This window comes from Comamonas sp. NyZ500, assembly GCF_016772095.1.
Lineage (GTDB): Bacteria > Pseudomonadota > Gammaproteobacteria > Burkholderiales > Burkholderiaceae_C > Comamonas > Comamonas thiooxydans.
Genome location: NZ_JAEIJE010000001.1, coordinates 343807 through 399825, shown reverse-complemented (window position 1 = coordinate 399825; position 56019 = coordinate 343807). Strand labels below are relative to the sequence as shown.

Sequence of the window (56019 nt, the reverse complement as noted above, 5' to 3'; positions counted from 1 at the left end):
CCTCGAGACCTTTGGCCTGAGCGAGCAGCAGATGCAACGCGACTATGCGCTGTACCGATCCCGGCATCTGCCAACCCAAAGCTGAGAGGTGCTTTCATGGAAAAAATCATGTTCAGCCTGTGGCGCCCCGCACAGCATTCGGCAGAAAGTTGGCGCCTGTCGCTGATGGATTTGCAAAGATCCCTGCAAGCCTGTGGCGCCTCGCGGATTCGTGTGATGGTTGTCGATGACGCCATGGACAAGGCCGCAAGCCAGCGCATCACTTTCAGCCAACATCCTCTCGATGGAATGATCAGTCTGTGGCTGGACAGCGCATCCATGCTGGGCCCGGTGCAAGCACTGATCGCGCAGCAGGTGGCAAGCCTGCATGCCTATCTGGTCTGCGAGTCCGAGCCCTACCCCGAAGAACGCAAGGCGCGCATTGCGCGTTTTGATGCCGAAGTGGCTTTAGGCAAGCGCACACCGGGCATGTGCCAGGTGGCGCTGTTCAGAAAGCCGGTCGGCATGAACTTTGAAGAATGGATGGTTCACTGGCGTGAAGGCCATGGCAGCAATGCCTACCCGCTGCAGTCCATCTTCGGATACCGGCAAAACCTGGTCGTGCGACGCTTGACCGAAGACGCACCGGAAGTCCACGCCATCGTCGAGGAGCAGTTTCCCGATATCGCGATCGGCAGTGCTCACGGCTTCTATGACACGCAAGGAGATGAAGACCTGCTGCGTCAGCGGCAGAAATACATGTCCGAATCTGTGACTCCCATCATGGATTTCAGCAGCCTCGATTGCATTCTCACCAGTTTCTATCAAGTCAGCGCTTGAGACTGACCCACAACCACCGGAGACAAAACACATGTTGGACCTGGAAGCCATTGAGTTGATCAAGCAGCTCAAGGCGCGCTACTTTCGCGCCATCGACACCTGCAATCTGGAATTGCTGCAGGGCATGCTGACGCCAGACATCAAGCTGGCCTTCAAAAGCCCGGCTTACGAATTCCATCTGGAAGGCATAGACAAGGCGCTGGACTTCTACAAAACCTCCTTTACCAAGACCCGTCTGGCCATGCACAACGGCCACACGCCGGAGATCGAGGTCAAGGGAGACGAAGCTACCGCGCTCTGGTATCTGAACTACGTCTTCATCAACCTCGAAGAGAAAACGCATATGCATGGCGGTGCGATCTATGAAGACCGCTATGTCAAGCGCGATGGCCGCTGGTGGATTGCAGAGACAGGCTACAAGACCTTGCTTGAAACCGTGGAGCCGCTGAGCGAGCAGTTGCAGATCACCTCCAAGCCCATCAACTGAAGCGAGCACTCCAATGACCAAAGCAGCCAACCTCGTCACCTCCATCAAGGTGGAAATCAATGCCCCCGCCAGCGTGGTCTGGGAAGTGCTGGCCGATCTGGAGAACTACCGCCTCTGGAATCGCTTCTGCCCCGACATCCGCTGTGGGCTCAAGCTCAATGACTTGGTCGAGATGAAAACACGCCATCCGCTGACGGGTGAAGTCTGGCCTGTCAATGAATACCTGGTTGCGTTTGAGCCCGAGCAACTGCTGTCCTGGGAACAGCGCCCCGTGCCCGAGAACAAGGACGCTGCGCGCCGGGATCAATACATAGAGGCGATTGACGCCAACCGCTGCACCTACTTCACCACCGATCAGTTCCTGGGACTGAACGCCGACACCATCATGCGCGAGCATGGCGCCTGGGTAAAGATCGCCTTTGACCAGGTCGCCGAGGATGTCAAGCACCGCGCAGAAGAGCTGCACTTTGCCCGCACCCGGGCTGCATTCTGAGAAACCCCCAGGCTATATATCCAAGGAGACCCATATGCTTCTGAAAGACAAAGTCATCATCATCTCTGGCATCGGCCCCGGCATGGGCATCAAGCTCGCCCTGCGCGCGGCGGAATATCAGGCCAAGGCCGTGGTGCTGGCAGCCCGCACACAGTCCATGCTCGATGAGGCAGAGCAAACGATTCGCGATGCCGGCCACTCCTGCGAGACGCTCAAAGTGTCCACCGATATCTCGCAGCCCGAGCAGTGCCAGCGGCTTGCAGAGCTGACCGTTGCCAGGTTCGGCCGCATCGATGCGCTGATCAACTCGGCCTATGCCCACGGGACCTGGGGCTCTTCGAGCAACTCCTCCATGGATGACTGGCGCAAGGTCATGGAAGTCAATCTCTACGGCTCCATGAACATGACCCAGGCCGTGGTGCCGCAGATGAAAAAGCAAAAAGACGGCAGCATTGTGATGATCAACACCATGGCAACGCGCCGCCCCAATCAGCTCGAAGCCGGTTACGCAGTATCCAAAGGCGCGCTCAAGACCGCTGTGCAATATCTGGCGGAAGACCTGGGGCCCTTCGGCATTCGCGTCAACAGCACCTACAACGGCTGGATGTGGGGCGCACCGGTCAAAGGCTATTTCCAGGCGGAAGCCAAGCGCCAGGGCGTGTCCATGGAATCTCTGGTCGATGTGATTGCCCAGCAGATTCCCTTGCGCAACGAGATTCCCGACGATGCCGATTGCGCCTCTGCCGCGCTGTATCTGGCCAGCGACTATGCGCGCGTGGTGACCGGCGCCCAACTGGACGTCAGTGGCGGCCATTACCTGCCTCACTAAATTCCAGCGGGGAACAGCATGCAAACTCTTCTGGATATTGAAGAAATCAAACAGCTCAAGGCGCGCTACTTTCGCGGCATCGACACCTGCAATCTGGAGCTTCTGAAAACCGTTCTGGCCGATGCTGTCCATATTCGCTTCGACAGCCCGACTTACCAGTATGAGATCAATGGCATTGATGAAGCCATGAACTTCTACCGCAATGCCTTCACCCATCGGCGCTTTGGCATGCACCACGGGCATACACCGGAAATCAGGGTCGACGGTGACACGGCCACCGGCATCTGGTACCTCAATGATCTGTTCATCAATCTGGATGAGCAGACCATACTCACCGGCAGTGCGCTATATGAGGACTGCTATACCAGGGTCGCCGGTCAGTGGCGGGTGCAGCGCACGGGCTACAAGCGGCTGCTGGAGATGATTGAACCTCTGAGCAGTGGTTGTCGCATCACATCGCGACCTATTACGAGCAGCTTATAAGCGACATTAAGACCGCTATTGGACTTTCCCTTAGCAGGTAGACATGTCTAGGGGCAGTCCAATGCAGGCTGATGGACGAGCAGGAGCGGAGCTCTGCCCCTAGATTCTTTTACTCCTATAAAGCGCTTTTGTGGAGCGCTTTTTGGTTCGATGCGCATCGTGCTCGTCAAGGTGATGCTTTGAGCTTGCACAAATCCAGGTTGAGCTCACATGAGACTCGTTACCGCTTCCCGTCTGGCCGAGAGGAGCGCGTCTTGAATACCGCGAGGTCCTGCGCTGTATTGAGCCACCAAATCCACAATCTGCAGCAATCTCTTGTGCAAGACTGGCTTTCTCCCGCTGATTGCCATCATTGATTACGGCCGCACGATACCCCGATTCCCTCTCTGTGTCAGTCAGGCGATCCAGTGACGGCTTTCAAGCAAGCAACAGGCGGCGGCTATCGGTTTCAGGCCAGATTTCACGCCTCAACTTCAACAGGTCAGTGCGAGATTGAGGCGCGAATTCAGTTTGCAGAGGGCTGATCCAAGCCGCGCTTGATTCCGCCGGCTATTTAGTCAACGCCCGAGGCATTTACTTGAATGTCAATTCACTCGATGAAATCTTGATGAAGGAATTGATGCAAAGCAACGAATCAAGAAGAACCTTGTTGCAAGTCAATTTTGTAGGTAATCTCGTGGCAAAGTTCGTTATCGGATCTCTATCGCCAAATCATGGATGCTCAGGCATCCAAGCCAAGGGGGATTGCTAATGACAGAACCTCAGCCTGAATCGACTCGTACCGAGGAGTTGCGCAGCTTCGCATTTCTCGCAGTTGTTATGGCACCTATATTGGCCGTTGTACTGATTGCGTCTTACGGCTTTGCGATCTGGTTTTATCAGATGATCATCGGTGGCCCTCCACATGCATGAAGAATCTGAGCCCATTGAAACTCATACCGACTTGCATATCACCAGTCTGGTTGTGCATGTGCTTCCCCATGCACTGGCACAAGTAGCTGCTGGCATCGTCACGATCAAAGGCGCCCAAATACATGGAAGTCATCCGGCCGGCAAGTTGGTCGTGACCTTGGAAGCGCCCCATGCAAGAGAAATACTTGATTGCGTGTCTCAGATTGAGCTGCTTGATGGCGTAATCAACGCATCCCTGGTTTATCAGCATGTTGAGAACTGGCAGTCGCTAAACCAAGAGGTAACACATGACTAGCACTAGGCGTGATTTTGTCCGTCAATCTGCGGCCGCAGCCGCAGGGGCCGTTGCAGGCATCCCCATAGAAGTTCTGTCCCAGGATGCAGGAGCAATGGCTGCCGACCTGAAGTGGTCCAAGGCGCCATGCCGCTTTTGCGGTACAGGTTGCGGCGTCATGGTGGCCGTCAAGGACAACCGCGTAGTGGCCACTCAGGGTGACCCTGAGGCCGAGGTCAACCGGGGGCTGAACTGCGTCAAGGGTTACTTCCTGTCCAAGATCATGTATGGCGGTGATCGTCTGACAAAGCCGTTGCTGCGCATGAAGAATGGTCGCTATGCCAAGGACGGCGAGTTCCAGCAGGTTTCCTGGGATACGGCCTTCGACGTCATGGCAGAGCAGTTCAAAAAGACGCTCAAGGCCAAGGGGGCCGACGCGGTGGGCATGTTCGGCTCCGGCCAGTGGACGGTATGGGAGGGCTATGCCGCCTCCAAGCTGTTCAAGGCGGGCTTTCGCACCAACAACATTGATCCCAATGCAAGGCACTGCATGGCCTCGGCAGTTGCCGGCTTCATGCGCACCTTTGGCATGGACGAGCCCATGGGTTGCTATGACGACATCGAGGCCGCGACTGCCTTTGTGCTATGGGGCTCGAACATGGCTGAAATGCATCCGGTGCTGTGGACGCGCGTGACCGACAGGCGCCTGTCCACACCAGGCGTGAAGGTGGCCGTGCTGTCCACCTTCGAGCACCGCTCGTATGAGTTGGCGGACATGTCTCTGACCTTCAAGCCTCAGACCGACCTGGCCATACTCAACTACATCGCCAACCACATCATCACCACAGGCAGGGTCAACAAGGACTTTGTCTCCAAGCACTGCAATTTCAAGCTCGGCAACACCGATATCGGCTACGGGCTGCGTCCTGAGCATCCGCTGCAGAAGGCTGCCAAGAACGCCAAGGACCCCAACGGTGCCAAGTCCATAAACTACGAGGAATACGCCAAGTTCGTATCCACCTATACGCTCGAGTACACAACCAAGCTCACGGGTGTACCGGCCAACCGTCTCAAGGCTCTTGCCGAGCTCTATGCAGACCCCAATAGCAAGGTGGTGTCGTTCTGGACCATGGGTTTCAACCAGCACACACGCGGTGTCTGGGCCAACAACATGGTCTACAACATCCACTTGCTGCTGGGCAAGATCGCCACACCCGGCAACAGCCCGTTCTCACTGACGGGTCAGCCTTCTGCCTGCGGAACGGCGCGTGAGGTGGGCACTTTCTCGCACCGCCTGCCAGCGGACATGGTGGTGACGAACCCTGAGCATCGCAAGACTGCTGAAACCATCTGGAAGCTGCCCGAAGGCACGATTCCACCCAAGCCCGGCTACCATGCCGTGGAACAAAACCGTGCACTCAAGGACGGCAGGCTCAATGCCTACTGGGTGATGGTCAACAACAACATACAGGCCGGCGCCAACCTGGCGCAGGAAGGCTACCCGGGCTACCGAAACCCTGACAATTTCGTGGTGGTCTCCGATGTCTATCCCACAGTCACAGCCGTAGCCGCCGATCTGATCTTGCCGTCGGCCATGTGGGTCGAAAAGGAAGGCGCCTACGGCAATGCAGAGCGCCGCACCCACTTTTGGCACCAGCTGGTCAAGGCTCCTGGTGAGGCGCGCTCCGACCTGTGGCAATTGATGGAGTTTTCCAAGCGTTTCAAGGTCGAGGAAGTCTGGCCCGAGGAACTGCTGGCCAAGAAGCCCCAGTTGCGCGGCAAGACCCTGTTCGAGGTGCTGTACCGCAACGGCAACGTGGACAAGTTCCCCTTGGCCGACATGGACCCAGCCTATGAAAACGAGGAAGCCAAGGCCTTTGGCTTCTATCCGCAAAAAGGTCTGTTCGAGGAGTACGCCTCGTTCGGCCGTGGCCATGGCCACGATCTGGCACCGTTCGACCAGTACCACAAGGTGCGCGGCATGCGCTGGCCCGTGGTCAACGGCAAGGAAACGCTCTGGCGTTACCGCGAAGGCTCGGACCCTTATGTGAAAGCCGGTACGGGCTACCAGTTCTACGGCAATATCGACGGCAAGGCCAACATCTTTGCCTTGCCGTACGAACCACCGGCGGAGGCTCCGGACAAGGATTACCCGTTCTGGCTTTCCACGGGCCGAGTGCTTGAGCACTGGCACTCGGGATCCATGACCCGGCGCGTACCCGAGCTGCATCGTGCCGTGCCTAACGCACTGTGCTACATGCATCCTGACGATGCCAAGGCACTGGGCGTGCGCCGCGGCAGCGAAGTTGAGCTGTCCTCGCGGCGCGGCTCCATGCGCACGCGCGTCGAGACGCGCGGCCGCAACAAGCCCCCGCGCGGATTGGTCTATGTCCCCTGGTTCGACGCCAGCCAGCTGATCAACAAGGTGACGCTGGATGCTACCGACCCGATTTCGTTGCAGACGGACTTCAAGAAGTGCGCTGTGAAGATCACCAAGGTTTGACGAAAGAGAGGTTGACCATGAACTTCTTCCGCAAACTCGTCCGTCTTGTGAGCATGCTGCTCATGCTCAATATAGGTATGGCCTGGACGCCAGCCGCCATCGGGGAGACCTTCTATGACTCGGCGCGTGGCCCCACGCCCATCATGCAGGCAACCAAGCCGCCAGTGCTTGGCAATGCCGTCAATGATGACGTGCGCCGCACGCGCAACTACACCTGGCAACCGCCCACGATCCCTCATCGCGTTGACGGCTACCAGGTGGACAAGAACTTCAACAAATGCATGGACTGCCATTCGCGAACCAAGGCCGAGATCTCGCAGGCAGTGCCGGTATCGGTCACGCACTATATGGATCGCGACGGGCGCATGTTGGGGCAGGTGTCCACGCGACGCTACTTCTGCCAGCAATGCCATGTGGCTCAGGATGCCGTCCGCCCTCTGGTCAGCAACACCTTCGAAGATGTGGATACCGTGATCCTGAAGGCCCTGCAGTCCCAGTCGGGCAAGACATCCAAGAAAAACTGACGCTGCGGCGCACGAGGCTCATCTATGTTGACACTTCTCAAGCGCTACTGGGCGGTGATCCGCCGCCCCAGCGTACATTTCAGCCTGGGCTTTCTGACCATCGGCGGCTTCATCGGCGGCATCCTCTTCTGGGGCGCGTTCAATACCGCCATGGAGCTGACCAATACGGAGAAATTCTGCACGGGTTGTCACGAGATGCGGGACAACGTGTTTGCAGAGCTCAAGAGCACGATCCACTACACCAACCGCTCGGGCGTACGTGCCGTGTGCTCCAACTGTCATGTGCCGCACGACTGGACCGACAAGATCGCTCGCAAGATGCAGGCCTCCAAGGAAGTGTGGGGCAAGATCTTCGGAACGATCGACACGCCAGAAAAATTCGAAGCCAAGCGGCTGGAGTTGGCGCAGCACGAGTGGGCTCGCTTCAAGGCCAATGATTCTCTGGAGTGCCGCAACTGCCATAACTACGACTCCATGGATATGACGCGGCAGAGTTTGCGTGCGCAGAACATGCACAGCACCTATTTGGCCAGCAAGGAAAAAACCTGTATCGACTGCCACAAGGGCATTGCCCACAAGCTGCCTCATATTCCTCCCGGACAGGGCCCCAGTGACACGCCAGGTCAGAAAGTGCCAGGGCCAGCTGAGGCTTCGGTTGCGTCGGTGCAGTAGCGGGATGAATGGCTTGGGCACGGCTGCTTCCAGATTTCTTTGCATATCCGGCCTGGGTTGTGTACGCGGCGGCCGGGTGGTGCTGCGCGATCTGGGCTTGGAACTCGGTGACGGTCAACTCCTGATGCTCAGAGGTCATAACGGCGCGGGCAAGAGCAGCCTGCTGCGTTGTCTGGCCGGCCTTCTGCCATGGCGTACCGGAAGCCTCCAGTGGTGCGGCGGTACGCTGTCCCCTCAGGATCCAGCCTACCAGCGGCAACTGGCCTATATGGGACATCAGGCAGGAATGAGCGACACCTTGACAGGGATGGAGAATCTGCGCTTTGCGCTGGATCTGATGGCTGTGAGCTGGAATGAAGCACGCGTGCAAGCCGTTTTGCAGGCCTTGTCGTTGACGGGAGTCGTCGCACGGCCTTTTGGCCGACTGTCCCAGGGTCAGCGTCGGCGACTGGGGCTGGCCCGTGTTTTGCTGGGCGAGCGTCCGTTTTGGTTGCTGGACGAACCCGACAACTGTCTGGATGTCCAGGGCGAACAATATCTGGTCGAGGCACTGGAGCAGCATCTGGCCTCAGGAGGAATGGCCGTGGTGGCTTCGCACCGTAACCTGATGCTGCCGACGCCCCGGGTGTTGGTGCTGGACTTATCCCGCTCCGTGGTCACGACGGCAATGAATGAGCAGGTGGCTGTTTGCTGAGAGCTGTGTGCGCAAGAGAGTTGAAATTGGCCGCTCGAAGGCCTTCCGATGCCTTGGGCGGGCTGTTCTTTTTCGTGCTGGTGGGCAGTCTTTTCCCCTTGGCTTTGGGGCCGGACGCGCCCCTGCTGAGGCAGATTGCGCCGGGCATTGTGTGGGTCGCGGCCTTGCTGGCCGTGCTGCTGGGGCAGCACCGGCTGTTCGAGAGCGACATGGCGGACGGGTCGCTGGAGCAATGGTTGCTGGCGCCTGCGCCCCTTTCGCTGCTGGTGGGCCTCAAGGTGGCCACGCACTGGTTGCTAGGCGTGTCGCCATTGTTGCTGGTGGCTCCCTTGCTGGGCTGGCAGTACGGCCTGGATGGGACGGTGGTCGGCATTCTGCTGGCATCGCTGGCCTTGGGAACGCCCAGCCTGTGCCTGCTGGCAGCTCTGGGTGCAGCACTGACACTGGGTGTGCGGGGGCAGTTGCTGCTGGCTCTGGTGGTGCTGCCGCTGAGCGTGCCCATCCTGATCTTTGGCAGCCATGCCGTGGCCCAGGCGCAGCAAGGGCTGAGTGCAGCGCCTGCTCTCAATCTGCTGGGGGCCTGCCTGTGTCTGGCGTTACTGGCCGGCCCCTGGGCTATAGCTGCGGCCTTGCGCCTCGCGCTGGAGTGATATGAATTCCCTTACTTCCAATGCATCACCGACGCCTGCAGCAGGATCCAGCGGCCGCAAATGGCGCCAACTGACCTCGCCCCCGATTTTTTACCACTGGGCGGGTCGAGTCTGGCCCTGGATGGCCGTGCTGGCTGCCGTGCTGGCTGCTGCGGGTCTATGGGTCGGATTTGGACTGGCACCTACGGATCACCAACAGGGCGAGGTCTACCGCATCATCTTTTTGCATGTACCGGCTGCCTGGATGTCCATGTTCATCTATCTGGTAGCAGCGCTCCATGCTGCCCTGGGCTTGATTTACGGCACCCGTCTCTCCCCCCTGCTGGCAAGGGCCCTGGCTCCCACGGGAGCCTTGTTCACAGCCATCGCCTTATGGACCGGGGCTGCCTGGGGCAAGCCGACCTGGGGAGCCTGGTGGGTATGGGATGCCCGCCTGACGTCGGAGCTGATCCTGCTGTTCCTGTATCTGGGCTATATGGCCATGGTCTCGGCCATAGAGGATTCGCGTCGGGCCGATGGCGCTGGCGCCATCGTGCTGCTTGCTGGCGTGGTCAATGTTCCCATCATCTATTTCTCGGTTCAGTGGTGGAGCACCCTGCATCAGGGTGCGAGCATCCGCATGGATACAGCTCCCAGCATGACGCACACCATGCTGGCCGGCATGTTGCTGATGGCGCTGGCCTGCTGGGCCTATACGCTGTCCGTCGCCCTGGTACGGGCACGCTGCCTGATTCTGGAGCGAGCCCGCGAGGAGAGTCTGTAATGCAGGATCATGCTTTTTTCATTGCTCTGGCCTACGGTGTGAGCGCGATGGCGCTGGGTATCGAGCTGGTCAGCATCTTTGTGCGCAGCCGTCGCCTGAAGGCTGAAACCGCGTCCGGACTCGAAGCCAGGGAGACCCCATGAAGCCGCGCCAGCGTCGCCTGCTGTGGGTGTTGGCAGGACTTGTGCTGGTGGCCGCAGCCGTCACGCTGGTGCTGCGAGCGCTCAACTCCAATGTGATGTTCTTCTACAGCCCCAGCCAGGTTCATGCGGGTGAGGTTCCGCATGGTGCGGCCTTTCGCCTGGGAGGCCTGGTGGAGCCTGGCTCACTGCAGCGCAGCGGCGACGGAATGCTGCTGCGCTTTGCCGTGACCGATGAAGTGCGCAGTGTGCCTGTGCAGTATCGAGGATTGCTGCCCGACCTGTTCCGCGAGGGCAAAGGTGTGGTGGTATCGGGCCGTATGCAGGCGGACGGAGCCTTCCAGGCCTCCGAGGTGCTGGCCAAGCACGACGAGAACTATATGCCGCCCGAAGCGGCCCATGCATTGAAAAACGCCGCCGGCAAGCCGCCAGAGAAGTCTGCCGACGACGCCACCGTCAGGGAAGCCGGCCAGGACAGCGCCGGTGCCGTCTCCAGCGGAGGCCGCACATGATCGCTGAACTTGGCGTGTTCGCCCTGGTACTGGCCCTGGTTACGGCAGTGCTGCTGGCGGTGCTGCCGCTGGCCGGTGCCCACTGGGGACTGACGGGCTGGGTAAGGCTGGCCCGGCCCGCAGCCTTTTTGCTATGCGCCTTGTGCGTGCTGTCTTCGGCCAGCCTGTTCTGGTGCTTCTGGCGCGGAGACTTCTCGGTGCTGTATGTGGCGGCCAATTCGCATAGCGACCTGCCCATGGCCTACAAGCTGGCAGCGTTCTGGGGCGGTCATGAAGGCTCCATGCTGCTGTGGCAGCTCATGCTCTCGGGCTGGACCCTGGCGGTGGCCTGGCGCAGCCGGGACCTGCCGCCGGCCTTCGTGGCGCGCGTGCTCGCGGTGCTGGGCTGGATCAGTGTGGGTCTGCTGCTGTTCCTTCTGTTTCTCTCCAACCCGTTTGCGCGCCTGATCCCGGCGGCTGCGCAAGGCAAGGACCTCAACCCCTTGCTGCAGGATCCCGGCATGGTGCTGCATCCGCCGCTGCTGTACATGGGCTATGTGGGCTTTGCCGTGCCTTTTGCATTCGCGCTTGCGGCATTGATCTCGGGCGAGCTGGGTGCGGCCTGGGCGCGCTGGTCGCGCTCCTGGACACTGGCAGCCTGGGGCTTTCTCACGCTGGGCATTCTGCTGGGCAGTGCCTGGGCCTATTACGTACTGGGCTGGGGCGGCTGGTGGTTCTGGGACCCGGTGGAAAACGCCTCTTTCATGCCCTGGCTGGTGGGTACGGCCCTGCTGCATTCGCTGATCGTGACCGACCAGCGCGGTGCCTTCCGCAGCTGGTCGGCCCTACTCGCCATCTGCGCATTTTCACTGAGCCTGCTGGGTACCTTTCTCGTGCGCTCAGGCGTGCTTACCTCGGTTCATGCGTTTGCCGTGGACCCAGGGCGGGGGCTCTTCATCCTGTGCTTCATCGTGGCTGTGGTGGGAGCATCGCTGTGGCTGTTCGCCTGGCGCGCACCGGAGCTGGGCCGCGGCTCCGGGGAATTTGCCATGCTCTCGCGCGAAACCTTTTTGCTGATCAACAACGTGCTCTTCACCGCTGCAGCGCTGGCGGTGCTCATAGGCACGCTGTACCCGCTGGCGCTCGATGTGCTGAGCGGCGAGAAGATCTCCGTGGGGCCGCCGTACTTCCAGGCCGTCTTTTTGCCTTTGGTGCTGCCGGCCCTGGCTCTGATGGGCGTGGGCACGGTGGCGCGCTGGAAGAGCAGCCTGGTTGGCGAGCTGTGGCGGCGACTTCGCGTGGCCCTCGTGCTGAGCCTTGCCTGCTCGGCAGTGCTGGCACTGGCAGGCGGCTGGATGGGTGTGCGCCTGTCCCCGGCCACCTTGCTGGGCCTGGCCCTGGGCCTGTGGTGCCTGCTCAGCACACTGGCCCATATCTGGCAGCGCCTGGGGCAAGGCCTGGAAATCGGCCATCTGGGTCAGCGCCTGTCGCGCCAGCCCTGGGGCTGGTGGGGCATGCTGATGGCCCATGCCGGTGCGGGCGTGTTCGTGCTGGCGGTAAGCCTGGCCGACGGGCTGGAGAGCCGGCACGAAACCACGCTGGCGCAGGGTGAGACTGCCGAGGCGGGTGGCTACCGCTTCCGCTTCGACAGCCTTGGTCCGGCCGTCGGCCCCAACTATGACGCGCAACGTGCCCAATTCACCGTCAGTCGAGCGGGGCTGGACAGCTGGAGCATGTTTCCCGAGAAGCGGGTTTACCGCGCCCAGGGCATGGCTTTGAGCCAGGCCGCCATTGACAGCGGCTGGACACGCGACGTTTTCGTGGCCCTGGGCGATCCACTGGACGATCAAGGCCTGCGCTGGACCGTGCGCCTACAGGTCAAGCCTTTCATGGACTGGGTCTGGATAGGCACACTGATGATGGCGCTGGGCGCGGGCCTGAGCCTTATGGACCGGCGCTTTCGTACAGCCAAGCAGCGAGCGCATCGCCAGTCCGGCGCTCCGGCCCTGCAAGGAGCTGTCTGATGCGCTTTGTCCTGCCCCTGGCAATATTTTTAGGCTTGGCCATCATGCTCGGGCTTGGCCTGCAGCGTGACCCACGGGCCCTGCCTTCGGCGCTGCTGGAACAGCCCGCACCGGCCATAGACCGCCCTCTGCTCGAAGACCAGCAGCAAGTCCTGCATCTGCAGGACCTGCGAGGCCGGGCCTGGTTGCTCAATGTCTGGGCCTCATGGTGCGCCCCCTGCCGGCAGGAGCTGCCCGTATTGGCCGAACTCTCGAAGCGCGACGCGGTCGCCGTCTACGGCCTGAACTACAAGGATCAGCCGGACAAGGCTCGTGCGCTGCTGCGGGTGGCGGGCAACCCCTACCGAGCTTCAGCCATCGACGGCGATGGCCGCGTGGGCATGGACTTCGGCATCCAGGGAGTGCCGGAAACCTTTGTCATTGACGGCCAGGGCCGCGTGCGCTATCGCCATGTGGGCCCGGTAACCGCAGAGATATGGCGCGACCGGCTGCTGCCGGTCATCAGGAGTCTGCAATGAAACCGCGAAGTATCGGCGCGGCCTGCACAGCGGCCTTGCTGGCCTGCATGGCAATGCTGGCCCAGGCCGGGCAGACCGCTCGGGACCAGGAACTGCTGGATCGTGAAATGGCGCTGGCTGCTCAGCTTCGCTGTGTCGTCTGCCAGAACCAGACTGTGGCCGAGTCGCGTGCCCCCATGGCCGAGGACATGCGCCGCGAGATCCGCAACCAACTCGAGCAGGGCCATAGCAATGAGCAGGTGATCAACTTCTTCGAACAGCGCTATGGCTCCTTTGTGCGCTACAACCCGCCCTGGAAGCCATCGACCTGGCTGCTGTGGAGCAGCCCGTTCCTTGCCGCGCTGGGCGGCTTTGTCCTGCTGCGGCGCACACTGCGCCAAAGGAGCATGCCGGACGAGCCACTCACTCAGCAGCAACGGGAGCGTGCACGTCAATGGCTGGACACGACCTCGAAGGAGGAACGCCAATGAGCGCCATGCACTGGTTATGGCTGGGTGCCATCGCCCTGATGCTTCTGAGCCTGGCGGTACTGCTGCCGCCTCTGCTGGCCGAGGCCCCATCGCCCGCCAGCGATCCTGATGAAGCGCTGCGCCGCCTCTACCAGGCCCAGTTGGCCGAGCTGAAGCTGGAGCGCTCAGGGGGGCGCCTGAGCGAGACCGACCATGCTCAAGCGGTCGAGGAGCTGCAGCGGCGTCTGCTCAGAGAGCTGGACAGACCTCGAGCATCAGTCGCCTGGCGCCAAAGTCCATGGCTGCGCCGTGGCAGCGCGCTGCTGTTGGCGGTGCTGCTCCCTGTCGCCGCGTTCGCTTTGTACCTGCAGGTGGGTGACCCAAAGGCTGCGGCGCAGCTGGCACAGGAACAGCCCGACGCGCACGGGGACGGCGCTGGCGATACACAGGTGCAGGCCATGGTGGATGGGCTGGCCCGGCGTCTTGAGGAACAACCGCAGAACCTGCCCGGCTGGGTGATGCTGGCCCGCTCCTATGAAACTCTGGAGCGATTTGACGCTGCGGCCCAGGCATACCGCCGGGCTTTGCAGGAGGCGCGGCGTAGCGCGATGGATGAGGAAGTCCAGGCGAGGTTATGGGCCGATCTGGCCGACGCGCTGGCATCGGACCAGGGCGGTGGCCTGGATGGCGAGGCCGGCAAGGCCATCGCCCAGGCACTGCAGTTGCAGCCGAGCCAGCCCAAGGCGCTGGCCCTTGCCGGCAGTGCCGCCGTGCGCCATGGCAAGCTGGATGAGGCGGGCAAGCATTGGCGGGCCCTGCTGGCGCAGCTGGAGCCCGGATCGGACATGGCGCTGCGCGTGCAGGACGACCTGCTCAAGCTGGAGGCTTTGGCGTCTGAAGACAGCTCGAGCATCACTGCCAAGACTGCGGCTGCCTCCAAGAGCCGCCTGAGCGGAGAATTGCGATGGGCAGCCTCCAAGGCCAATCCATCTGAACCAGCCCGGTTGGCCAAGGCTCAGGTCTTTGTCGTGGCTCGCGCCGACGGTCACCCCCGGCCTGTGGCAGTGCTGCGCCTGCCTGCGACCTCCCTGCCGGCACATTTCACGCTGGGGCCGGAGAACCTGCTCGATTCTGCAGTTTCGCTGTCGTCATTCTCGGAGCTACGTTTGCAGGCGCGGCTGTCGCTGGACGGCCAAGCCATGCCACAAGCTGGAGATATCTACAGCCAGTCGTTCTCGGTGACTCCCGGCTCCTCGAACCTGCTGCTGGAATTGAATCCGGCTTTCTAGCCAGGCAGACAACGTGCGTTATTGGCACCTCCGGGAAGGCATTGCGCCGTCATGTGCGATGACAACGAATCGGAAGACAGAGTCAAGAGCAGCCATGTTGCGAGGGGCTGCTCAATCCTGAACCACTACTCCGCTCTGGACGGTGATCGGGATGCGCGATCTGGACACAGGCAGAAATCAACCGACAGTTGAGACAAAACGTCTGTTTGAATGCCGTTCTCCACTAACGGCTTCGTACCGACAAAACAAAAATGCCCGCTTTTCAGCGGGAATTTTCTGTTGCAGACTCTGGTTTCGTCTGCACGTTTGGTAGGCGCGATTGGACTCGAACCAACGACCCCCACCATGTCAAGGTGGTGCTCTAACCAGCTGAGCTACGCGCCTGTTGTTCTGTTCGATGAAGCAATTGTAGCACGGGTTTTTCACTCATTTTTTGAGAGCTAACATTTTCTTGTCATCGAGCACTGTCAGGCGCAATCGGGACTTACATCAGCGCCTTCTGGCCGAGCGAACGCCGGACACACTGGCGACGATGCCAAGTACCTTGTTGAGGCGACCCGAATCCGCCACTTCCACCGTGAACGTCATCCACGCCGTCCCCTTGACGGACTGTGTCTGCACCCCGATGACATTGGTCTTCTCGCGTGCAAACACATCCGAGATATCGCGCAGCAAGCCTTGACGGTCGGCCGCCTCCACCGCAACGTCCACAGGGTAAACCGGTCCACCCTTGTCCACATGCTTGGGAGTGCCCCAGTCGACCTCGATGACACGTTCGGGGCTCTTGGCCATCATCTCGCGGAAATTGGAGCAATCGCAGCGGTGCACGCTCACGCCCTTGCCACGAGTCACAAAGCCGCCGATCTCGTCCGGAGGAGCCGGCTTGCAGCATTTGGCGAGCTGGGTCATGAGCGAGTCGACGCCCACCACCAGCACCCCGCCGCGCGAAGAGTCATGGCCGCGCGCCTTGCGCACCGGCGTGAATGCATCTTCCTCTGGCGTTTCTTCACTGGGACGCAGCACAACCTCGATATTGCGCAGTGAATACTCGTCCTTGCCCACGACTTCAAACAGTGCATCGGCAGACTTGAAGCCCAGCTGTGCAGCCAGCTCTTCAAGCTTGATCGCCGTCTTGCCCTCGCGCTGCAGCAGCTTTTCAACGGCCTCGCGCCCGCGCGAGACAGTTTCGTGCGTGGCCTGGGCATTGAACCAGGCGCGCACCTTGGCCTTGGCACGGTTGCTGACCAGATAACCCAGCTCGGCATTGAGCCAGTCGCGGGAGGGGCGGTCTTCCTTGGCCGTGTTGATCTCCACGGTCTGACCGCTTTCCAGAGCGGTGTTCAGCGGCACCATGGCTCCGTCCACACGCGCGCCGCGGCAACGATGGCCCAGGCTGGTGTGCACCGAGTAGGCAAAGTCCACCGGCGTAGCCCCTTGCGGCAGCTCGATCACGGCCGCATCGGGAGTCAGCACATAGATGCGGTCTTCAAACAGACCACGCTGGGCCGAGCCCGTCAGGTCGCTGCCCCAGGCCAGCAACTGGCGCAGCACGGCGATCTTGGCGTCATATTCGCTGGACGCAGACACGCCCGCATAGCCCTTGGTACCAGCTTCCTTGTAAGCCCAGTGCGCGGCCACGCCATGCTCGGCATGGTCGTGCATGGCCTGGGTGCGGATCTGGATCTCTATGGTGCGGCCGGTTTCATCGCGCACCACCGTGTGCAGCGACTGATAACCGTTGGGCTTGGGTTTGGCGATGTAGTCGTCGAACTCCTTTTCCAGCGGCGTGAACTGCTCATGCACCCAGGACAGGGCCGCATAGCAGTCCTTGACCGTAGGCACGATGACGCGCATGGCACGGATATCGAACAACTGGTCAAAGCTCAGCGACTTGCCGCGCATCTTCTTGACGATGCTGTAGATATGCTTGGGACGCCCCTGAACCGAGGCGCTGATGCTGTGGGCGCGCAAATCGGCCTCGAGCCGCGCACGCATCTGCTCCATATAGGCTTCGCGCTCGACCCGCTTTTCGTCGAGCAGACGCGCAATCTGGCGGTAGGTATCGGGCTCCAGAAAACGGAAAGCCAGATCTTCGAGCTCCCATTTGATCTGCCAGATTCCCAGACGGTTGGCCAGTGGCGCAAAGACATAGAGCGCTTCGCGCGCGATGCTGGGTGAAACCGGGCTCTTCTCGGCCGCGTAGTAGCGCAGCGTCTGCAGGCGCGACGCCAAGCGCAGCAGCACCACGCGCAGATCGCGCGAAAAGCCCAGCAGCATCTTGCGCACGTTCTCGGTCTGGGTGGCCACGCCATCGACATGCTGGCTGCTCAGCTCGGCGTCTCGCGCCTGCTGCTGCACCCGGATGAGTTTGATGGTTTCGACCGCCAGGGTCGCAAAATTATCGCCAAACGCCTTGGCAATCACTTCCTGCGGCTTGTTCAGGTGCACGCTGGCGTGCACCAGATAAATGGCCGCCTGCATGGTTTCCGAGCCACCGATTTTCTTGAGGATGGCGGCAACGGCGTCGGCGTGGGTCAGGGTGTTTTCACCGGTCTCCATGACTTCGCCGGCAATCAGAGGTTCTGCAAAGGCACGGGCGCGCGCCAGCGCATTGACTTGATCGGGCAAAACCTCGGATGTGGCGGTAATCAGATGCGGCGTAGGCTCCGTGAGCTTGGGTGCGGCGTCAGAGACTGTGGTTACGGTATCGCTGGTCTTCATGCAGCTTCCTCTTGGGCCTGCTGCGCAAGACTGATGTTCGCAGGCAAACCCTTATCCCCTTGTAAAAACTTTTGTATCAACGCCACTTGCCCCGGCACTACCAACGTCGGGGCATGTCCCACGCCCTGCAGTTCCGTGCAATGCGCCCTGGGGCCACGTTCGGTCATGGCCTTGGCGGTACGGCTGGAAAGCAGATCGGACTCGGCCCCTCGGATAAGCAATACCTGTGCCTTGATCTGGTCGTAAAGCTGCCAGAGCAAGGCCTCACCGGCCTGAGCAGTCTCGCGCGTCATCTGGGCCATGGGCACTGCAATACGGGGGTCGTAATGCAGCACCACACCCCCTTGGGCATCTGGCTTGATCATGGCTTGCGAGAGCCGGCTCCATTGCTCATCGCTATGTGGGCCGAATCCCTCGGAAATCAAGCGCATGGCAGCAGCAGCGCTCTCAAAGTTGGGAAACTGCAAGCCTTTTCCGACATAGGAGCCGATTCGTTCCAGCGACTCCCATTCAATCGCCGGCCCTACGTCGTTGAGCACCAGCCGCCGCACAGGCACCGGCAGCGGCAGACCGGGCTGCCCCACGACCCCCATCCCGATCAGGCCCCCCATGCTGGTACCGACCCAGTCCAGGGTTTCAATCGGCGCCTGAGCATGCAACTGGGCCAGCAGCGCCAACATATCGGCCGCATACAGCGGCAGCTGATAACCCATGGGGTCGGCCAGCCAGTCGCTTTCGCCGCGCCCCACCACATCGGGGCAGATCACGCGGGCAAAGCGGCTGAGCTCGGTTGCCAGCACATCAAAGTCTCGCCCCTGGCGCGAGAGGCCGTGCACGCAGACTATGACATGAGGATGCCTTGGATTGCCGGTATGGTTCCATTCCCAGTACGCCATGCGGTGCGTTCCCTCGGGCTGCGCCTCGACCTGTTGGCGGCGCTGAGCACTGGCCCAGGTGGGAGCCGTTGCAGAGGCTCCGGGACACGATACGTAATTCAGCGTAGGTTGATTCATGGAGAACGCGTTTTCAAGACCGGGGCCGATAATGGCTGTCGTCGCATCGTAATTCATTCGGAGACCTTGTATGTCCATGTTGAAAGGCAAAACCGCTCTCGTGACGGGATCGACCAGCGGAATCGGCCTAGGTATCGCAATCGCTCTGGCGCGCCAGGGTGCCAATATCGTGCTCAACGGCTTTGGCGATGTCGAAGCACCACGCGCCCAGGTGCTTGATGCCGGCAAAGCAGCCGGTATCGAAGTCGGCTACCACGGAGCGGACATGAGCAAGGCCGCCGACATTGAAGCCATGATGAAATACGCCGCCGCCGAATTCGGCCGCGTCGACATCCTGGTCAACAACGCCGGCATTCAGCATGTGGCCAAGGTGCAGGACTTCCCCGTGGAGAAGTGGGATGCCATCCTCGCCATCAACCTGAGCAGCGCCTTCCACACCACGCGCCTGGCCCTGCCCGCCATGCAGCAGGCCAACTGGGGCCGCATCATCAATGTGGCCTCGGTACACGGCCTGGTCGGCTCGGCCGAAAAATCGGCTTATGTCGCCGCCAAGCACGGCATCGTCGGCCTGACCAAGGTGACGGCGCTGGAAAACGCCACCACCGGCGTGACCTGCAACGCCATCTGCCCCGGCTGGGTGCTGACGCCGCTGGTACAAAAGCAGGTGGATGCCAAGGCTGCCGCCCAAGGCATCAGCAATGAAGACGCCACCAGGCAGTTGCTGGGAGAAAAAGAGCCTTCGATGCAGTTCACCACGCCCGAAGAGCTGGGCGAGCTGGCTGTCTTCTTCTGCTCGGCCGCGGCCAACAATGTGCGCGGCGTGGCATGGAATATGGACGGCGGCTGGGCCGCACAATAAAAGCCGCTCGACTCCGGCGAACACGTCTATCAATTAGATAGCATCTAGCGCTTGCCAGAAAACATATGTAGCATCAAATCATGATGAAAATCAAAAAGGAGCAGCGCAAGCTGCTCCTTTTTTATACACGCGACGCGGATCCTATCACTGCATCTGAATCGAGCCACCGACGCTGACCGTCACCTCGGTACGATCCGCCTCCACCGGCACGGGCGCGGCATCCGCATAGCTGGCCTTGGCCATGCTCATCATGCGCGGGCGAGGCATGGGATGCCCGCCGCCGCCGCTGCTGCTCACATTGACCTCGCGCAGGCTGTAACCCGCAAAACCAAAGCTCTTGGAGATGGCCGCAGCACGCTGGCGGAAACTCTCGATCGCCTTGGCCTGGGCTTCGCCCTCCACCTTTTCCCGTGCTTCGCGCGAGAGGCCGAAGCTCATGCTGGCCAGCGCCATGTCCTGCACCTTGGCCGCTGCCTGAGTGATGCGCACGAAGTCGCGCCCCTGCAGCACGATCTCTGCCTGGCCCTGCCAGCCTTCGATCTTGCCGTTGTTGCCATAACGCGGCGAGATGGAGAAATTACCGGTGCTCAACTCCATCTGCCGACCTTGCGCATCGTTACGCAGCGTGGTCATGGCGGACTCCACGATCTTTTGCAGCTGGGACTGAACGGACGCGGCATCGCGGCCATCCTTGCTGGCCGACAGGGTTGCCGTCATCCAGTCCTGCTTGACCTCCACGGTTCCCTGAGCCGACAGCTGCACCACATTGGCAGGTCTATGCATATCACGCGCGGCGCCCTGGGCCCATACATTGCCGCCAGCGCAGGCCGCAGCCAGCGCAAGTGCGGCAGCCGCGGCGCGAGAGGAAGAGGAAGACTTGGAAAATTGATTCATGCGGTTCACCCTTGTAAGTAAATCAGGCCATGCAGATACACATGCATTTCACCATTGCGCAAAGTCGCTGCAGCGCAGCATGTCAGCCCAGAGTGTGACTTTATGTACGAATACTCCACATTCGACACACCAACAGAACAAACACTGAAACAATAGTGCAGAATACTCTTGAAAAGTTCCTCATGAAACATTTATTGTTCCATTAATAAACGCAACAATCGTAACAAGTAGCAAGACTTGAGCTTGTTTTGCTGGATTTTTTTGATCTAGCGATAACAATGGGCCAGTTACAAATAAATCGACAAGGACGATCATGGCAACGACGAACAACCGTACTGACAAGATCCTCGTGGTGGATGACGATGCACGCATCCGCGACCTGCTGCGCCGCTATCTGACGCAGGAAGGCTTCGAGATCATGATTGCCGAGGACGGCAAGGCGCTCAACCGCATCCTGCTGCGCGAGACTGTCGACCTGATCGTGCTGGATCTGATGATGCCCGGCGAGGATGGCCTGTCCATCTGCCGCCGCCTGCGCTCCGCCAATGACCGCACTCCCATCATCATGCTGACCGCCAAGGGCGAGGATGTGGACCGCATCGTGGGCCTGGAAGTGGGCGCCGACGACTATCTGGGCAAGCCTTTCAACCCCCGCGAACTGCTGGCCCGCATTCATGCCGTGCTGCGCCGCCGCCCGCCTCAGGAAGCACCGGGCGCGCCTTCGGGCGACAACGAGGTGGTGACCTTTGGCCCCTTCACCTTCGACCTGGGCACTCGCGTGCTGCAAAAGAATGGCGAGGAGTTGCCACTCACCACCGGCGAATTCGCCATGCTCAAGGCCCTGGTGCGCCACCCGCGCCAGCCTCTGTCTCGCGAAAAGCTGGCCCTGCTGGCCCGTGGCCGCGAATTCGAGCCGTTCGACCGCAGCCTGGACGTGCAGGTTTCCCGCCTGCGCAAGCTGATCGAGGAAGACGCTGCCGCACCACGCTATATCCAGACCGTCTGGGGCGTGGGCTATGTGTTCGTACCCGATGGCATGAACTGATTCTGCCCGCCTCCATCGCAACAAGCCGCCCGCTGCGCGGCTTGTTGCGCTTGGGTACCGGCCCATAGGGCCCATAAGTCAAGCTCTTTCAACAACCACCAGTAGATAGACACTTTTTGGACAAACCGTAACCCGCGTCGCCCATATTGGGCGTACCCTCGGGCCCAGTTATTTCCGCATTGCTGTTCATGAGCGCTTTTCACCATCCGCCGCCCGACGCCACCAGCCCCGTTCCTCTGGAGTACGAGCGGCGCAGCACAGCTCGCTCCCCTGTGGGGCTGAACCTGTTCTGGCGTACTTTCTGCCTGCTGGCCCTGCTGCTGGTGGGCAGCATTCTGGCCTGGCTGCAGACATTGCGGGCACTGGATTTCGAGCCACGCACGCTGCAGACGGCCAAGCAAGTGGCCTCTTTGGTCAATCTGAGCCGCGCTGCCCTCGAGCATTCGGATGCGATCAACCGCGTCTCCCTGATCAAGACCATGGCCGACCAGGAAGGCGTGCGCATTCTGCCCCGCGAGCCCGGCGACTCCTTCGAGCTGCTGGAGCAAAACGCCCTTGGCCAGAAGCTGACCGAGGAGCTGACCACCCGCCTGGGCTACGGCACCGTGGTGGCGCGCAGCGTCAACGGAGAGCCCGGCCTGTGGGTTGGCTTCACCATCAACGGCGACCGCAACTGGATGCTGATGGACCAGTCGCGCTTCACTCCCGCCAGCGGCCAGACCTGGCTGATCTGGCTGATCACGGCCGCCCTGCTCTCGCTCATCGGCGCGGCCGCCATCGCCCGCCTGATCAACCGGCCACTCAAACAACTGTCCTATGCAGCCAACCGCGTGCGGGAGGGCGACTTCGACGCCAGCCAGCTCGACGAGGAAGCCGTGACCAGCGAAATCCGCGAAGTCAATATAGGCTTCAACCGCATGGCGCAGAAGCTGGCCAAGCTGGAGCAGGACCGCGCCGTGATGCTGGCCGGCATCTCCCACGACCTGCGCACGCCGCTGGCGCGGCTGCGTCTGGAAACCGAGATGAGCGTCTATGACGATGTGGCGCGCGAGCATATGGTGGCCGACATCGTTCAACTGGACGCCACCATCGACAAATTCCTGGATTACGCCCGCCCCGATCATCGCGTCATGCTCAGCCCCGTGGATCTGCACGCCGTGGTTGCCTCCTGCGTCTATGCCGTGCAGGACCACCGTGAGCTGCAGATCACCATGAACGTGCCCGAAGACCTCTACGTCATGGCCGATGAGGTGGAGCTGGCGCGTGTCATCTCCAACCTCTTCGAGAATGCACGCCGCTATGGCAAGACCCCGTCCACCGACACCACCGAGGTGGACGTGGTTGCCAAGGAAAGCGAGAAATGGGTGGTTATCCGCATCCGCGACCATGGCAAGGGCGTGCCGGCCGAGCAACTGGCCAATCTGACCCAGCCCTTCTTCCGCGGCGACACGGCGCGCACGGCGGCCGCAGGTGCAGGCCTGGGTCTGTCCATCGTGGACAAGACGGTGCAGCGCATGGGCGGCATGTTTGCCCTGTCCAATTCATCGACAGGCGGCCTGGTCGCCCATCTGCAGTTGCAGCGCGCCATGGGCGTGACGGCCGGTGCGGCGCCCGAACAGCGCCTGCAGCGCCCCCAGGTCAAGCGCAATCTGCCGCGCGACAAGAAAGACGATGAGACCATGGAAGACTGAATCTGCCCGCCTCATTGCACAATCGGCATCGCCTTTCAACCATCTGCCGGAGAGCTCACCATGCAAGCCCGATGCCTGTGCAAAGCCGTTCTCGTCACCGCGCCCGACACCCAAGAAGTTCATGTCTGCCACTGCAGCATGTGTCGGCGCTGGGGAGAAGGCCCAGCCTTCACCCTGCATGGCGGCACGGCGGTGCAGACCAGCGGCCCCGTCACGCGCTATGCCTCCTCGCCCTGGGCGGAGCGCGCCTTCTGCAGCAGCTGCGGCACCCACCTCTTCTACCGCCTGCTGGCAAGCAACGAGCATTTTCTGTCTGCCGGGCTGTTTCAGGATGCCCAGGGACTGACACTGGCACAGCAGATCTATATCGACGAAAAGCCCGACTATTACGCGCTAGCCAACGACACCCCGACCCTGACCGGGGCCGAGGTCCAAGCCCTCTACGGCGATTCATGACCGGCTTTCGCAGCGGCCATTGCGCCGAACGTGGCTAGGCAGTCCGTACCAGCAAGGCCACGGCACGAGCCTCCATGGCCTGCTGCTGACCCACAGGCCCCAGCTTCTCGGCCGTCTTGGCCTTGACGTTGACCTGTTCCACATCCAGCGCCAGCACCTGGGCAATGCGTTCGCGCATCTTCTCGATATGGGGTGCCAGCTTGGGCGCCTGAGCCACGATGGTGCTGTCGATATTGCCGATCTCGAAGCCCTTGGCACGCACGCGCCTGGCAGCCTCGGCCAGCAGCACGGCCGAGTCGGCCCCCTTGAACTGCGCGTCGGTGTCCGAGAAATGGCGGCCGATATCGCCCAGAGCCGCAGCGCCGAACAGCGCATCGGTGATCGCGTGCAGCAGCACGTCGGCATCCGAATGACCGAGCAAGCCCAGGCTATGAGGCACTTCGACTCCGCCGAGAATCAGCTTGCGTCCAGGAACCAGGGCATGCACATCCCAGCCCTCACCAATACGAAAATTCATAAAAATCCTTGTCAAACCCTTGCTCAGAAAGCGCAAGCAGCTATCAAATTAAATACTATCTGTGCCAATCCGACCCGGACATAGCCTTGCCCGTCGCCAAGCCCTGTCGATGGCGAATCCGTCTAGCCACGCGCCTTGCGCTGCAGCAGCACGGCCTCGGCCAGCGCGAAGTCGTCGGGGTAGGTCACCTTGAAGTTCTGCGCACCGCCCGGCACCAATCTCGGTGAGTGACCGGCCAGTTCCATGGCGCTGGCTTCATCGGTCACGGCAGCGCCCGCCGCCTGCAGCGCAGCCAGCAAGGCTGCGATACGGAACATCTGCGGCGTCTGAGCCAGCCATTTGTCACTGCGCTCCACCGTCTGCGCCACACGCGCCGGGCCTGCAGCAGCGGCCTGCTGCTTGAGGGTGTCGGGCAGTTTCAGCGCCAGCAGTCCACCCACCGCATCCGGCAGGCAGGCATCTATCAAGGCATTGACCTGCGCCGATGCGACCAGACAGCGCGCCGCGTCATGCACCAGCACCCAGTCCTCGGCGCTGGCTCCCATGCGCAGCAACTCCTGCAGGCCGTTGCTCACAGTCTCGGCACGGGTGGCTCCGCCACAGGCAGCAATGCTGAGCCGGGCCTCCGTGGCGCGCTCGTGCCAGAAGCCATCGGAAGCAGAGACCACCAGCAGCACACGGTGCATGCGCTGCACCGCCAACATGGCGGCCAGCGTGTGCATGACCATGGGCTGGCCCGCAACACTCTGGTATTGCTTGGGCAGCTCTGGGGCCGGGGAGTCTGCGGCAATGGCGCGCAGACCGACGCCCGCGCAGGGAATCAGCCCCCAGCAGCGGGGCGCAGATGCTGGCGATGAAGCCGCCGCAGCGTTTGCCTTGTCATCCGTCATGGACTCAGGCGAGAAAAACCGATCTGTCATGCACAGTATTTTAAAATCACCATTTCATCCGAAAGCTCCTGAGATCCATCGACGAGTTGCTTTCGGCTTGCATCGCCTTGAGGTGTCCCCATTTTGAGTGAATGCGCCGCCAACCATCAGCTCCGCGCTGATTGGGCTGTGAGCCCTGCCTTTGATGGCCGGACTCGCCCGCGTTCAATCTGTCCCCGTTTTTTCGCATCCAGCCCGCTCCTGTGCGTCGCTGCCTGCGTTCGTCTGTGAAAAACCATGCAACTGCCCAAGCTCACCCCCGGTAAACGCTTTCACCTGCCCCGTCCAGTTGGCAGCGCCGACGCGCTGCTGCTGGCCAGGCTGGGCGAGCGCGAAAAGCAGGACGGCCGGGTCACTGCCATCGTCACGGCCGATGCCGCCGACGCCCACCGTCTCATGGAAGAGATGGCCTTCTTCGCCCCCGAGCTGCGCTGCGCATTGTTCCCCGACTGGGAAACCCTGCCCTACGACAGCTTCTCGCCGCACCAGGATCTGATCAGCGAGCGCCTGGCCACGCTGTGGCGCATCAACCAGCGCGACAAGCAGCATGGCGCCGATGTGGTCATCGTGCCCGCCACCACGGCCCTTTATCGTCTGGCTCCACCCTCGTTTCTGGCCGGCTATACCTTTGAATTCAAGCAGGGCCAGAAGCTGGACGAAGCCAAGCTCAAGGCCCAGCTCACGCTGGCGGGCTACCAGCATGTGTCCCAGGTGGTCAGCCATGGCGAATACGCGGTGCGCGGCGGCCTGATCGATCTGTTCCCCATGGGCTCGCTCCAGCCCTACCGCGTGGATCTGTTCGACGACGAGATCGACTCCATCCGCACCTTCGACCCCGACACGCAACGCAGCCTCTACCCCGTACCCGAAGTGCGCCTGCTGCCGGGCCGCGAATTCCCTATGGACGAGGAGGCGCGCGCCAAGTTCCGCAGCCGCTGGCGCGAGCTGCTAGAAGGCGACCCCACGCGCAGCCGCATCTACAAGGACATGGGTGCCGGCATTGCCACGGCCGGCATCGAGTACTACCTGCCCTTGTTCTTTGACGAGACGGCCACGGTCTTTGACTACCTGGGCGATGAGGCCACCGTGGTGCTGCATGGCGATCTGGAGCCGGCCTTCCAGCGCTTCTGGCAGGATACCAAGGACCGCTACCGCCTGGTACAAGGCGACCCCGACCACCCGGCGCTGCCGCCCGAGACGCTGTTTCTCAGCGCCGACCAGTTCTATACCCGCAGCAAGGAACATGCCCAGCTGGCCTTGCGCCCGGGCACCGAAGATGTGGCCGACAGCGCCATCTTCCAGAAGCTAGAAGACCTTTCCGTGCTGCGCGGAGCCGATGACCCGCTGGCCAAGCTGCAAAAACATATAGCATCCAGTGCAAGCCGGGTCTTGCTTCTGGCCGAATCCGATGGCAGGCGCGAGAGCCTGCTCGACTTTTTCCGTGCCTCGGGTGTCAACCCGCCCGTGTTCGATTCGCTGGCCGAGTTCCAGGCCGATGCCACGGAAAAGGTCGGCATCGCCACCTCCAGCCTGATGACGGGCTTTGCCTGGGTCGAGGAAGGCCTGGACTTCGTCACCGAAACCGAGCTGTTCGCCAGCAGCCCCACAGGCCGCCGTCGCCGCCGCCAGGAGCAGGTCAGCGATGTGGAGGCCCTGATCAAGGACCTGTCCGAGCTCAAGGTGGGAGACCCCATCGTTCATGCCGACCACGGCATAGGCCGCTATCGCGGGCTGATCAATATGGACATGGGCCAGAAGAACACTGACGGCACGCCCGCACTGCAGGAGTTTCTGCATCTGGAATATGCGGCCGATGCCGTGCTCTATGTGCCCGTCAGCCAGTTGCACCTGATCAGCCGCTACACCGGCGTCTCGCCCGACGATGCGCCGCTGCACAAGCTGGGCGGCACGCAATGGGAAAAAGCCAAGCGCAAGGCCGCCGAACAGGTGCGCGACTCGGCCGCCGAGCTGCTCAATATCTACGCCCGCCGCGCCGCGCGCCAGGGCCATGCCTTCCGCTTCCCCACGGCCGACTACGAGCAGTTTGTGGCCGACTTCGGCTTCGAGGAAACGGCCGACCAGCGCGCCGCCATCCACGCCGTGGTGCAGGACATGATCAGCCCCCAGCCCATGGACCGCCTGGTCTGTGGCGATGTGGGCTTCGGCAAGACCGAGGTCGCGCTGCGTGCAGCCTTTGTGGCAGCCATGGGCGGCAAGCAAGTCGCCTTCCTCGCCCCCACCACGCTGCTGGCCGAGCAGCATTACCAGACCCTGGTGGACCGCTTCTCCAAATGGCCGATCAAGGTGGCCGAGGTGTCGCGCTTCCGCTCGGGCAAGGAGATCACGGCAGCCATCAAGGGCATCTCGGACGGTACGGTGGATATCGTGGTCGGCACGCACAAGCTGCTGTCCGAATCCACGCAGTTCAAGAACCTGGGCCTGCTCATCATCGACGAGGAACACCGCTTTGGCGTGCGCCACAAGGAGGCCATGAAGGCCATGCGTGCCGAGGTCGATGTGCTGACACTGACGGCCACCCCGATTCCGCGCACCATGGGCATGGCGCTGGAGGGGCTGCGCGATCTGTCGGTGATCGCCACGGCGCCGCAGCGGCGTCTGGCCATCAAGACCTTTGTGCGCAACGAGGGCACGGGCGTGATTCGCGAAGCCGTGCTGCGCGAGCTCAAGCGCGGCGGACAGATCTACTTCCTGCACAACGAGGTCGAGACCATAGAGAACCGCAAGCAAAAGCTGGAGGAAATCCTGCCCGAGGCCCGCATCGCCGTGGCCCACGGCCAGATGCCCGAGCGCGAGCTGGAACGTGTGATGCGTGATTTCGTGGCCCAGCGCTACAACATATTGCTGTGCTCGACCATCATCGAGACCGGCATCGACGTGCCATCGGCCAACACCATTCTCATCAGCCGCGCCGACAAGTTCGGCCTGGCGCAGCTGCACCAGCTGCGTGGCCGCGTGGGACGCAGCCACCATCAGGCCTATGCCTATCTGATGGTGCCGGACCTGGACGGCCTGACCAAGCAGGCCCAGCAGCGGCTGGAGGCCATCCAGCAGATGGAGGAGCTGGGCTCGGGCTTCTATCTGGCCATGCATGACCTGGAAATCCGTGGCGCCGGCGAGGTGCTGGGCGAAAACCAGAGCGGCAATATGATGGAAGTGGGCTTTCAGCTCTATAACGAGATGCTGTCCGAGGCCGTACGCAGCCTCAAGGCCGGAAAGGAGCCCGATCTGCTCTCACCGCTATCGGCCTCCACCGACATCAATCTGCATGCCCCGGCCCTGCTGCCCAACGACTATTGCGGCGACGTGCATCTGCGCCTGTCGTTCTACAAGAAGCTGGCCACGGCCAAGACGGCCGATCAGATCGATACCCTGCTCGAGGAGATCGTGGATCGTTTCGGCAAGCTGCCGCCCCAGGCCCAGACCCTGATCGACGTGCACCGCCTGCGCGTGCTGAGCCAGCCCTATGGTGTTGTGAAGGTCGATGCCGCTCCTGGCGTGATCAACATCAGCTTCAAGCCCCAGCCGCCGATCGATCCCATGAACATCATTCACCTGATCCAGAAGAACAAGCATATCAAGCTGGCAGGCAACGAGAAGCTGCGCATCGAAAAAGAACTGGAGAACCCCAAGGACCGTGCCCAGATGGTGCGCGATGTGCTGCGCAGCCTGGGCCAGCCGCTCAAGAACGAAACTGCCGCTCATGCCTGACAGGGCTGCTGACAAAGCCAGCAGGGCTATTGAGGCCCTACCGATGCAGACGATGCAAGATGGCGGCAGAACCTGATCTTCCTAGCCCCCATGTTTCTTGAAGCCGCCATTGCCCTGCTGGCCCTGTTGCTAGCCCTGCTCTGCCGCCCCTGGCGCATGCTGGGCAGCCGGGCCGGCCCCGGCGGCATGCATGACCCGATACTGTCGCCTCTGATCACGCCGCTGCTGGCCATTCTGGTGCTGCTGCCCTGGGTCTGGGCACTGCCTGCGCTGCACCAGATGCCGCTGCAGCTGCGCTGGTCTGGTGCACCGCTGGTCGTACTTTTGATAGGCTGGCCGCTTGCAGTACCCGTGCTGCTCTCGGTGGGCGCCATAGCTTTTGCACTGGCTCCTGGCTTGGGACTGGAGGAAGCCCTTGGCATGGTGGTCTGGCAAGGTCTGGTGCCGGCCACGCTGGCCATGCTCTGGGGTGTGGCAGTGCGCCGCTGGTGCTGGCACAACATTTTTGTATTCATTCTTTTGCGCGGCTTTTTGGGCACAGTTCTGTGTCTGTTTGTCGCATCTCTGGTCGGCCAATGGGCAGGCCATGTGCTGCCCAATGTCAACGAAGACCTCTCGCGCATGGCCCGCTGGCTCATGGCCTGGGCCGATGGCGTGACCACCGGCATGCTGACGGCGGTGTTCGTAGTCTTTCGCCCGCACTGGGTGGCCACCTGGTCGGATGCCATATATCTGCAGCCGCCTGGCAATCCTGAAAGCTGAGGCCGTCGAGGCGCATCAGCTCTGCCACTTTCCCGGCAACTGCGCAAACCGCATCTTTCCCATCCGGCAAAACGCCAAGGCAACTGGCACAGGGCTTGCTCATCATCGGGCTATCGCACTGCAGCCATCACCAAGCTGGTGCATATCTTGAGAAAGAGAGGGATCGCATGCTGCTCCAACCCGTCCGCAATATCGCTAACCGCAAAATTCGCCATGCCGCTCATGCCATGGCCCGCTCCGCACTGGCCTGCACACTGGCGGCAGGCTTTGCCGCCACGGCGCAGGCACAGGACGCCTATCCCGAGCGCGCGGTCAAGGTCATAGTCGCGCTGCCCGCAGGAGGCAGCGCCGACATGATTGCCCGAGTCGTGAGTCAAAAGCTGGCCAGCGAACTCAAGCAGCCTTTTGTGGTGGACAACCGCGCCGGTGCCTCGGGCCAGATCGGCACACCGGCCGTGGCACGTTCCGCCCCGGACGGCTATACGCTGATGGTCTCGCCGGCCTCATTCCTGACCACCAACAAGAGCATCTTCAAATCCCTGCCCTATGACCCCGAGGCCGACTTCGCGCCCATCAGCAAGCTGGTGAATCAGCCCATGGTGCTGGTGGTCAAGGACAGGCAGAAATTCCCCAGCGTGGCTGCCGTGGTGGCGGCCGCCAAGGCCGCTCCAGGCAAGCTGACCTTTGCCTCATCCGGCGACGGCAGCCCACAGCATCTGGCCGCGCTGATGTTCGAGACGCGCACCCAGGCCAAGATGCTCCACGTTCCCTACAAAGGCGGTGCGCCGGCCGTCAACGACACACTGGCCGGCAATGTGGACATGCTATTTGCCGTGCTGCCCGAAGCCCTGCCCCATATCCAGGCCGGCAAGCTGCATGCCCTGGCGCTGATGGCACCCAGGCGCGCGGCCATGCTGCCCAACACCCCGACCATGGCCGAAGGCGGTTTTGCCGATCTCAACCTCTCGGCCTGGGTCGGCCTGTTCGCACCGGCCAAGACGCCGCAGCCCGTGATCGACAAGCTCAACCGCGCCGTGCGCGTTGCACTGGACAGCGAGATCAAGACCAAGCTGGGTGAAAACGGCATGGAAGTCGCGCCATCGACGCCCGAGCAGCTCAGGCAGACCGTGGCCCAGGACATCAGACTGCATGCAGAACTGGTCAAGGCCGCCGGCATTCAGCCGCAGTAGGCGCCGCCCAAAGCTGCACCAGGGGGCAGACTCCTGGGTGAATGGCCAGCCGAAGCCCGCCACAACAGCGGATAATGGCGGCCATCTTGAGGAATGGCGCAGACCCGATCTCCGCCATTCCCCTTTCTGCTACCCCCTCATTCGCACGACTCGCAATGACCGACGCCACCGAATTCGCTCCCGGCCTGATGATCCGCGGCTTTACCGCCCCCCAGAAGCTGGCGGACTACAAGCTCATCGCCTTTGATATGGACTCGACGCTGATCACCATCGAGTGCATCGACGAGATCGCCGACGCCACGGGCAAGAAGGCCGAAGTGGCAGCCATCACAGAAGCCACCATGCGCGGCGAAATCACCGACTTCAAGGACAGCCTGCGCCAGCGCGTGGGCAAGCTGGTCGGAGTGACCGAGGCCGACATGGCCCGCGTTCTGGCCGAACGCCTGAAACTCTCGCCGGGTGCCGAGACGCTGGTCAGGGCCGCCAAGGCCGCCGGCCTGAAGGTGCTGCTGGTCTCCGGCGGCTTTACCTACTTTGCCGAGCATGTGCGCGGCCTGCTGGATATCGACTTTGTGCGCGCCAATGTGCTGGAGCTCAAGGACGGTGCACTGACCGGTGGTCTGGTCGAGCAGGCCTGGGGCGATATCTGCGACGGTGCGGAAAAGCGCCGCACCTTGCTGGAAGTGGCCTCGCTGATCGGCATCGATGCCAGCCAGTGCATTGCCGTGGGCGATGGCAGCAACGACATTCCCATGATGCAGGCGGCCGGCCTGTCCGTGGCCTTCCACGCCAAGCCACGCGTGCGCAACGAGGCCAAGGTCGCCATCAACGAGGGCGGTCTGGATCGCCTGCTGGAAGTGCTCCGATAGGCTGAAACAGACCAGCCCAGCACCAAGCCGCGGTCCCTGCTCCCGGGGACCGCGGCTTTTTTGCGTGCGCTGCGGCGCGGCAATCCCCGGCAGCTTTGCTACAGTGCCATGCATCTCCCCCAACCCGGTCGAAAGGTCAGAGCATGAGCCAACTCAGAATCGCCGTCATCGTGGGCAGCCTCAGCAAGCAGTCCATCAACCGCCAGCTCGGCCAGGGCCTGGCCGCACTCATGCAGGACAAGGCCGATTTCGAATTCATCGATATCAGCCGCCTGCCGCTCTACAACCGCGACTTCGACAACACCCCCGATTTCAAGCCCTTCGACGACCTCAAATCCCTGATTCGCGGCTGCAACGGCGTTCTGTTCGTGACGCCCGAATACAACCGCTCCATACCCGCATCGCTCAAGAACGTGCTCGACGGCCTGAGCCGTCCCTATGGCCAGTCCGTCTGGGCAGGACTGCCGGCCGCCGTGATAGGCAGTTCGCCCGGCGCGGCCGCCACGGCCATGGCCCAGCAGCACCTGCGCAATGTGCTGGTGTCGCTGGACATGCCCACCCTGCCCCAACCCGAGGGCTTTGTGCGCTGGTCCGACACGCTGCTCGACGCCGACGGCAAGATCGGCCAGGGCAGCCATGACTTCCTCGTCAAGTACATGACACGCTTTCTCGACTGGGTGCAGTTGCACCAGAAGCGCTAAACCAATCTTCCTCCGGCTCGATAGCATGCCCCGCTCACGTTTCAGGCGCTGCGGGGCACTTCATGACTATTTCCCTGCATTGAAGACTGCTGGAACTTTTGCGCATGCAGAGTGTTCCTACAATAGCGTGCGGCCTCATACATCACACAACATCCGGCCGTCAGGGTCTGAGCCCTGTCCTTTTACGGACAGTTTCAGTTCAGCACCTTGAAAATCCAACCATTGACTTTAAATACCATAGCAAGCAAGCCTGATGCGACAAGCGTCGCCAGGCATGCTGGTTGTCTTCGCTCGTCAGAGTGCAGGCGGCCATCTATGACAACCATGACTGGAAACCATTTCGTGAAGACTTCGTACCGTGCTGCTGCCTCCGTGATTGCCATCGCCATCGCATCGCTGACCGTGCCTTCCCTGGCTCAGGCCAAGCGCATGGGCAGCAGCAAGTCCGTTCGCCCTGCCAGCATCGGCAGCAAGGCGCCCGCTCAGCCCGCACCCGTGGCTCCTGCCGCCGCCGCACCCAAGGCTGCTGCACCTGCCACACCCGCAGCCCCCGCCGCTGCGGCAGCTCCTGCGGCTGCTCCCGCAGCAGCAGCGGCACCTGCCGCTCGTGGCTCCGGCATGATGGGCACCATGGCAGGTGCTGCCGTTGGCGCCGTGGCCGGCACCATGGCTGGCAATGCCATTGCCGGCGCCATGGGTGGCGGCGACAAGGAAGCCGAAGCCAAGAAGGCCAAGGAAGAAGAGGCCAAGAAGGCTGAAGCGGAAGCCGCCGCTCTGCAAAAGAAGCTGGACGAGGCCAAGGCCAAGGCGGAAGCCGCACGCGCGGCCGCCAAGTAATCATCAGCCCGCAACCGGGCTTCAATACAGGCCGGCCAGGAATTCAGACCTACCGGCCTCATTCGAAAAGGGATGCGCTCTGCATCCCTTTTTTCCTTCCTTTTTGCGTGCCTCCGGGTGTTTCCAGCCACCGCAAGCTGCCAGCTACGGTGCATTCCTGGCAGCAGACAAGGTCTGCAACGCAGACCATACACGGCAGCAGGGCATGCCCAGGCCTGTGGACCCATGAGGCTGGCACACGGCGCCTGCCGATTACGCGAAGCTCGGCAAGACACAGAAGGACATGCACGCATCAAGCGTCATCCGCTCGGCACCTGGCGATGATGCGCCGCCAGATCCTTGTCACACGCGCCAGACCCAAGCCAGAGCCGCCGCAGCAACAATGCAGCCAGCAGCAGTGGCCCAGCGGGCGGCGGCGCTGATCAGGGCGACGGCGAGCAGCGCTCCTATCGACAGCCAGCCCAGCCAGACCACGACTCCCACGGAAAAGCCCCAGGCGCGCAGACAGGGCATGACGGCCACCGCCAGCAGCAATGCTCCCGCGCAGCGCAGCAGCCGCGATCGAGCCCGAGAAATCTCCATGGCTCCCGTGAGCTGTTCATGATGACGCTCCATGGCAAAAGCCAGTGCCACCATGCCGGCAAAGGCCAGCGCCAAAGCCAGCACCGAAGCTTGCAAGGCATTCATGCTCCCACCTCCATCTTGACTGCAGGAACACGCCGTGTTGCATCGGCGCCGCGGCGCCTCAGATAAGCCCAGGCCCAGGCGGCAAGCAATCCCAGCGCCACGGCACACAACTCCACACCCGCACTCTCCCAGTCGCCGCGAGCAATCTGGGCCGGCAGGCTGTCCCCTACCGTGATCCAGTTCAGCAGCGGCAGCAGCAGACACAACAGGGCCAGCAGGCCTAGTTGCTCCTGCCATGCCGCGGCGGGTGCACGCACCAGGGCATGCAGCAGCGCCAGACTCCAAAGCCCGAAAAACACCGCCAGCTCCCAACCCGCTCTATGGGACAGCCCGACGGGAACCAGGCGGTTGGCCCACAGATAGCCAATGCAGCCCAGACTCAGACCTGCGATGGCCGCAACATTGAGTCCTTCGACGAGCCGGTACACGCGCGCCGTGGCGCTGCCGAACTCGCCAGCCTGTCGACCCAGATGCTTGCTGCGACGCTTGACCATGAACAGGATGGCCCCGGTTGCCATCATGGCGCTACCGGCCAGCCCGCATAGGAAATACAGCCATTTGAGCGGCTGCCCGCCGAACTCCACCTGGTGCAAACTGCCCATCACCGACTTGGCCATGGAGGCGCCACCACCGTCCACATCACCAGGCTGGCGCAGCTTCAGCACGTCTGCGCTCGCCGCCGAGAACATCACCATGCCTGTCGTGGGGCTCAGGCGCTGCTGCATTTCCTCGTCGCTGTTCCAGCCGTAGACACCGATGCGCGCCGCCGCGTCGCCCGGGTTGTCCACGACCACGGCCCGCACAGGCTGGCCCATCAGCGCCTGACCGCGCAGAGCAAACGGTTCCAGGTCCGGAACAGCCATCGCCCGGCCCGAACGCTCAGGCCTGTCCGACTCGTTGAGCGCCACCACATAGGAGTGCAGCCCCTGGCTGCCCGTACCGAAATAGGCCGCAATGCCGGCCGGCATGAATGTTGACGCGGAGATGGCAATGCCCGTGTAGGCAATCATGATCTGGAACGGCAGCGTCAGCACAGCCACCGCATTGTGGGCATCCAGCCAGCTGCGCTGACCTTTGTGGGCACGAAAGGTGAAGAAATCCTTGAAGATGCGCCTGTGCGTGATGACGCCGCTAACCAACGCCACCAGCATGGCCATGCCGGCAATGCCGACCACCCAAAGTCCCGCCTGCCCCGCATGCAGCCGATAGTGGAAATCCACAAAATGGTGGCCGCCCTGGGTGGCGCGCACGACGCCATGAGCTGGCAGCGGCTGTCCGGTAGCGGAATCCAGCTGTGCCAAGGCGTACTGGCGCTTTTCATCGAACCAGTACACACGCAGGTCGCCGGCTCCCTGGGCATCCGAGGGCCATAGTTCCCACATTTCTGCGCCCGGATGGTGTTTCTCCATGTAGGCCACGCCCCATGCCAGCCGCTGCGCGAGGCCGCCCCCCTGCTGGCCGGCGGCTGCCGCCTGCTCGGCCTCCTCTGCATGGTGCTCGGGCGTCATCCAGTGCGAAATAGGCTCCGCAAAGACCGCCAGCGTACCCGTCAGGAACACCGCGAACAGCAGCCATGAGAACCACAGTCCGCACCAGGTGTGCAGCCAGGCCTGGGCCTGGCGAAAGCCGCCCTGGCCTGCTCCGCCCGCATTTTTACGCTCGGCCATGCTCAAGCTCCTCTAGCCAGCCAGGCCAGCACGACGGTGGGCAGCAGCAGACCCAGCCAGACGCGGCCATGCGACACCGGCGAAAACGCCCAGATCACGGCCAGCACATGCAGCGCAAAACTCCACTGCATGCCCGCCAGCACCGACTCGGCACGCGGCGCGGACAGGACCGTCGCCAGGAATACGGCCAGGACGCTGGCCAGCAGATAGCCGCCGACAACAGCGGCCAGCAGCCGGGAAAGAAGATGAGCGCCCGCAGGGGCGGCGTTGGATGGAGTCATGGGAGGAGGATCGGGATGGTGACCTGGGTAGTTATCGGTTTTTCCTGGGATGGAGCGGGCGCGGGCGCCCTCTCTTCCTGTATGACAAACGAAAACCCCAAAAGGGTCACCCCGCGATGCAGCAGGCGCCCGGCTCCGTGCGCCGGGGCGGCCAGTCCCAAGGCTCAGAACTTGTAGGTCACGCTCAGGCTCACGCTGCGCGGAGCCCCCCATGTGTAGGTGTTGTACCAGTTGAAGATGGTGTAGTAGCGCTTGTCCAGCAGGTTCTTGACGGACAGCGACGCCGACAGCTGCTTGCTGAACTCGTAGCGCGCCATGGCATCCACGATCCAGTAGCCCTTGACGGTATGTGTGACGGTGCCGCCGGCGGGCGTGGAGATGTCGCCCCAGGTCTTGTCCTGCCAGCGCGCGCCGCCGCCCAGGGTCAGGCCGCTGAGGCTGCCGCCCAGCCGGTAACTGCTGTAGAAGCTGAACTGGTTGACTGGCGTGAGCGTGGACACGCGTTCGCTCTGCTGTCGCGCCACGCCATGCGAAAAGCCCGCCTGCAGCTGCCAGGCCGGGGTGAGCTGGCCCGAGACCTCGAACTCGTAGCCGCGCGTCTCCACGCCCTGAACCGCGCGGTAGGCCGTGGCGCCCGTGGGGGTCACGCCGCCGGTTTCCAGGGCGTAGTTGTCTTGCTCCAGCTGGAACACTGCGGCCGAGGCATTGAGCTTGCCGTCCAGGAAGGCGGCCTTGACGCCCAGCTCGTAGTTCTTGCCCTGCAGCGGTGCCAGGGTGCGCCCCTGTTCGTCCTGGGCGGACTGAGGCTTGAAGATGCCCGAATAGCTGGCATAGGCCGAATAGGTGTCGTCGATGTCGTACACGGCCCCCACATAGGGAACGAACACGCCCGACTCCCGCATCTGCTCGGCGCGGTTGGTGTAATTGGACCAGCGCCCGCCGGTGATCAGCTTCAGGTGGTCGCGCAGATTCCAGCGTGCGGTCGCATACAGGCCGCGCTCGCGCGTGGTCTCGTCGTTGGTGAAATCCGGCATCGCTCCCCAGGCCGGAGCGGCCACATCACCTCTCCAGAGATAGTAGTTGTCCACCGTCGTGTCATAGCTGCCGGTATCCCACCAGCCGCGGTTCTTCCAGTGCCGGTTGGTCAGGCTGCCGCCCAGCACCAGTTCATGCTCGCGCCCGCCCAGCCGGAACGGGCCGCTGGCATAGAAGTCGGCCGCATTGCTGGTGGTGCGGCCTATGTACTGCCCCGCCCACATGCTGACGCCCGAGCCGTCGGCGGGATTGGGAAAGCCCGCAGCCGCCGAGCCCAGGTTGGCGTCATAGCCGTTGATCTGCCGGTTCAGCTGCAGCTTGGCCACCCAGCCGCTGTCGAAACTGTGCTCCAGCGTGGCGAAGGCGGTGCGGGTGTACTGCTCCCAGCGGCTCCAGCGCGCACCGTTGTTGAACGAGCGCGGCATGTCGTTGAAGTCCCCGTTGGCATTGAGCAGCGGTATGCCGCCCCAGGTCGAGCCCCTGGGCTTGTTGTCCTGGAAGTCCGCGCCCAGGGTCAGCCGCGTGCGCGGCCCCAGGTCGGCTTCGAGGATGCCGTAGAACACCGAGGCATCGCGGCTGTAATGGTCCAGCTGCGTGTGCCGGTCCTGGCGCGCCGCCATGACCCGGCCGCGCACGCTGCCCGCCTCGTTGAGCGCGCCGCTCAGGTCCAGCTCGCCTCGGTAGCTGCCCCAGCTTCCCGCGCCCAGCGTCGCATGACCCTGGAACTCGCGCGTGGGCTTCTTGCGCACCAGATTGATGGTGGCGCCCGGGTCGCCACTGCCCGTGAGCAGGCCGGTGGCGCCCTTGAGCACCTCGACGCGGTCGTAGATGGAGGTGTCGCTGAGCGTGTTGCCCGCCGAATAACCCGAGTCGCGCAGCATGGGAATGCCGTCGTACTGGAAATTGTTGATGGCAAAACCGCGCGCGTAATAGACCGTGCGCTCGCTGTCGTAGGTGACCACGCTCACCCCGGGCGTGTGCTCCATCACCTCGTCAATGGAGTTGAGCTGGAAGTCGTCCATCTTCTGGCGCGTGACCACGCTCACCGACTGCGGCGTCTCCCGCGGCGTCAGCACCAGCCGCGTGGCAGTGGCAATGGCCCCCGGCGTGTACAGGCCCGAGCCTTCTGTGATCTCTCCAAGCTGGTTGGCCACCACCTTCACCTCGGCCAGCGTGGACGGCTCCGTGCCCGTGGCCGCTGGCACGAGCTGTACGGTGAGCATGCCCTGCTTCACATGCGCTTGCAGGCCACTGCCGCGCAGCAGCGACTCCAGTGCCGCGCCCACATCGCGGTGGCCTTGTACCGCGGGCGCCTGTCGGCCCTGCACCAGCGCCAGATCGAGAGCCAGTTGCAGGCCGGCCTGGCGCGCCAGCTCGTGCAGCGCACCGCCCAGCGGCTGGGCCGCGATGTCAAAAGGCACGGCCTGCGCTGGCGCCTGGGCCCAGGCGGCCTGCAGCGGCATGGCCAGACCCAGGCAGATGGCGGCGTGGGCCAATGGATGGAGACGGAAATGGGGGAGAAGCGGATGCATGCAAGTCGTCCTTGAGTCAGTGATGAGGTCAATACCCGGAGATCACTGTCTTGACGTATGGCACGGCAAACACCCTGAAAAAAACCTGGCCCGCTCACCGCACCAGTTGCGGAGCCGCTCACGGAGCCAGTGCCAGCAGCAGGCCGCCGCCGGGCTGCTGGCGCACCTGCACCGGCAAGGCCCGCGGCAAGGCCCTGACCCATGCATGGGCCTGGGCGATGCGCACGCGCCCGCTCAAAGGAAGGCGCGCGGCCTCGGGGGTAGCCTGCAGCTCAAAAGGCGCATAGCGCCCCAGCCGCTGCAGCGCCTCGCCCAACGTGGTGTCGGCAAACACCAGCTCGCCATCGCGCCAGGCCGCCGCATCCCCGGATGCGGCCTGCGTGCGCACCACCGCGCCTCTCTCCAGGCGCAGCCCCTGGCCCGCGCCCAGCTCATGCGTCTGCCAGGACCGGGCATCCGCGCCAAGCGTCTGCACCTGCACCCGGCCGGAAGCCACCTGCACGGAAACCCGCTGTCCGCTCTGGCCGCCCTCCTCGATGTCCACGCCAAAGCGCGTGCCCAGCACGGTCACCCGCACGCCGGCGGCCTCGACCATGAAAGGCCTCTGCTCGTCGCGGGCCACCTCGAAGAAGGCCGCCCCCTGGACGAGCGTGACCATGCGCCGCGCCGAGAAATACTGCACCCGGGCACTGCTGGCCGCATCCAGCAGCAGGCTCGAGCCGTCGGGCAAGCCGTGGCGCACCTGCTGGCCGCGTGCGCTGCTCCAGCTGGCCTGCCACTGCACATGGGTCTGGCGGTACAGCAGCCACTGCTGCCAGGCGGCAGCGCCGCCCAGCCCCACACCCGCCAGTCCCAGCAAGGCGCCCAGGCTGCGGCGCCGCCCCCCATGGCCCGCACGCTGCGCGTCGGCCGGGCTGCTGCCGCGCCAGCGGTGCAGCGCATCCTCGATGCAGGCATTCGCCTGGATCAGGTCACGCTCCACCGTGTTCAGCGACACGCCCAGGCGCGCCGCGATCTCTGCCTGGCGCACGCCATGCACGCGGTGAGCCACAAAGGCCTTGCGGCTGCGCTCGGGCAGTGCGGCCAGTGCGGTTTCCAGCGCCGCCAGCGCCTGCCGGTACATGACGGACTCGGCCACGTCGGGCGCATGGCTGGGAGCCATTTGCTCGCGCACGGCCTCGGCGTCCAGGTAGCGCCCATGGCGCTGGCGGCGGCGGTGCGCATCCAGGGCCATGTTCTGCGCCATGACGGCCAGATAGGCGGTCGCATCGCGCGGCCCCTGGACAGCGCCGCTGCTGTCGGCAGGCCCGGCCTGTTCAGCCTGAGCAGCCTGCGCATGCTCGGCCAGCCTCAGCCAGGCATCGTGCACGGCATCGCCGGCCTCCTCGCGGCAGCCCGTGCTTCGCGTGGCGGCGCGCAACAGGTCCGCATAGGCCCGCTCGAAGCCCAAGAGCAGCGCGCGGGTGAAGGAGGCTGTCATATCCATAGAACTGGATCATAATTCCACAAATAGGAATCATTCTCAACAACCTCATTTCACCCAGGCTTTTGCACTCAGAATGTGCCGCGCATATGGAACGCAGGAGATTTCAGACCCTAGCACTGGAGCAATAAAACAATAGCTATCCGCACTATCAAATATTTGATTTCAGATATAAAAATATCTGAAATGCAATTGCATCAAGCGATGACAGCTATGGTTATTGATAGCCCCTACCCACCTCTCAGAAGTCGTAGCGCATGCCCACGTTCACACTGCGCGGCGCGCCCCAGGTGTAATAAAGGCCGCCCAGACTGCTGACGCCCGCGAAGTATTTTTTGTCCAGCACATTGTTCAGGTTCAGGCTCAGCGACAGATGCTTGTCGACCTGGTAGCGGGCCATCAGATCCAGCACGGCATAGGACTGCTGCGCCAGTGTGTTGTGGCTGTCGCTGGTTGAGGTCTTGCTTTGCCAGCGAGTGGCCGCGCCCAGCGTCAGGCCACGCAGCGAGCCGTCGTCGAAGCGGTAGGTGCTGCCGAGCTTGAGCTGGTATTTGGGATACTGGCTGGAGCTGGTCAGCGAGCTGTTTTGCTGCACCAGGCTGCCCTGCACCTGCCAGCCGCGCGCCAGTTCACCCGACAGTTCCAGCTCCCAGCCGCGCCGCGTGGCACCGCTGACAGCTCGGTAGGCCATGTCGCCGCCAGGGGTGAAGCCGCCCGACGCCTCGGCCGAGTTGTCGGTCTTCATCCAGAAGTGAGCGATGCTGGCGTTGAGCCGCTTGTCGAAGAACTCGGCCTTGGCCCCGACCTCATAGGTCTTGCCTTGCTCTGGATCAAGGGTGCGCCCCTGTTCATCCTGCGCGCTTTGCGGCTTGAAGATGGTGGCGTAGCTGCCGTACAGCGAAACCTGGGGATGCACTTCGTAGACCAGGCCGGCATAGGGCGTGGTGACGGTTTCGCGCATATCGTAGTTCCACCAGGTGGACGTCACATCATGCTGGCGGTACTGCGTCACGCGCATGCCGGCTATCAGCTGCAGCGGATCTGCGAGACGGAAGCGCCCTGCCGCATAGGCATAGCGCTGGCGCTGGTTGAAGACATGGCGGTCATAGTTCCAGTTGCCGAAGTCGGGCTGGGCCAGCGCGCCGCCGCCCTGGGCGTAACTCAGGCCCAGGTTGGCCAGCGAAACATTCTTCGAGCTGCCATAGAGCAGGCCGCTGTGGTAGCGCGACATGCCCACGCCGGCCAGCAGCTCGTGCGTGCGGCCCAGCAGGGTGAAAGGACCTTTGACGTCGAGATTGACCGACCAGTTGCGGTTTTCCACGTCCTGCCATGGCAGATAGGCAGCGGTGGTGCTGTTCCAGAGATAGCCCAGCTTCATGTCGTCCATCTTCACGCTCTGATGGAAGAACTTCAGGCTTGCCGTCCAGTCATGGGCCAGACGTTGCTCCACGCTGCCGAACAGCTCGGTGCTTTCCTGTTCATAGCCCGACCAGGGTGCACCGTTGTTGAACGAGCGCGGCATCAGCCCCACTTCGGCACCCGCCGCGGTGTAGCGCTGTATGGGTCGGGTCGTGCCGAAGCCGCGTGCCTCGCGCTGGCGCAGCGTGATGCCCAGGTTCAGCAGGGTATCGGGGGTGAGGTCGGCCTCCAGTGTGCCGAACAGCATCTTGCTGTTGCTCTTTTCGTTGTCGCGAAAGCTGCCCGCATCCGTCATGGACGCAACCACGCGGCCGCGCAGCGTCCCCGCCTCGTTGAGCGAGCCGCCTATATCGGCCTGAGCTCGATAGGTATCCCAGCTGCCGGCATTGGCGCGCACGCTGGCCTGGAACTCGCGCGTGGGACGCTTACGGATCAGATTGACGGTGGCGCCATAGCCGCCCTTGCCGACAACCAGTCCCGACGAGCCCTTGAGCACCTCGACACGGTCCATCTCGGCCATATCGTCCAGCGCATACATGGTGCTGGTGACAAAGTACCAGCCGTTGCTGAGCTGGGACATGCCGTCGACCTGCAGATTCACGTCCGAGCCGCGGGCCTGAAAGTCCGTCGCGTTGTTCTGGCGATAGACGCCTATGCCCGGCGTCTGCTCAAGCACATCGGCCAGCGTCTCCAGCTTGAAGTCATCCATGCGCTGGCGTGTCATCACGCTTACCGACTGCGGCGTCTCGCGCAATGTCAGGCCCAGACCCGTTGCCGTGCGGCTGGGCCCCGTCTGGGTGTAGCTGCCCGTACCTTCGGTGGTGCCGCTGCGTTCGGCCTGAGCCGTGACGCGCACTTCGGACAGCGTGCTGCCCTCCTCACTCGAGACGGGCGCCACGGCCTGCCTTTGCAGGGTGTAGCTGCCGCCGTGACGCGGCACCAGCTCCAGCCCGCTGCCAGCCAGCAGGCGCTGCAGTGCCTCGCGCGGCGTATAGCTGCCGGAAAGCACCGGGCTTTGCCGCCCTTGTGTGAGCGCAGGATCGAACGACAGTGCCATGCCGGCCGTGGCCGCCACCTCGGACAACACCCGGCCCAGCGGGCCTGCTTCTATCCGGTAGGCCTGAGCCTGCCCGGCTGCGGGCGGCTCGGCAGCCTGCACGGTGGTCGCCGCCAGCGCCCAGCCCAGCAAGGCAAGCTGCGCGGCGCGCGTAACCGGGCTGATTACAGGATTCGATAGGGAACGGGAGGCCATGGAAGCAGGCATGAAAGACAGTCCTTTGGAAGCAAAAATGAGTGGTTCACCTTGCTTGCCAAACAACTTCCCGGAAAGTCTCACCTTCGTGCATTTTTTTGAAGATGCCTTGCTTGTGAACTCAGCGGGCCGCCACCGTGACCCAGTAACCCTGCCAGCGCCGGTGCACCGTCACGGCGTAGGTTTCGGCCAGCATGGCCAAGGCCCGGTCGGTATCGGCCAAAGGGTACGCGCCCGACACTTTGGTGGACACCACCTCCGGGGCACAGTGCAGCAGGCCGGGCCGGTAACGCGACAGCTGGGCGCAGACTTCTGCCATGGGCATGGCGTCCGCCACCAGCATGCCGTGCACCCAGGCCAGTTGCTGCGGTCGTACCGTCTGCAGCTCCCCTGCTCCCAGCGCAGTCAACCTCGCCCAGTTGCCCGCGGGCACCACCAGCGCCGGCCCGGAGGCTCCGAGTAATGTGACTTCGACCGCACCCTGGGTTACGGCCAGATCCACGAATTTGCCCTCGCTGTTCTGCTGCACCGAAAAGCGTGTGCCCAACGCCCGAAGGCGCCCCACGGCCGTCGCCACCAGCAACGGCCGGTCCACGCCACTGGGATCGGCAGCAGTTTCCAGCAAGATCGAGCCCCGGTGCAGATGTATCAGGCGCTGATGAGCATCAAACCGGACATCGACGGCCGTTCCTGTATCCAGCAGCAAACGGCTGCCATCGGCCAATGTCACGAGGCGCTGCTCGCCCGCGACAGTACGCAGGTCGGCTGCCCACCCCTGCTGCTGTGCCAAACGCCAGCTCATCCAGCCACCAGGCACGGCGGCCAGCAAAACAGCCAGCCTGGCCACAGCGGCCCGTCGGCTGCGACGCTGTGATCGGCCCAGCGCCGGCATGGCCAGCGCCGGCGGCAACCCGCCCAGCTTGTCCATCAGCCGCTCGGCCCGCATCCAGGCACCTTCATGGGCCGGACTGGCCCGGCGCCAGCGCTCGAAGGCAACGCGTTCGGCGGCCGTCAGGCCTTCATCGTTCAGACGGACCAGCCAATCCGCAGCCTCGTCCAGCAAACGTGCATCCATTGCAGTCATTCCATCAACGCCAGACACTGCCTGAAAGCCTGGGCCATGTAGCGCTTGACGCTGGTCAGCGATACGCCCAGCTGCGAGGCGATATCGTCGTACTTCATGTCCTCGAGCTGCGAAAGCAGAAAAGTGCGCCGTACCAGCGGCGGCAAGGCATCAAGCATGGCATCTATCTCATGCAGGGCCTCCAGCACCAGGGCCCGGTGCTCCGGCGACGGTGCTTCAGGTTCCGGCAACAGGGCCAGAGCCTCCAGATAGGCACGCTCCAGCGCCTGCCGCCGGCACCAGTTGACAAGCACCCCTTTGGCCACGGTGGTCAGATAAGCACGCGGCGACTCTAGACGCGGCGGCTCACGCACGCCCAGGATACGGACAAAAGTGTCTTGAGTCAGATCTGCTGCGTCAAAGGCATTGCTGACCTTTCGGCGCAACCAGCCCTGCAACCAACCGTGATGATCTGTGTAAAGCGCTGCGACTTCACGATGGGAGGCTGTTTCGACAACGGGCATGGTGCAATGGGAATAGATCTCAAAAAGACATCAAATGATATCAATTCTCATTTCTGTTTTCCTCAATGCCTTCACTATTTCCGCATATGCTTCAGAGCCATCTTCTGCCGGAACGCATCGCCTTGTGCCCGTGACAAGCATGGAGAAAGGGGTCGGCCCTGCACAATCACGCACCGGGAACACATCGGAGTCTGGACCCCCACTTCTGGTCATTCGCGCAGGCGGCGCCCATCTCGGGCGAATGCTCGCAGCAAGCTCCCGACACCTGCTGGATGATTGCAAGACTATTGCGCTGTTGAGCTCTGCGATGCTTTACTCGGCAGGTGGTTGATGCAAATGTCCGGAACCGAGCCGTTTCCGACCCAGGTTGGTATTCAAGGACCTCAAGAATCAAGATGACAAGCTTTCGCTCTCACAAGCTTTTGCATCGCATCGTGCTCGGCAACCTGCTGGTAGCGGCCTTGCTGTGCTTTGCCACCTGGCTTGGCGTGCATGCCAATTACCGCGCGGACATGGACCTGGGAGTAGCCGTCACCAGGCACCAAGCGCGCAGCCTGAGCTTGGAGCTGGCTGCCGAGGTGCGACTGGTGGACAACGCTCTGTCGTCGATTGCCAGTCGTTACCGCGCGCGCAGCCTTGACGGACTTTCCGCGGCCAACTTTGCCTTGTACGAAATGCTTCAGGAACAGCGTGCCCTGATTCCTTTTGTCACCGCCCTGCGCATCACAGACAGTGCTGGCGAGGTACTCATCACTCCCAGCGAAATTGATGTGCCGTTTTCAGTGGCGGAACGCGCCTATTTCGCTCAAGCCCGCGAAACGGACCGAATGGTGGTGTCCGAGCCTCTGATCAGCCACTCCTTCGGAAAATGGTCCTTCGTGCTGGCAAGGCGTCTTCAGGCCGAGGGCGGCCAGTTCCAGGGCATCGTCTATGCCATTGTCGCGGCCGAACATTTTCACCAGCTATTCCAGCGCCAGTCGTTCGGCACCAGCAGCGCCATGGCATTGCGCACCGATCAGGCACTGCTGGTCGCGCGCTATCCGGCTGCAAGCCAGGATGCCGACGCAGGTATCGGCAAGGCCGCTGTCTCGTCCGAATATCACCAGGCCATCAGCCGCAACAGCGAGGAAGGCTGGTACATCACACCGACCCTGATCGATGGCGTGGAGCGCATCACGGCCTACCATCGGCTGCCCGGATATCCTCTGACGGTGTTTACCGGGCTGGGTACGGAAGCCTATATGGCCATGTGGCGCGCCTCCGCCTGGCGTGCATGGGGTCTCGCCGGCTTGTGCATTGCCCTGATTGCTTTGGGTTCGGTAGCCCTGTACCGGCTGCAGCAGCGTGAACGCCGCATCCGCAAAGAGCAGGAGCTGCTCATCAACAATGACCTGATCGGCATGGCTCGCCTGCGCGAGCGCAAGATCGTCTGGACCAACCCCGCCATGCGCCGTCTGCTCAAGCAGCCAGCAGCTGCACTGCAGGGTGCATCCACGCGCATGCTTTACCCCGACGAAGCCTCCTACAGGCGTATCGGCGAAAAAGCCTATGGCTCTTTGCTGGCTCGGGGCAAATTTCACGCGCAGTTCCAGGTGCAGAATGCCGAGGGCAAGCTTTTGTGGGTGGATGCATCCGGCACACTGCTGAATGCCGAAGAGTCGCTGTGGATTCTGGTGGACATCGACGCCCTCAAGCGAGGCGAACAAGCCGCCAATCACCTTGCCAACCACGACGCTCTGACGGGTCTGGCGAACCGCCGAGCACTTGAGGAAACGCTGAACCAGGAGCTGGCTGACGGCCAGATGCTTGCCGTGTGCTTCATGGATCTGGATGGTTTCAAACAGGTCAACGACACCCAGGGTCACGACGCAGGCGACGAGGTTTTACGTGTGGTAGCTGCCCGACTGACGGCCCAGGCCCGTGCCGGCGACTGCGTTGCCCGCCTGGGCGGCGATGAGTTCGTGGTGCTGCTATCGGGCTTGCACACTCCCGGTGAGGCCATGTCTGTCATGAAGCGCTGCATGGAAGCCGTGCGCCAGCCCATTGCACTGAATGGTGGAGTGATGGTGCAAGTCGGCAGCAGCATCGGTATCTCCATCAGCACCGCAGATAGTTCCTCGGCCAACCTGATGCAGAGTGCGGACGAGGCCATGTACTCGGCCAAACATGCAGGCAAGGGACGCATTGTTCAGCATTCGGACCTCTCGCAAGACTCCGAGGCTTGAGGCCGCCCCCTGCGACCAGCTTCATCTGTATATGTCCAGAGCCTAGGATTGACAACGCCTTCAGGACCAAAGCAGGTCATTTTGGAGACTCGCGGCCTGGCCGCAGTCGGCCAAGCCCAAGTGCCAGTCACCTGCTTCCGGCCAAAGGCAAACTGCCAGGGCTTTTGCAGGCCCGCCTGCCGCATATTCATCTGGCCGACCGCAGCCAGCCCTCTCTTGCCTATTCCTGTGCTCTTGGCGGCAGCCCTGCAGCCTTGCGAATGGGCTCCAGCAAACCGCTGAGTCCGTTGTGGTCAAGCTCCTGCATCAAGGCCAGCAACTGACCGATCTCGCCCTTGGGAAAGCCCTCGCGGGCAAACCAGTTGAGGTAGTTGCCGGGCAGATCGGCAATCAAACGGCCCTTGTACTTGCCATAAGGCATAGGCACGCGCACCAGGCGCTCCAGCATTTCGGGATTCATGGCTGCAATCGAAATCAGATTTTGTATAAAAAACGACGCTCTTATAACCAAATAAGAAAAATGTCCTGCAGACGTCGGTACACGGCACTAGACTATGCACCTTAGTTCGCTGCGGTCCAGATGAGGCCCGGAATTTATTGCAACTTGCTGAAGAAGGTCAGAACCAATGTTGAAGAAAGCTCTCTCTGCTATCGCTATTGCCACTCTGGCGCTGTCGGCCCAGGCTGCTGACGTGCTCAAGGTGGGCGCCACGGCCGTTCCTCACGCCGAAATCCTCAATCACATCAAGCCCGCACTGAAGGCTCAGGGCATCGATCTGGAAATCAAGGAGTTCAGCGACTACGTGCAGCCCAATGCTGCCGTGGAAGACAAGCAGCTGGATGCCAACTTCTTCCAGCACCAGCCCTATCTGGACAGCTACAACAAGGACCGCAAGACCTCGCTGGTGGCCGTACCCAACGGCAAGGTGCATGTGGAGCCCTTCGGTGCCTACTCCAGCAAGATCAAGAACATCAAGGATCTGAAGAATGGCGCTACCGTGGCCATTCCCAACGACCCCTCCAACGGCGGCCGTGCACTGATTCTGCTGGCCAAGCATGGTCTGATCGAGCTCAAGGATCCCAAGAGCCTGACCCCCACTGCTCTGGACGTCGTCAAGAACCCCAAGAAGCTGAAGTTCAAGGAACTGGAAGCGCCTTTGCTGCCCCGCGCACTGGCTGATGTCGACCTGGCCCTGATCAACACCAACTACGCAATCGAAGCCAAGCTCAACCCCACCAAGGATGCCCTGTTCATCGAAGGTGCCGATTCGCCCTACACCAATATCGTGGTGGCCCGCAAGGATCGCGCCAACGGCGCCGACATTGCCAAGCTGATGAGCGCTCTGCACTCTGCAGACACCAAGAAGTTTATTCAGGAAAAGTACAAGGGCGCCGTGGTTCCCGCGTTCTGATTCGCAAAGGCCTTAGAGACGTTGGCGCTCCCATCCTCTACAGGGGATGACGGCCGCGCTGCGAAGAGCACGGTGGGCACAGGCACCTGCTGTGGCCCCGGGGCCGGACAGAACTGGCCGCCGGCCACACTTGACGACCTGACTCAGAAAAAAGCGCTGCTTCTGCAGCGCTTTTTCTTTTGATTTGATCGCTTATAGCGCTTTACAGGCAAGGGCTTCAGGCAACTTCCACTTGAGATGTCTCAATGCGAGGGTGCAGGCACCGAGTGCAGCAATACCGGTGTCTCGCCATCGCCGTTGACGCTTTCCAGATGCACGCCAAATCCCCAAAGGCGAGCCACATGCTTGAGCACCTCCTGTGCATCTTCTGCCAGCGGCCTGCCCTGGTACTGGGTATGCCGCAGAGTAAGACTGCGGTCGCCGCGCAGATTCACGCTCCAGGCCTGAATATTGGGTTCGCGCGTCCCCAGGTCGTATTGCTGAGACAGCAACTGGCGCAGTGTGCGGTAGCCATCTTCATCGTGAATGGCACTGACCAGAACATCACGTTCCTCAGGATCATCGTGCAGAGAGAACAAACGCATGTCGCGTATCAGGTGCGGGCTCAGAAACTGGCCAACAAAGCTCTCGTCCTTGTAATTGCGCATGGCGTGGTGCAGCGCTGGCAACCATGGTGTGCCGGCCATGTCGGGAAACCAGCGGCGGTCCTCTTCGGTCGGCTTTTCGCAGATCCGCCGAATATCACGGTACATGGCAAAGCCCAGCGCATAAGGATTGATGCCGCTGAAGGCCCGGTGGCCAGCGGGCGGCTGGTAGATCACATTGGTATGCGATGACAGCCACTCCAGCATCACGCCATCGGTCAGCCAGCCCTCGTCATACAGAGTGTTGAGCAAGGTGTAATGCCAGAAGGTGGCCCAGCCCTCGTTCATCACCTGAGTCTGGCGCTGCGGATAGAAATACTGGGCGATCTTGCGCACGATGCGCACGATCTCTCGTTGCCAGGGTTCGAGCAAGGGAGCGTTCTTCTCGATGAAATAGAGGATATTCTCTTCGGGCTCTCGGGGAAAGCGCTCGCTGCCTTGCGTCGTGCTGTCCTTGTCCTTGTCCCTTCGGGCTGGAAGCGTGCGCCACAGCACATTGACCTGTTGCTGCACATAGGCTTCACGTGCCTCTCTCTCGGCGCGCTCGCGCGACAGGCTTTTATGCGAGGGACGGCAATAGCGGTCCACACCAAAGTTCGACAACGCATGGCAGGAATCCAACAACTGCTCCACGGTGTCGAAGCCATAGCGTTCCTCGCATTGCGCCACATAGTCGCGTGCATAGACGAGATAGTCGATGATGCTGCCCGCGTCGGACCACATGCGAAACAGATAATTGTTCTTGAAAAAGCTGTTGTGCCCATAGGCTGCATGCGCAATCACCAGGGCCTGCATGGCCGTGCTGTTCTCCTCCATCAGATAGCTGATGCAAGGGTTGGCATTGATGACGATCTCATAGGCCAGTCCCATATGGCCTCGTCGATAGCGGCGCTCCGTGGCCAGAAACTCCTTGCCATAGCTCCAGTGCCGGTAATTGACCGGCATGCCCACGCTGGAATAGGCATCCATCATCTGCTCGGCCGTGATGATCTCCAGCTGATTCGGATAGGTATCCAGACCGTAGCGCTCAGCCGTGGCAGCAATCGCCGCGTGATACTGTTCGATCAGCTCGAAAGTCCAGTCGCTGGGGTCGGGCAAGGGAGACGCCGGTCGCTGGGACGCCATCAAAGGTGCCTGCGGCACATCGCGAAAGCGCGGCTCCCCCTGGGCATGCGAATTTCCGGCCTTTCTGCTGGCGCTGAGGTCCAGCACGGGATAGAGATTGAGGTTCATATCGATACCCCATCCTTCTTGAAGAGATCGCGGAACACCGGGTAGATCTCGTTGGCTGCCGATACCTTGCGCATGGCGAAATGGGGGAATAGCGGCAGCAGGCGGCTGTACTCTTCCCAGAGACTCTGCTCCTCGAGCACCACTTGCAGGTAAGCGTAGTAGCGCACCAGCGGCAATATTCTTTCGGCCAGAAGGCTGTGGCATTTGCCGCCGTCGTCGCTGAAGTTGTCGCCATCGCTGGCCTGGGCCACATAGATATTCCAGTCGTTGACCGGGTAGCGGGCCCTGATGATCTGTTCGAGCAGGACCAGCGCGCTGCTGACTACCGTACCGCCGCTTTCCGTGGAGTGAAAGAACTCGTCTTCGCTGACTTCTGCGGCCTGGGTGTGGTGGCGGATGAAAACAATCTCGATCTTGTCGTAATGCCTTGTGAGAAACAGATACAGCAGGATGAAAAAGCGCTTGGCCAGCTCCTTGCGCTCCTGATCCATGGAGCCGGACACGTCCATCACGCAGAACATCACGGCCTGGCTGCTGGGCACGGGCACCTTGCTGCGATTGCGAAAGCGCAGATCCAGTTGCTCCAGGAAAGGCACTGCGCCGATACGCTCACGCAAGGTATCGATACGGCGTTGCAGCTCGGCTACTGACTCACTGGTGCCGTCATCCTGCGCCAGCAGAGCTTCAAGCTGTTCTTCCAGTACCTTGAGCTCACGGTGCGGAGCTTTGGTCAGCGCAATGCGCCGCCCCAGGGCGCCGCGCATCGTGCGCACCAGCGCCAGATTGCTGGGCGTGCCGTCATGGCTGTAGCCGGCGCGCCTTGTCTTGTATTGCAAGGTATTGCCGATGTGGTTGCGCAGCAGGCGCGGCAGCGCCAGATCTTCAAAGAAAAGCTCCATGAACTCTTCCTTGGTCAAGGTGAAAGTGAAGTCATCCTGCCCCTCACCGCTATCGCTGGCCTGCGATCCCGAACCGCCGCCCCCACCAGGCGGCCGGGCAATGCGATCACCGCGCACATGCTCGCGATTGCCAGGCAGCACCATATCGCGGATACCGCCCTGACCATGCCTGAAGACCGGCTCCTGAATGTCTTTTTTCGGAATGGTGATGCTTTCCGCCTGATCGATATGGCGGATGTCGCGCGCAGACACGGCTTTGCGCACCGCCTCCGCGATCTGCTCTTTGAAACGCCGCACAAACCGCTCGCGGTTGCCTACCGATTTATTCTTGCCTGCGAGCCTGCGGTCGATGATATGCAGTGCCATCTGTGCTCCCATCTCCAGGGGCTGTTCTCAACTCAACCGTCCTGTCGGTGGCCGCGCCGGGCCACCGACACCGCTGTCAGCTGCTCTTGCGCACGCGCAGATACCACTCGCAAAGCAGACGCACTTGCTTGGGCGTATAGCCCTTGGCTTCCATGCGAGTGACGAAGTCCTCATGCTTGCGCGCATCTTCAGCACTGGCCTTGGCGTTGAAGCTGATCACCGGCAGCAACTCCTCGGTGTTGGAGAACATCTTTTTCTCGATCACCACGCGCAGCTTCTCGTAACTGGTCCAGCTGGGGTTCTTGCCCTGGTTGTTGGCCCTGGCCCGCAGCACGAAGTTGACGATCTCGTTGCGGAAGTCCTTGGGGTTCGCAATGCCGGCCGGCTTTTCCACCTTCTCCAGCTCGGCATTGAGCGCATTGCGATCGAACACCTCGCCGGTATCGGTGTCGCGGTATTCGCTGTCCTGAATCCAGTAATCGGCGTAGGTGACGTAGCGGTCAAAGATATTCTGACCGTACTCGCTATAGCTCTCCAGATAGGCAGTCTGGATTTCCTTGCCGATGAACTCGGCATAGCGCTGGGACAGATATTCCTTGATGAAACCTATGTACTTGGTCTCCAGCTCGGCCGGAAATTGCTCGCGCTCGATCTGCCGCTCCAGCACATACATCAGGTGCACGGGATTGGCCGCCACTTCGGTGCTGTCGTAATTGAAGACCTTGGCCAGTATCTTGAAGGCAAAGCGGGTGGAGATGCCCTCCATGCCCTCGTCCACGCCCGCGTAGTCACGGTATTCCTGATAGCTTTTAGCGCGCGGATCAGTGTCCTTGAGACTTTCGCCGTCATAGACCTGCATCTTGCTGAAGATGCTGGAGTTCTCTGGCTCCTTGAGGCGCGTGAGCACGGAGAACTGCGCCATCATCTTGAGCGTGCCAGGCGCGCAGATGGCGTTGGCCAGCGAAGACTCCCGGATCAGCTTCTCGTAGATGCGGACTTCCTCGCTCACGCGCAGGCAGTAAGGCACCTTGACAATGTAGATGCGATCAAGAAACGCCTCGTTGTTGCGGTTGTTGCGGAAGGCCTTCCATTCGCTTTCATTGCTGTGCGCCAGCACCACGCCATCAAACGGAATCGCGCCAAAGCCTTCCGTGCCCTTGTAATTACCTTCCTGCGTGGCCGTCAGCAGGGGGTGCAGCACCTTGATCGGAGCCTTGAACATTTCCACGAACTCCAGCAGGCCCTGATTGGCCAGGCACAGGCCACCCGAGTAGCTGTAGGCGTCGGTGTCGTCCTGCGAAAAGTTCTCCAGCTTGCGGATGTCCACCTTGCCCACCAGGCTGGAAATATCCTGGTTGTTCTCATCGCCGGGCTCGGTCTTGGCAATGCCTATCTGCTTGAGGATGCTGGGGTAGCGTTTGACCACTCGGAACTGGCGAATGTCTCCGCCGAACTCCTCCAGCCGCTTTACGGCCCAGGGCGAGAGTACATGCTGCAGACTGCGGCGCGGAATGCCGAACTCGTCTTCCAGCACCGGGCCGTCTTCCACGGGGTCGAACAAACCCAGTGGCGACTCGTTCACAGGCGATCCCTTGAGCGCGTAGAACGGTGCCTTTTGCATCAGGTATTTGAGACGCTCTGCAATCGAGCTTTTACCGCCGCCCACAGGTCCCAGCAGATAGAGAATCTGTTTGCGTTCCTCCAGGCCCTGGGCCGCATGGCGAAAGAAGCTCACCACCTGCTCGATGGCATCTTCCATGCCGTAGAACTCAGAGAATGCGGGATAGCGACGGATGACCTTGTTGGCAAACAGACGCGACAGCACGGGATCGTTGCGGGTATCCACCATTTCGGGTTCACCGATGACGGACAGCATGCGCTGTGAGGCTCCGGCGTAGGCCATGGGATCACGCTGGCAAAGGCTAAGGTACTCGTCCAGCGACATTTCTTCTTCACGCAGGCGAACGTAGCGTGCTGCGGAATTGCTGATGACATCCATATGACCTCCCGTGGCGGCACCAGGGCTCGAATCAGTGCCGCAAAGTTGCAAGGCATTCGTTACCGTGTGCGTCCGTTGTAGCACCTCGCTCCTAATTTGAATAGACCGAGATTCCTACAAATACGCAGTAGCCACGACAGCCAAAACCGCAAACCGGATAGCGCAAAAATCGGTCAAAAAATATGACTCGAAATGAGCATAGAAGCCAGTCCTCATGGAAGCAATAAAGCCCCCTATCTATCTGCCATCATTCAAGATTTCGACGACTCGCAAAACTGATCGGAACATTGCTTTACAGGTAATCTGGGTGGCAACAAAAAACGCTGCACAAGCAGCGTTTCGAACTATTGCAGCTACAGAAAACAGAGCTTGCCGCTCAAATTCCAAGGGTTATTCACTAGAAATATTTCGGCAAAGCATTGATGTGCAAGCGCTAGCAGCATCTCTTTTCATAGCATGGGTATTCATCCGGAAGTGGCAGCCGAAGCATCCACCACGGGCGATTTGGTACCTGCGCGCGTCACGGCGCTGCCCATGGCCGCAGCCATGATGCAGGCAATGGCGGTCCACTGCGTGGCCGTCAGGTTCTCGCTGAGCAGCAGCATGCCCATCAGTGCTGCAATGGCAGGCTCGGTCGCCAGCGCGATGCCGAAGGTGGCAGGCGGCAGACGGCGCAGAGCCAGCATTTCCAGTGAGTAAGGCAAGGCACTGGAGATGGCCGCCACCATCAGCCCGAACAGCAGAATCGACGGCGTCAGCAACTTGACTCCAGCCTCTGCCACACCAAACGGCACCACCACCAACGCCGCGCACAGCAAGCCCAGGGAGACGGCCTGGCCGCTGGGGATATGGCCCAGCCTGCGCCCCAGAACGATGTAGGAGGCCCAGCAGATGGCGGCTCCGAGTGCGCAGGCAATACCCACCGGGGACAGGTGGAGGCCCGAAGCACTGCCACCCAGAGGAAGAATCAAGGCCAGGCCGACAACCGCCAGCGCCAGCCAGATAAAGTCCAGCGCGCGGCGTGAGTAGTAGATGGCCACGGCCAGCGGTCCTGAAAACTCGATGGCCACGGCCAGGCCAAACGGAATATCGCGCAGCGCCATGTAGAACATCAGATTCATGCCGCCCAGTGCCATGCCGAAAACCAGCAGAGCCAGTGCCTGCTGACGGTTGAGCGACCAGCGCCAGGGCCGCCAGACGCACACCAGAATCAACGCGGCAAAACCCACTCGCAGTGCCGATGTGCCCTGGGCACCAATCAAGGGAAACAGCTGCTTGGCCAGCGAAGTCCCCAACCCGAGTGCAGTGACCGAGCCCAATACGGCCAACACGGGCCACCAATGATTCCAGCTGTTTTTTGACATAGGTGGGTACGATATTGCATGTCACCCGCGAAATTTGCTCGTTTTCAGCCCTGAATCTGCAAGTTTCGCTCTCAACCCATCCAACACCATGCCTGCTGCCGACCTGGACTCCTTTGACCACGCGATTCTTGCCCTGCTCCAGCGTGACAACCTCATGCCGCAGCGTCTGATTGCTGAGCACATCAACCTCTCGGCCCCAGCCGTGCAGCGGCGCATCAAACGATTGCAGGAAACCGGGGTGATTGCCGCCAATGTGGCCGTGCTGGCGCCCGTCAAGGTGGGCCGCACGCTGACTGCGGTCATCACCGTGCAGCTGGTCAACGACAGGCCGGATCTGTCGCGCGGCTTCAGGGCGCGTATCGCCGACGAAGCGGCTGTACAGCAGTGCTTCTATGTGACGGGCGAAACCGACTACATCCTGGTCGTCACGGCAACCGACATGGATGATTACCAGGCCATCTGCAAACGCCTGTTCGAAGGGGACGAGAACATTCGCCGCTACAGCACCTCGATCGCGCTGGAGCGCATCAAGACAGGTCTGCAGCTGCCGTTGTCTGCGCCATAAGGCGGTTCCGCCGTGTGACCGCCCGGCCGGAGTTGATGCAGGACGAGGTCCGCCATTTTTCATGGAGATTGGCACTGGCGCCACCGGAAACAAAATGCAACAATTGCGTCATAAACCGGCTCAGATTCCGCACACAAACAAGAGTCCACTCTTGAGGAGACACGATGAACGCTTCTTCCGCCACCTCGCCCGATATGGCCACGCTGGTTGCCGATCGCACTCTGGACAAATATGCCAAGGACTACTTCCCCCGGCGCGAGCAAGTGACGATTGCCTTTCGTGGCGACATTGCCGAGAGGCACAACTACGACAAGATCCGCCCGCTCTCCGAAGCTCAGCGCCATGGCAGGCATATTGTGGTGATCGAGGGCCAGAGCCAGAAGACCGGAGCCACAGGCCACTACCGCATTGAATGCAATAGCTGGAACCTCATCGAAGCCGTGGGTCTGTGGGAACAAGCCGCAGAAGCTTGAAACCCGATGTGGGGGTGAGAGAGAGCCTGCAATGAATGGCGCTGGCGCACCTTGAGACTCAAATCTCCATTCCCAAAGCGCTGTTCGCCACCCACCAGGCCAGACACAGCATCATCACACCGGTGATACCGTCCATGACGCGCCAGGCACCGGGGTTGGCAAACAAGTGCTTGAGACGGCGCCCCGCCATCGCCAGCAGAACAAACCAGAGGCAGCTGGCCGAGGCCGCACCCATCACGTAGGACCAGCGGCCCGCACCCTCCTGCTGGGCGCCAATCGAGCCCATCAGCAAGACCGTATCCAGGTACACATGAGGATTGAGCAAAGTGATGGCTGCCAGTGCAGCCAGCACGCTCATCATTCCGCGTGGTGCAGCCCTGCGCTCGCCGGCCTCCATGGCGGCATCCGGGGCCAGCCACATGCGCCGCAAGGCGAAAAGGCCATAGGCCAGCAAGAATGCGGCTCCGCCCAGCGTCAGATACTGGGCCAATGCCGGATAGCTGGCCAGCATCTGCGCCATGCCGGCCACCCCCAGCGCAACCAGCAGCCCGTCGCTGAGCACACACAGAGCCACGCAGGCCTTCACATGTTCGCCATGCACTGCCTGTCGCAGCACATACAGGTTCTGGGCACCTATGGAAACGATGAGCGAAGCGCACACCGTAAAGC

General features: G+C 61.9%; 53 protein-coding genes and 1 tRNA gene (2 of these 54 cut by a window edge). 34 read left to right on the top strand and 20 right to left on the bottom strand.

Annotation, left to right across the window (positions count from 1 at the left end; all coding sequences use genetic code 11):
• The 20 genes from JAO85_RS01830 to ccmI form a co-directional block, all read left to right on the top strand.
• A protein-coding gene (locus JAO85_RS01830) for a sulfotransferase (protein WP_087863604.1) crosses the window boundary here: on the top strand, positions 1-85 show its end. Its footprint begins 1103 nt before the window's first position; 85 of the gene's 1188 nt are visible here — the last part of the coding sequence; its start codon lies beyond the left edge, outside the window; the stop codon is at positions 83-85.
• Between the two features lie 23 nt (positions 86-108).
• A complete protein-coding gene (locus JAO85_RS01825; RefSeq protein WP_237734659.1) occupies positions 109-819 on the top strand; it encodes a hypothetical protein in 711 nt (236 codons plus the stop codon).
• Positions 820-850: 31 nt separating this feature from the next.
• Positions 851-1306 carry a nuclear transport factor 2 family protein gene (locus JAO85_RS01820; protein ID WP_034377520.1) on the top strand — a complete coding sequence of 152 codons (456 nt, stop codon included), beginning with the start codon at positions 851-853 and terminating at the stop codon, positions 1304-1306.
• Between the two features lie 13 nt (positions 1307-1319).
• Entirely contained in the window at positions 1320-1799 is a 480-nt protein-coding gene (locus JAO85_RS01815) for an SRPBCC domain-containing protein (protein ID WP_003079789.1), read from the top strand.
• A 34-nt stretch (positions 1800-1833) separates the two neighbouring features.
• On the top strand, positions 1834-2628 hold the full coding sequence (locus JAO85_RS01810) for an SDR family oxidoreductase (protein WP_012838114.1): 795 nt from the start codon (positions 1834-1836) through the stop codon (positions 2626-2628).
• Between the two features lie 18 nt (positions 2629-2646).
• Positions 2647-3111 carry a nuclear transport factor 2 family protein gene (locus JAO85_RS01805; protein WP_012838113.1) on the top strand — a complete coding sequence of 155 codons (465 nt, stop codon included), beginning with the start codon at positions 2647-2649 and terminating at the stop codon, positions 3109-3111.
• A 750-nt stretch (positions 3112-3861) separates the two neighbouring features.
• Positions 3862-4023, top strand: a complete 162-nt coding sequence (gene napE / locus JAO85_RS01800; RefSeq protein ID WP_003070148.1) for a periplasmic nitrate reductase, NapE protein — start codon at positions 3862-3864, stop codon at positions 4021-4023.
• Positions 4016-4318, top strand: a complete 303-nt coding sequence (locus tag JAO85_RS01795) for a chaperone NapD (RefSeq protein WP_229228610.1) — start codon at positions 4016-4018, stop codon at positions 4316-4318. The genes napE and JAO85_RS01795 overlap by 8 nt, the downstream gene beginning before the upstream one ends.
• Positions 4311-6800: a periplasmic nitrate reductase subunit alpha gene (gene napA / locus JAO85_RS01790; RefSeq protein ID WP_054075242.1), complete on the top strand. Its 2490-nt coding sequence runs from the start codon at positions 4311-4313 to the stop codon at positions 6798-6800. Before JAO85_RS01795 ends, napA begins: the two co-directional genes overlap by 8 nt.
• A gap of 17 nt (positions 6801-6817) precedes the next feature.
• Entirely contained in the window at positions 6818-7324 is a 507-nt protein-coding gene (locus JAO85_RS01785; protein WP_202787312.1) for a nitrate reductase cytochrome c-type subunit, read from the top strand.
• A gap of 24 nt (positions 7325-7348) precedes the next feature.
• A complete protein-coding gene (locus JAO85_RS01780; RefSeq protein ID WP_003070157.1) occupies positions 7349-7996 on the top strand; it encodes a cytochrome c3 family protein in 648 nt (215 codons plus the stop codon).
• Between the two features lie 4 nt (positions 7997-8000).
• Positions 8001-8690, top strand: coding sequence for a heme ABC exporter ATP-binding protein CcmA (ccmA, locus tag JAO85_RS01775; protein WP_202787311.1), 690 nt, complete (start codon positions 8001-8003; stop codon positions 8688-8690).
• A 53-nt stretch (positions 8691-8743) separates the two neighbouring features.
• Positions 8744-9340: a heme exporter protein CcmB gene (ccmB, locus tag JAO85_RS01770; RefSeq protein WP_012838107.1), complete on the top strand. Its 597-nt coding sequence runs from the start codon at positions 8744-8746 to the stop codon at positions 9338-9340.
• Between the two features lies 1 nt (position 9341).
• A complete protein-coding gene (gene ccmC, locus JAO85_RS01765; RefSeq protein ID WP_202787310.1) occupies positions 9342-10103 on the top strand; it encodes a heme ABC transporter permease CcmC in 762 nt (253 codons plus the stop codon).
• Positions 10103-10246, top strand: a complete 144-nt coding sequence (gene ccmD / locus JAO85_RS01760; protein WP_039048590.1) for a heme exporter protein CcmD — start codon at positions 10103-10105, stop codon at positions 10244-10246. The genes ccmC and ccmD overlap by 1 nt, the downstream gene beginning before the upstream one ends.
• Positions 10243-10755, top strand: coding sequence for a cytochrome c maturation protein CcmE (gene ccmE / locus JAO85_RS01755; RefSeq protein WP_202787309.1), 513 nt, complete (start codon positions 10243-10245; stop codon positions 10753-10755). The genes ccmD and ccmE overlap by 4 nt, the downstream gene beginning before the upstream one ends.
• Positions 10752-12758, top strand: coding sequence for a heme lyase CcmF/NrfE family subunit (locus tag JAO85_RS01750; RefSeq protein WP_202787308.1), 2007 nt, complete (start codon positions 10752-10754; stop codon positions 12756-12758). The genes ccmE and JAO85_RS01750 overlap by 4 nt, the downstream gene beginning before the upstream one ends.
• Positions 12758-13276: a DsbE family thiol:disulfide interchange protein gene (locus JAO85_RS01745; protein WP_012838103.1), complete on the top strand. Its 519-nt coding sequence runs from the start codon at positions 12758-12760 to the stop codon at positions 13274-13276. Before JAO85_RS01750 ends, JAO85_RS01745 begins: the two co-directional genes overlap by 1 nt.
• Entirely contained in the window at positions 13273-13746 is a 474-nt protein-coding gene (locus JAO85_RS01740; protein ID WP_012838102.1) for a cytochrome c-type biogenesis protein, read from the top strand. The genes JAO85_RS01745 and JAO85_RS01740 overlap by 4 nt, the downstream gene beginning before the upstream one ends.
• On the top strand, positions 13743-15014 hold the full coding sequence (gene ccmI, locus JAO85_RS01735) for a c-type cytochrome biogenesis protein CcmI (RefSeq protein ID WP_202787307.1): 1272 nt from the start codon (positions 13743-13745) through the stop codon (positions 15012-15014). The genes JAO85_RS01740 and ccmI overlap by 4 nt, the downstream gene beginning before the upstream one ends.
• 307 nt (positions 15015-15321) lie before the next feature.
• Here ccmI and JAO85_RS01730 read toward each other — a convergent pair.
• The 3 genes from JAO85_RS01730 to JAO85_RS01720 form a co-directional block, all read right to left on the bottom strand.
• Positions 15322-15398: transfer RNA gene (locus JAO85_RS01730), tRNA-Val, on the bottom strand.
• Positions 15399-15503: 105 nt separating this feature from the next.
• Positions 15504-17735, bottom strand: coding sequence for a bifunctional (p)ppGpp synthetase/guanosine-3',5'-bis(diphosphate) 3'-pyrophosphohydrolase (locus JAO85_RS01725; RefSeq protein WP_003070275.1), 2232 nt, complete (start codon positions 17733-17735; stop codon positions 15504-15506).
• Positions 17732-18748 carry an alpha/beta fold hydrolase gene (locus JAO85_RS01720; RefSeq protein ID WP_012838072.1) on the bottom strand — a complete coding sequence of 339 codons (1017 nt, stop codon included), beginning with the start codon at positions 18746-18748 and terminating at the stop codon, positions 17732-17734. The genes JAO85_RS01725 and JAO85_RS01720 overlap by 4 nt, the downstream gene beginning before the upstream one ends.
• A gap of 76 nt (positions 18749-18824) precedes the next feature.
• Between JAO85_RS01720 and JAO85_RS01715 the strand changes: the two genes are divergently transcribed.
• Complete coding sequence (locus JAO85_RS01715) at positions 18825-19607, top strand: 3-hydroxybutyrate dehydrogenase (RefSeq protein WP_039048727.1); 783 nt, start codon at positions 18825-18827, stop codon at positions 19605-19607.
• A 144-nt stretch (positions 19608-19751) separates the two neighbouring features.
• Here JAO85_RS01715 and JAO85_RS01710 read toward each other — a convergent pair whose 3' ends face one another.
• Positions 19752-20501: an SIMPL domain-containing protein gene (locus tag JAO85_RS01710; protein WP_202787306.1), complete on the bottom strand. Its 750-nt coding sequence runs from the start codon at positions 20499-20501 to the stop codon at positions 19752-19754.
• Positions 20502-20814: 313 nt separating this feature from the next.
• On the opposite strand from JAO85_RS01710, the gene ompR reads away from it, so the two are divergent.
• The 3 genes from ompR (at position 20815) to JAO85_RS01695 (ending at position 23693) form a co-directional block, all read left to right on the top strand.
• Complete coding sequence (ompR, locus tag JAO85_RS01705) at positions 20815-21546, top strand: two-component system response regulator OmpR (protein ID WP_003055820.1); 732 nt, start codon at positions 20815-20817, stop codon at positions 21544-21546.
• A 188-nt stretch (positions 21547-21734) separates the two neighbouring features.
• A complete protein-coding gene (locus JAO85_RS01700; RefSeq protein WP_034363318.1) occupies positions 21735-23237 on the top strand; it encodes a sensor histidine kinase in 1503 nt (500 codons plus the stop codon).
• Between the two features lie 60 nt (positions 23238-23297).
• Positions 23298-23693 (top strand): GFA family protein, encoded by a 396-nt coding sequence (locus tag JAO85_RS01695; protein WP_039048571.1) that lies wholly within the window; start codon positions 23298-23300, stop codon positions 23691-23693.
• Positions 23694-23727: 34 nt separating this feature from the next.
• Here the strand turns inward: JAO85_RS01695 and ispF are convergent, their stop codons facing one another.
• Both ispF and ispD read right to left on the bottom strand, forming a co-directional pair.
• Positions 23728-24210 carry a 2-C-methyl-D-erythritol 2,4-cyclodiphosphate synthase gene (gene ispF, locus JAO85_RS01690; RefSeq protein ID WP_039048570.1) on the bottom strand — a complete coding sequence of 161 codons (483 nt, stop codon included), beginning with the start codon at positions 24208-24210 and terminating at the stop codon, positions 23728-23730.
• A 122-nt stretch (positions 24211-24332) separates the two neighbouring features.
• Positions 24333-25100: a 2-C-methyl-D-erythritol 4-phosphate cytidylyltransferase gene (ispD, locus tag JAO85_RS01685; RefSeq protein WP_202787507.1), complete on the bottom strand. Its 768-nt coding sequence runs from the start codon at positions 25098-25100 to the stop codon at positions 24333-24335.
• A 276-nt stretch (positions 25101-25376) separates the two neighbouring features.
• Between ispD and mfd the strand changes: the two genes are divergently transcribed.
• From mfd to JAO85_RS01655, 6 genes are all read left to right on the top strand, one after another.
• Complete coding sequence (gene mfd, locus JAO85_RS01680) at positions 25377-28868, top strand: transcription-repair coupling factor (RefSeq protein WP_202787305.1); 3492 nt, start codon at positions 25377-25379, stop codon at positions 28866-28868.
• Positions 28869-28958: 90 nt separating this feature from the next.
• Positions 28959-29630, top strand: a complete 672-nt coding sequence (locus tag JAO85_RS01675) for a hypothetical protein (RefSeq protein ID WP_034407906.1) — start codon at positions 28959-28961, stop codon at positions 29628-29630.
• Between the two features lie 167 nt (positions 29631-29797).
• Positions 29798-30820: a tripartite tricarboxylate transporter substrate binding protein gene (locus tag JAO85_RS01670; protein WP_054074058.1), complete on the top strand. Its 1023-nt coding sequence runs from the start codon at positions 29798-29800 to the stop codon at positions 30818-30820.
• A 155-nt stretch (positions 30821-30975) separates the two neighbouring features.
• Positions 30976-31689 carry a phosphoserine phosphatase SerB gene (gene serB / locus JAO85_RS01665; protein ID WP_054074057.1) on the top strand — a complete coding sequence of 238 codons (714 nt, stop codon included), beginning with the start codon at positions 30976-30978 and terminating at the stop codon, positions 31687-31689.
• Between the two features lie 143 nt (positions 31690-31832).
• Positions 31833-32390: an NADPH-dependent FMN reductase gene (locus tag JAO85_RS01660; protein ID WP_202787304.1), complete on the top strand. Its 558-nt coding sequence runs from the start codon at positions 31833-31835 to the stop codon at positions 32388-32390.
• Between the two features lie 315 nt (positions 32391-32705).
• Positions 32706-33227, top strand: coding sequence for a hypothetical protein (locus JAO85_RS01655; RefSeq protein WP_054074056.1), 522 nt, complete (start codon positions 32706-32708; stop codon positions 33225-33227).
• A gap of 342 nt (positions 33228-33569) precedes the next feature.
• Here JAO85_RS01655 and JAO85_RS01650 read toward each other — a convergent pair whose 3' ends face one another.
• The 8 genes from JAO85_RS01650 to JAO85_RS01615 form a co-directional block, all read right to left on the bottom strand.
• Entirely contained in the window at positions 33570-33914 is a 345-nt protein-coding gene (locus tag JAO85_RS01650; RefSeq protein ID WP_202787303.1) for a DUF3325 domain-containing protein, read from the bottom strand.
• Positions 33911-35581, bottom strand: a complete 1671-nt coding sequence (locus JAO85_RS01645) for a PepSY domain-containing protein (protein WP_202787302.1) — start codon at positions 35579-35581, stop codon at positions 33911-33913. Before JAO85_RS01645 ends, JAO85_RS01650 begins: the two co-directional genes overlap by 4 nt.
• A 2-nt stretch (positions 35582-35583) precedes the next feature.
• Positions 35584-35862 (bottom strand): DUF3649 domain-containing protein, encoded by a 279-nt coding sequence (locus JAO85_RS01640; protein WP_202787301.1) that lies wholly within the window; start codon positions 35860-35862, stop codon positions 35584-35586.
• Between the two features lie 164 nt (positions 35863-36026).
• Complete coding sequence (locus tag JAO85_RS01635; protein WP_202787300.1) at positions 36027-38429, bottom strand: TonB-dependent siderophore receptor; 2403 nt, start codon at positions 38427-38429, stop codon at positions 36027-36029.
• A 118-nt stretch (positions 38430-38547) separates the two neighbouring features.
• Positions 38548-39915 carry a sigma-70 family RNA polymerase sigma factor gene (locus JAO85_RS01630; protein WP_202787299.1) on the bottom strand — a complete coding sequence of 456 codons (1368 nt, stop codon included), beginning with the start codon at positions 39913-39915 and terminating at the stop codon, positions 38548-38550.
• Positions 39916-40153: 238 nt separating this feature from the next.
• Positions 40154-42595: a TonB-dependent siderophore receptor gene (locus JAO85_RS01625; protein ID WP_237734658.1), complete on the bottom strand. Its 2442-nt coding sequence runs from the start codon at positions 42593-42595 to the stop codon at positions 40154-40156.
• Between the two features lie 109 nt (positions 42596-42704).
• Entirely contained in the window at positions 42705-43658 is a 954-nt protein-coding gene (locus JAO85_RS01620; protein WP_202787297.1) for a FecR domain-containing protein, read from the bottom strand.
• Positions 43659-43663: 5 nt separating this feature from the next.
• Positions 43664-44170, bottom strand: a complete 507-nt coding sequence (locus JAO85_RS01615; RefSeq protein WP_202787296.1) for a sigma-70 family RNA polymerase sigma factor — start codon at positions 44168-44170, stop codon at positions 43664-43666.
• A 395-nt stretch (positions 44171-44565) separates the two neighbouring features.
• Between JAO85_RS01615 and JAO85_RS01610 the strand changes: the two genes are divergently transcribed.
• Positions 44566-46395, top strand: coding sequence for a sensor domain-containing diguanylate cyclase (locus tag JAO85_RS01610; protein ID WP_202787295.1), 1830 nt, complete (start codon positions 44566-44568; stop codon positions 46393-46395).
• Between the two features lie 220 nt (positions 46396-46615).
• Here the strand turns inward: JAO85_RS01610 and JAO85_RS01605 are convergent, their stop codons facing one another.
• On the bottom strand, positions 46616-46855 hold the full coding sequence (locus tag JAO85_RS01605) for a DUF3820 family protein (RefSeq protein WP_012838051.1): 240 nt from the start codon (positions 46853-46855) through the stop codon (positions 46616-46618).
• A 166-nt stretch (positions 46856-47021) separates the two neighbouring features.
• On the opposite strand from JAO85_RS01605, the gene JAO85_RS01600 reads away from it, so the two are divergent.
• Positions 47022-47807 carry a MetQ/NlpA family ABC transporter substrate-binding protein gene (locus JAO85_RS01600; protein ID WP_003055852.1) on the top strand — a complete coding sequence of 262 codons (786 nt, stop codon included), beginning with the start codon at positions 47022-47024 and terminating at the stop codon, positions 47805-47807.
• A gap of 242 nt (positions 47808-48049) precedes the next feature.
• Here JAO85_RS01600 and JAO85_RS01595 read toward each other — a convergent pair whose 3' ends face one another.
• The 4 genes from JAO85_RS01595 to JAO85_RS01580 form a co-directional block, all read right to left on the bottom strand.
• Positions 48050-49684 (bottom strand): SpoVR family protein, encoded by a 1635-nt coding sequence (locus JAO85_RS01595; protein WP_003062951.1) that lies wholly within the window; start codon positions 49682-49684, stop codon positions 48050-48052.
• Positions 49681-50949: a YeaH/YhbH family protein gene (locus tag JAO85_RS01590; protein WP_054074087.1), complete on the bottom strand. Its 1269-nt coding sequence runs from the start codon at positions 50947-50949 to the stop codon at positions 49681-49683. Before JAO85_RS01590 ends, JAO85_RS01595 begins: the two co-directional genes overlap by 4 nt.
• A gap of 76 nt (positions 50950-51025) precedes the next feature.
• On the bottom strand, positions 51026-52948 hold the full coding sequence (locus JAO85_RS01585; RefSeq protein WP_003062956.1) for a PrkA family serine protein kinase: 1923 nt from the start codon (positions 52946-52948) through the stop codon (positions 51026-51028).
• 464 nt (positions 52949-53412) lie between these two features.
• Positions 53413-54312, bottom strand: a complete 900-nt coding sequence (locus JAO85_RS01580) for an EamA family transporter (RefSeq protein ID WP_034351893.1) — start codon at positions 54310-54312, stop codon at positions 53413-53415.
• Between the two features lie 88 nt (positions 54313-54400).
• Here JAO85_RS01580 and JAO85_RS01575 point away from each other — a divergent pair, with 88 nt between their 5' ends.
• Positions 54401-54877 carry an Lrp/AsnC family transcriptional regulator gene (locus JAO85_RS01575; protein ID WP_039048560.1) on the top strand — a complete coding sequence of 159 codons (477 nt, stop codon included), beginning with the start codon at positions 54401-54403 and terminating at the stop codon, positions 54875-54877.
• Between the two features lie 164 nt (positions 54878-55041).
• A complete protein-coding gene (locus JAO85_RS01570; protein ID WP_003062961.1) occupies positions 55042-55350 on the top strand; it encodes a hypothetical protein in 309 nt (102 codons plus the stop codon).
• 58 nt (positions 55351-55408) lie between these two features.
• Here JAO85_RS01570 and JAO85_RS01565 read toward each other — a convergent pair whose 3' ends face one another.
• Positions 55409-56019 carry the 3' portion of a LysE/ArgO family amino acid transporter gene (locus tag JAO85_RS01565; RefSeq protein ID WP_003062963.1) on the bottom strand. Its footprint extends 40 nt past the window's final position, so only the last 611 of its 651 coding nucleotides appear in the window; its start codon lies beyond the right edge, outside the window; its stop codon occupies positions 55409-55411.

What these genes read in the sequence shown, in the direction of transcription:
- JAO85_RS01585 (WP_003062956.1), bottom strand. Translation starts at nt 52,948, where the DNA reads ATGGATGTCATCAGCAATTCCGCAGCACGCTACGTTCGCCTGCGTGAA.
- JAO85_RS01820 (WP_034377520.1), top strand. Translation starts at nt 851, where the DNA reads ATGTTGGACCTGGAAGCCATTGAGTTGATCAAGCAGCTCAAGGCGCGC.
- JAO85_RS01620 (WP_202787297.1), bottom strand. Translation starts at nt 43,658, where the DNA reads ATGGATGCACGTTTGCTGGACGAGGCTGCGGATTGGCTGGTCCGTCTG.
- ispF (WP_039048570.1), bottom strand. Translation starts at nt 24,210, where the DNA reads ATGAATTTTCGTATTGGTGAGGGCTGGGATGTGCATGCCCTGGTTCCT.
- ccmI (WP_202787307.1), top strand. Translation starts at nt 13,743, where the DNA reads ATGAGCGCCATGCACTGGTTATGGCTGGGTGCCATCGCCCTGATGCTT.
- JAO85_RS01780 (WP_003070157.1), top strand. Translation starts at nt 7,349, where the DNA reads ATGTTGACACTTCTCAAGCGCTACTGGGCGGTGATCCGCCGCCCCAGC.
- JAO85_RS01715 (WP_039048727.1), top strand. Translation starts at nt 18,825, where the DNA reads ATGTTGAAAGGCAAAACCGCTCTCGTGACGGGATCGACCAGCGGAATC.
- JAO85_RS01630 (WP_202787299.1), bottom strand. Translation starts at nt 39,915, where the DNA reads ATGGATATGACAGCCTCCTTCACCCGCGCGCTGCTCTTGGGCTTCGAG.
- JAO85_RS01805 (WP_012838113.1), top strand. Translation starts at nt 2,647, where the DNA reads ATGCAAACTCTTCTGGATATTGAAGAAATCAAACAGCTCAAGGCGCGC.
- JAO85_RS01785 (WP_202787312.1), top strand. Translation starts at nt 6,818, where the DNA reads ATGAACTTCTTCCGCAAACTCGTCCGTCTTGTGAGCATGCTGCTCATG.
- ompR (WP_003055820.1), top strand. Translation starts at nt 20,815, where the DNA reads ATGGCAACGACGAACAACCGTACTGACAAGATCCTCGTGGTGGATGAC.
- napA (WP_054075242.1), top strand. Translation starts at nt 4,311, where the DNA reads ATGACTAGCACTAGGCGTGATTTTGTCCGTCAATCTGCGGCCGCAGCC.
- JAO85_RS01695 (WP_039048571.1), top strand. Translation starts at nt 23,298, where the DNA reads ATGCAAGCCCGATGCCTGTGCAAAGCCGTTCTCGTCACCGCGCCCGAC.
- JAO85_RS01750 (WP_202787308.1), top strand. Translation starts at nt 10,752, where the DNA reads ATGATCGCTGAACTTGGCGTGTTCGCCCTGGTACTGGCCCTGGTTACG.
- JAO85_RS01725 (WP_003070275.1), bottom strand. Translation starts at nt 17,735, where the DNA reads ATGAAGACCAGCGATACCGTAACCACAGTCTCTGACGCCGCACCCAAG.
- JAO85_RS01605 (WP_012838051.1), bottom strand. Translation starts at nt 46,855, where the DNA reads ATGAATCCCGAAATGCTGGAGCGCCTGGTGCGCGTGCCTATGCCTTAT.
- JAO85_RS01745 (WP_012838103.1), top strand. Translation starts at nt 12,758, where the DNA reads ATGCGCTTTGTCCTGCCCCTGGCAATATTTTTAGGCTTGGCCATCATG.
- JAO85_RS01635 (WP_202787300.1), bottom strand. Translation starts at nt 38,429, where the DNA reads ATGCATCCGCTTCTCCCCCATTTCCGTCTCCATCCATTGGCCCACGCC.
- JAO85_RS01825 (WP_237734659.1), top strand. Translation starts at nt 109, where the DNA reads ATGTTCAGCCTGTGGCGCCCCGCACAGCATTCGGCAGAAAGTTGGCGC.
- mfd (WP_202787305.1), top strand. Translation starts at nt 25,377, where the DNA reads ATGCAACTGCCCAAGCTCACCCCCGGTAAACGCTTTCACCTGCCCCGT.
- ccmD (WP_039048590.1), top strand. Translation starts at nt 10,103, where the DNA reads ATGCAGGATCATGCTTTTTTCATTGCTCTGGCCTACGGTGTGAGCGCG.
- JAO85_RS01625 (WP_237734658.1), bottom strand. Translation starts at nt 42,595, where the DNA reads ATGCCTGCTTCCATGGCCTCCCGTTCCCTATCGAATCCTGTAATCAGC.
- JAO85_RS01610 (WP_202787295.1), top strand. Translation starts at nt 44,566, where the DNA reads ATGACAAGCTTTCGCTCTCACAAGCTTTTGCATCGCATCGTGCTCGGC.
- JAO85_RS01670 (WP_054074058.1), top strand. Translation starts at nt 29,798, where the DNA reads ATGCTGCTCCAACCCGTCCGCAATATCGCTAACCGCAAAATTCGCCAT.
- JAO85_RS01590 (WP_054074087.1), bottom strand. Translation starts at nt 50,949, where the DNA reads ATGGCACTGCATATCATCGACCGCAGGCTCGCAGGCAAGAATAAATCG.
- JAO85_RS01575 (WP_039048560.1), top strand. Translation starts at nt 54,401, where the DNA reads ATGCCTGCTGCCGACCTGGACTCCTTTGACCACGCGATTCTTGCCCTG.
- ccmC (WP_202787310.1), top strand. Translation starts at nt 9,342, where the DNA reads ATGAATTCCCTTACTTCCAATGCATCACCGACGCCTGCAGCAGGATCC.
- napE (WP_003070148.1), top strand. Translation starts at nt 3,862, where the DNA reads ATGACAGAACCTCAGCCTGAATCGACTCGTACCGAGGAGTTGCGCAGC.
- JAO85_RS01660 (WP_202787304.1), top strand. Translation starts at nt 31,833, where the DNA reads ATGAGCCAACTCAGAATCGCCGTCATCGTGGGCAGCCTCAGCAAGCAG.
- JAO85_RS01795 (WP_229228610.1), top strand. Translation starts at nt 4,016, where the DNA reads ATGCATGAAGAATCTGAGCCCATTGAAACTCATACCGACTTGCATATC.
- JAO85_RS01815 (WP_003079789.1), top strand. Translation starts at nt 1,320, where the DNA reads ATGACCAAAGCAGCCAACCTCGTCACCTCCATCAAGGTGGAAATCAAT.
- JAO85_RS01710 (WP_202787306.1), bottom strand. Translation starts at nt 20,501, where the DNA reads ATGAATCAATTTTCCAAGTCTTCCTCTTCCTCTCGCGCCGCGGCTGCC.
- JAO85_RS01640 (WP_202787301.1), bottom strand. Translation starts at nt 35,862, where the DNA reads ATGACTCCATCCAACGCCGCCCCTGCGGGCGCTCATCTTCTTTCCCGG.
- JAO85_RS01580 (WP_034351893.1), bottom strand. Translation starts at nt 54,312, where the DNA reads ATGTCAAAAAACAGCTGGAATCATTGGTGGCCCGTGTTGGCCGTATTG.
- JAO85_RS01645 (WP_202787302.1), bottom strand. Translation starts at nt 35,581, where the DNA reads ATGGCCGAGCGTAAAAATGCGGGCGGAGCAGGCCAGGGCGGCTTTCGC.
- ispD (WP_202787507.1), bottom strand. Translation starts at nt 25,100, where the DNA reads ATGACGGATGACAAGGCAAACGCTGCGGCGGCTTCATCGCCAGCATCT.
- JAO85_RS01650 (WP_202787303.1), bottom strand. Translation starts at nt 33,914, where the DNA reads ATGAATGCCTTGCAAGCTTCGGTGCTGGCTTTGGCGCTGGCCTTTGCC.
- JAO85_RS01700 (WP_034363318.1), top strand. Translation starts at nt 21,735, where the DNA reads ATGAGCGCTTTTCACCATCCGCCGCCCGACGCCACCAGCCCCGTTCCT.
- JAO85_RS01595 (WP_003062951.1), bottom strand. Translation starts at nt 49,684, where the DNA reads ATGAACCTCAATCTCTATCCCGTGCTGGACCTCAGCGCCAGCAGAAAG.
- JAO85_RS01600 (WP_003055852.1), top strand. Translation starts at nt 47,022, where the DNA reads ATGTTGAAGAAAGCTCTCTCTGCTATCGCTATTGCCACTCTGGCGCTG.
- JAO85_RS01720 (WP_012838072.1), bottom strand. Translation starts at nt 18,748, where the DNA reads ATGAATCAACCTACGCTGAATTACGTATCGTGTCCCGGAGCCTCTGCA.
- JAO85_RS01570 (WP_003062961.1), top strand. Translation starts at nt 55,042, where the DNA reads ATGAACGCTTCTTCCGCCACCTCGCCCGATATGGCCACGCTGGTTGCC.
- JAO85_RS01675 (WP_034407906.1), top strand. Translation starts at nt 28,959, where the DNA reads ATGTTTCTTGAAGCCGCCATTGCCCTGCTGGCCCTGTTGCTAGCCCTG.
- JAO85_RS01810 (WP_012838114.1), top strand. Translation starts at nt 1,834, where the DNA reads ATGCTTCTGAAAGACAAAGTCATCATCATCTCTGGCATCGGCCCCGGC.
- JAO85_RS01740 (WP_012838102.1), top strand. Translation starts at nt 13,273, where the DNA reads ATGAAACCGCGAAGTATCGGCGCGGCCTGCACAGCGGCCTTGCTGGCC.
- JAO85_RS01655 (WP_054074056.1), top strand. Translation starts at nt 32,706, where the DNA reads ATGACAACCATGACTGGAAACCATTTCGTGAAGACTTCGTACCGTGCT.
- serB (WP_054074057.1), top strand. Translation starts at nt 30,976, where the DNA reads ATGACCGACGCCACCGAATTCGCTCCCGGCCTGATGATCCGCGGCTTT.
- ccmA (WP_202787311.1), top strand. Translation starts at nt 8,001, where the DNA reads ATGAATGGCTTGGGCACGGCTGCTTCCAGATTTCTTTGCATATCCGGC.
- ccmE (WP_202787309.1), top strand. Translation starts at nt 10,243, where the DNA reads ATGAAGCCGCGCCAGCGTCGCCTGCTGTGGGTGTTGGCAGGACTTGTG.
- JAO85_RS01615 (WP_202787296.1), bottom strand. Translation starts at nt 44,170, where the DNA reads ATGCCCGTTGTCGAAACAGCCTCCCATCGTGAAGTCGCAGCGCTTTAC.